Origin of the sequence: Tepidicaulis sp. (assembly GCF_965222285.1) — a bacterium.
In the GTDB taxonomy this organism is placed as follows: domain Bacteria; phylum Pseudomonadota; class Alphaproteobacteria; order Parvibaculales; family Parvibaculaceae; genus Tepidicaulis.
On the sequence record NZ_OZ244942.1, the window covers coordinates 57,672 to 115,342 of the forward strand.

Annotated in this window: 48 protein-coding genes (1 of these 48 only partly in view); 24 read left to right on the plus strand and 24 right to left on the minus strand. The window is 60.5% G+C overall.

Features of this window, described 5'->3' with window-relative positions:
- Window positions 1-11: 11 nt before the first annotated feature.
- The gene (locus tag ACOQOT_RS00260) at window positions 12-404 is read left to right on the plus strand and encodes a hypothetical protein (protein WP_420560422.1); all 393 of its coding nucleotides are present in this window, start codon (window positions 12-14) and stop codon (window positions 402-404) included.
- A gap of 10 nt (window positions 405-414) precedes the next feature.
- Here ACOQOT_RS00260 and ACOQOT_RS00265 read toward each other — a convergent pair whose 3' ends face one another.
- The 3 genes from ACOQOT_RS00265 to ACOQOT_RS00275 form a co-directional block, all read right to left on the minus strand.
- Window positions 415-891 (minus strand): MmcB family DNA repair protein, encoded by a 477-nt coding sequence (locus ACOQOT_RS00265; protein WP_420560423.1) that lies wholly within the window; start codon window positions 889-891, stop codon window positions 415-417.
- A complete protein-coding gene (locus ACOQOT_RS00270; protein WP_420560424.1) occupies window positions 888-1,796 on the minus strand; it encodes a phosphotransferase family protein in 909 nt (302 codons plus the stop codon). Before ACOQOT_RS00270 ends, ACOQOT_RS00265 begins: the two co-directional genes overlap by 4 nt.
- Window positions 1,797-1,912: 116 nt before the next feature.
- Window positions 1,913-3,040: a ferritin-like domain-containing protein gene (locus ACOQOT_RS00275; protein ID WP_420560425.1), complete on the minus strand. Its 1,128-nt coding sequence runs from the start codon at window positions 3,038-3,040 to the stop codon at window positions 1,913-1,915.
- A gap of 22 nt (window positions 3,041-3,062) precedes the next feature.
- Here ACOQOT_RS00275 and ACOQOT_RS00280 point away from each other — a divergent pair, with 22 nt between their 5' ends.
- The 4 genes from ACOQOT_RS00280 to ACOQOT_RS00295 all read left to right on the plus strand — a co-directional run bounded on the left by ACOQOT_RS00280 (window position 3,063) and on the right by ACOQOT_RS00295 (window position 8,437).
- The gene (locus ACOQOT_RS00280; RefSeq protein WP_420560426.1) at window positions 3,063-3,236 is read left to right on the plus strand and encodes a hypothetical protein; all 174 of its coding nucleotides are present in this window, start codon (window positions 3,063-3,065) and stop codon (window positions 3,234-3,236) included.
- A gap of 573 nt (window positions 3,237-3,809) precedes the next feature.
- Entirely contained in the window at window positions 3,810-6,170 is a 2,361-nt protein-coding gene (locus ACOQOT_RS00285; protein ID WP_420560427.1) for an efflux RND transporter permease subunit, read from the plus strand.
- Window positions 6,171-6,357: 187 nt separating this feature from the next.
- Window positions 6,358-6,813, plus strand: coding sequence for a TerB family tellurite resistance protein (locus ACOQOT_RS00290; protein WP_420560428.1), 456 nt, complete (start codon window positions 6,358-6,360; stop codon window positions 6,811-6,813).
- A gap of 166 nt (window positions 6,814-6,979) precedes the next feature.
- On the plus strand, window positions 6,980-8,437 hold the full coding sequence (locus ACOQOT_RS00295) for a catalase (protein WP_420560429.1): 1,458 nt from the start codon (window positions 6,980-6,982) through the stop codon (window positions 8,435-8,437).
- A 97-nt stretch (window positions 8,438-8,534) separates the two neighbouring features.
- Here the strand turns inward: ACOQOT_RS00295 and ACOQOT_RS00300 are convergent, their stop codons facing one another.
- The 6 genes from ACOQOT_RS00300 to bioB form a co-directional block, all read right to left on the minus strand.
- Entirely contained in the window at window positions 8,535-11,120 is a 2,586-nt protein-coding gene (locus ACOQOT_RS00300; RefSeq protein WP_420560430.1) for a S8 family peptidase, read from the minus strand.
- A gap of 127 nt (window positions 11,121-11,247) precedes the next feature.
- On the minus strand, window positions 11,248-11,889 hold the full coding sequence (locus ACOQOT_RS00305) for an HAD-IA family hydrolase (protein ID WP_420560431.1): 642 nt from the start codon (window positions 11,887-11,889) through the stop codon (window positions 11,248-11,250).
- Window positions 11,890-12,004: 115 nt separating this feature from the next.
- The gene (locus tag ACOQOT_RS00310; RefSeq protein ID WP_420560432.1) at window positions 12,005-13,015 is read right to left on the minus strand and encodes an SPOR domain-containing protein; all 1,011 of its coding nucleotides are present in this window, start codon (window positions 13,013-13,015) and stop codon (window positions 12,005-12,007) included.
- On the minus strand, window positions 13,015-13,683 hold the full coding sequence (locus ACOQOT_RS00315) for an AAA family ATPase (protein WP_420560433.1): 669 nt from the start codon (window positions 13,681-13,683) through the stop codon (window positions 13,015-13,017). Before ACOQOT_RS00315 ends, ACOQOT_RS00310 begins: the two co-directional genes overlap by 1 nt.
- Before the next feature lie 248 nt (window positions 13,684-13,931).
- Entirely contained in the window at window positions 13,932-15,242 is a 1,311-nt protein-coding gene (locus ACOQOT_RS00320; protein WP_420560434.1) for an adenosylmethionine--8-amino-7-oxononanoate transaminase, read from the minus strand.
- Between the two features lie 8 nt (window positions 15,243-15,250).
- Window positions 15,251-16,294, minus strand: coding sequence for a biotin synthase BioB (bioB, locus tag ACOQOT_RS00325; protein ID WP_420561970.1), 1,044 nt, complete (start codon window positions 16,292-16,294; stop codon window positions 15,251-15,253).
- A gap of 302 nt (window positions 16,295-16,596) precedes the next feature.
- Here bioB and bioF point away from each other — a divergent pair, with 302 nt between their 5' ends.
- Together bioF and bioD are read left to right on the plus strand one after the other, a co-directional pair.
- Window positions 16,597-17,781 (plus strand): 8-amino-7-oxononanoate synthase, encoded by a 1,185-nt coding sequence (gene bioF / locus ACOQOT_RS00330; protein WP_420560435.1) that lies wholly within the window; start codon window positions 16,597-16,599, stop codon window positions 17,779-17,781.
- Complete coding sequence (gene bioD / locus ACOQOT_RS00335; protein WP_420560436.1) at window positions 17,778-18,455, plus strand: dethiobiotin synthase; 678 nt, start codon at window positions 17,778-17,780, stop codon at window positions 18,453-18,455. Before bioF ends, bioD begins: the two co-directional genes overlap by 4 nt.
- Before the next feature lie 2 nt (window positions 18,456-18,457).
- Here bioD and ACOQOT_RS00340 read toward each other — a convergent pair whose 3' ends face one another.
- The 3 genes from ACOQOT_RS00340 to ACOQOT_RS00350 all read right to left on the minus strand — a co-directional run bounded on the left by ACOQOT_RS00340 (window position 18,458) and on the right by ACOQOT_RS00350 (window position 20,166).
- Window positions 18,458-18,634: a PLDc N-terminal domain-containing protein gene (locus ACOQOT_RS00340; protein WP_420560437.1), complete on the minus strand. Its 177-nt coding sequence runs from the start codon at window positions 18,632-18,634 to the stop codon at window positions 18,458-18,460.
- A 90-nt stretch (window positions 18,635-18,724) separates the two neighbouring features.
- Window positions 18,725-19,255, minus strand: coding sequence for a methylated-DNA--[protein]-cysteine S-methyltransferase (locus tag ACOQOT_RS00345; RefSeq protein ID WP_420560438.1), 531 nt, complete (start codon window positions 19,253-19,255; stop codon window positions 18,725-18,727).
- Window positions 19,252-20,166, minus strand: coding sequence for a DNA-3-methyladenine glycosylase family protein (locus tag ACOQOT_RS00350; protein WP_420560439.1), 915 nt, complete (start codon window positions 20,164-20,166; stop codon window positions 19,252-19,254). The genes ACOQOT_RS00345 and ACOQOT_RS00350 overlap by 4 nt, the downstream gene beginning before the upstream one ends.
- Before the next feature lie 185 nt (window positions 20,167-20,351).
- Here ACOQOT_RS00350 and ACOQOT_RS00355 point away from each other — a divergent pair, with 185 nt between their 5' ends.
- A complete protein-coding gene (locus tag ACOQOT_RS00355) occupies window positions 20,352-21,659 on the plus strand; it encodes a spinster family MFS transporter (RefSeq protein ID WP_420560440.1) in 1,308 nt (435 codons plus the stop codon).
- Between the two features lie 68 nt (window positions 21,660-21,727).
- Here the strand turns inward: ACOQOT_RS00355 and ACOQOT_RS00360 are convergent, their stop codons facing one another.
- Window positions 21,728-23,173 carry an MFS transporter gene (locus ACOQOT_RS00360; protein ID WP_420560441.1) on the minus strand — a complete coding sequence of 482 codons (1,446 nt, stop codon included), beginning with the start codon at window positions 23,171-23,173 and terminating at the stop codon, window positions 21,728-21,730.
- Window positions 23,174-23,263: 90 nt separating this feature from the next.
- A complete protein-coding gene (locus ACOQOT_RS00365) occupies window positions 23,264-23,971 on the minus strand; it encodes a hypothetical protein (protein WP_420560442.1) in 708 nt (235 codons plus the stop codon).
- Window positions 23,972-24,123: 152 nt separating this feature from the next.
- Here ACOQOT_RS00365 and ACOQOT_RS00370 point away from each other — a divergent pair, with 152 nt between their 5' ends.
- Window positions 24,124-25,845 carry an N-acyl-D-amino-acid deacylase family protein gene (locus tag ACOQOT_RS00370; protein ID WP_420560443.1) on the plus strand — a complete coding sequence of 574 codons (1,722 nt, stop codon included), beginning with the start codon at window positions 24,124-24,126 and terminating at the stop codon, window positions 25,843-25,845.
- A gap of 34 nt (window positions 25,846-25,879) precedes the next feature.
- Entirely contained in the window at window positions 25,880-26,926 is a 1,047-nt protein-coding gene (locus ACOQOT_RS00375; RefSeq protein WP_420560444.1) for a TauD/TfdA family dioxygenase, read from the plus strand.
- 20 nt (window positions 26,927-26,946) lie between these two features.
- On the opposite strand, the gene ACOQOT_RS00380 is transcribed toward ACOQOT_RS00375, so the two are convergent.
- The 9 genes from ACOQOT_RS00380 to ACOQOT_RS00420 form a co-directional block, all read right to left on the minus strand.
- Window positions 26,947-27,579, minus strand: a complete 633-nt coding sequence (locus tag ACOQOT_RS00380) for a PAS domain-containing protein (protein ID WP_420560445.1) — start codon at window positions 27,577-27,579, stop codon at window positions 26,947-26,949.
- 228 nt (window positions 27,580-27,807) lie between these two features.
- On the minus strand, window positions 27,808-29,289 hold the full coding sequence (locus ACOQOT_RS00385) for a glycosyltransferase family 2 protein (protein ID WP_420560446.1): 1,482 nt from the start codon (window positions 29,287-29,289) through the stop codon (window positions 27,808-27,810).
- On the minus strand, window positions 29,289-30,350 hold the full coding sequence (locus tag ACOQOT_RS00390) for a HEAT repeat domain-containing protein (protein ID WP_420560447.1): 1,062 nt from the start codon (window positions 30,348-30,350) through the stop codon (window positions 29,289-29,291). The genes ACOQOT_RS00385 and ACOQOT_RS00390 overlap by 1 nt, the downstream gene beginning before the upstream one ends.
- Window positions 30,340-31,437, minus strand: a complete 1,098-nt coding sequence (locus ACOQOT_RS00395) for a YaiO family outer membrane beta-barrel protein (RefSeq protein WP_420560448.1) — start codon at window positions 31,435-31,437, stop codon at window positions 30,340-30,342. The genes ACOQOT_RS00390 and ACOQOT_RS00395 overlap by 11 nt, the downstream gene beginning before the upstream one ends.
- A 74-nt stretch (window positions 31,438-31,511) precedes the next feature.
- Window positions 31,512-32,762 carry a response regulator gene (locus ACOQOT_RS00400; protein ID WP_420560449.1) on the minus strand — a complete coding sequence of 417 codons (1,251 nt, stop codon included), beginning with the start codon at window positions 32,760-32,762 and terminating at the stop codon, window positions 31,512-31,514.
- Complete coding sequence (locus ACOQOT_RS00405; protein ID WP_420560450.1) at window positions 32,749-33,144, minus strand: response regulator; 396 nt, start codon at window positions 33,142-33,144, stop codon at window positions 32,749-32,751. The genes ACOQOT_RS00400 and ACOQOT_RS00405 overlap by 14 nt, the downstream gene beginning before the upstream one ends.
- A 6-nt stretch (window positions 33,145-33,150) precedes the next feature.
- Complete coding sequence (locus tag ACOQOT_RS00410; RefSeq protein WP_420560451.1) at window positions 33,151-37,695, minus strand: PAS domain S-box protein; 4,545 nt, start codon at window positions 37,693-37,695, stop codon at window positions 33,151-33,153.
- A 77-nt stretch (window positions 37,696-37,772) separates the two neighbouring features.
- A complete protein-coding gene (locus tag ACOQOT_RS00415; protein ID WP_420560452.1) occupies window positions 37,773-40,112 on the minus strand; it encodes a PAS domain S-box protein in 2,340 nt (779 codons plus the stop codon).
- 46 nt (window positions 40,113-40,158) lie between these two features.
- Complete coding sequence (locus ACOQOT_RS00420) at window positions 40,159-41,511, minus strand: protoglobin domain-containing protein (RefSeq protein WP_420560453.1); 1,353 nt, start codon at window positions 41,509-41,511, stop codon at window positions 40,159-40,161.
- A 272-nt stretch (window positions 41,512-41,783) separates the two neighbouring features.
- Between ACOQOT_RS00420 and ACOQOT_RS00425 the strand changes: the two genes are divergently transcribed.
- On the plus strand, window positions 41,784-42,536 hold the full coding sequence (locus ACOQOT_RS00425) for a Crp/Fnr family transcriptional regulator (RefSeq protein ID WP_420560454.1): 753 nt from the start codon (window positions 41,784-41,786) through the stop codon (window positions 42,534-42,536).
- Between the two features lie 9 nt (window positions 42,537-42,545).
- Here the strand turns inward: ACOQOT_RS00425 and ACOQOT_RS00430 are convergent, their stop codons facing one another.
- Window positions 42,546-44,249, minus strand: a complete 1,704-nt coding sequence (locus ACOQOT_RS00430; RefSeq protein ID WP_420560455.1) for a ShlB/FhaC/HecB family hemolysin secretion/activation protein — start codon at window positions 44,247-44,249, stop codon at window positions 42,546-42,548.
- 184 nt (window positions 44,250-44,433) lie between these two features.
- Between ACOQOT_RS00430 and ACOQOT_RS00435 the strand changes: the two genes are divergently transcribed.
- The 13 genes from ACOQOT_RS00435 to ACOQOT_RS00495 all read left to right on the plus strand — a co-directional run.
- Window positions 44,434-45,684, plus strand: coding sequence for a FecR domain-containing protein (locus ACOQOT_RS00435; protein WP_420560456.1), 1,251 nt, complete (start codon window positions 44,434-44,436; stop codon window positions 45,682-45,684).
- An 87-nt stretch (window positions 45,685-45,771) separates the two neighbouring features.
- A complete protein-coding gene (locus ACOQOT_RS00440) occupies window positions 45,772-48,027 on the plus strand; it encodes a CHASE2 domain-containing protein (RefSeq protein ID WP_420560457.1) in 2,256 nt (751 codons plus the stop codon).
- A gap of 111 nt (window positions 48,028-48,138) precedes the next feature.
- Window positions 48,139-48,909, plus strand: a complete 771-nt coding sequence (locus tag ACOQOT_RS00445; RefSeq protein WP_420560458.1) for an O-methyltransferase — start codon at window positions 48,139-48,141, stop codon at window positions 48,907-48,909.
- Between the two features lie 272 nt (window positions 48,910-49,181).
- Entirely contained in the window at window positions 49,182-50,537 is a 1,356-nt protein-coding gene (locus ACOQOT_RS00450; protein WP_414902798.1) for a tyrosine-type recombinase/integrase, read from the plus strand.
- Window positions 50,538-50,723: 186 nt separating this feature from the next.
- Window positions 50,724-51,686, plus strand: a complete 963-nt coding sequence (locus ACOQOT_RS00455) for an ArdC family protein (RefSeq protein ID WP_414902796.1) — start codon at window positions 50,724-50,726, stop codon at window positions 51,684-51,686.
- Entirely contained in the window at window positions 51,683-52,078 is a 396-nt protein-coding gene (locus ACOQOT_RS00460) for a DUF2958 domain-containing protein (protein WP_414902793.1), read from the plus strand. The genes ACOQOT_RS00455 and ACOQOT_RS00460 overlap by 4 nt, the downstream gene beginning before the upstream one ends.
- A 124-nt stretch (window positions 52,079-52,202) precedes the next feature.
- Window positions 52,203-54,341, plus strand: coding sequence for a ParB/RepB/Spo0J family partition protein (locus ACOQOT_RS00465; protein WP_414902791.1), 2,139 nt, complete (start codon window positions 52,203-52,205; stop codon window positions 54,339-54,341).
- Between the two features lie 96 nt (window positions 54,342-54,437).
- Complete coding sequence (locus tag ACOQOT_RS00470; RefSeq protein WP_414902790.1) at window positions 54,438-54,743, plus strand: hypothetical protein; 306 nt, start codon at window positions 54,438-54,440, stop codon at window positions 54,741-54,743.
- A 422-nt stretch (window positions 54,744-55,165) separates the two neighbouring features.
- A complete protein-coding gene (locus ACOQOT_RS00475) occupies window positions 55,166-55,330 on the plus strand; it encodes a hypothetical protein (protein ID WP_015740132.1) in 165 nt (54 codons plus the stop codon).
- A 198-nt stretch (window positions 55,331-55,528) separates the two neighbouring features.
- Entirely contained in the window at window positions 55,529-56,077 is a 549-nt protein-coding gene (locus tag ACOQOT_RS00480) for a hypothetical protein (protein WP_414902789.1), read from the plus strand.
- A 65-nt stretch (window positions 56,078-56,142) separates the two neighbouring features.
- On the plus strand, window positions 56,143-56,559 hold the full coding sequence (locus ACOQOT_RS00485; RefSeq protein ID WP_414902787.1) for a hypothetical protein: 417 nt from the start codon (window positions 56,143-56,145) through the stop codon (window positions 56,557-56,559).
- The gene (locus ACOQOT_RS00490; RefSeq protein ID WP_414902786.1) at window positions 56,552-57,196 is read left to right on the plus strand and encodes an antitoxin of toxin-antitoxin stability system; all 645 of its coding nucleotides are present in this window, start codon (window positions 56,552-56,554) and stop codon (window positions 57,194-57,196) included. The genes ACOQOT_RS00485 and ACOQOT_RS00490 overlap by 8 nt, the downstream gene beginning before the upstream one ends.
- A gap of 159 nt (window positions 57,197-57,355) precedes the next feature.
- Window positions 57,356-57,671, plus strand: partial view of a strawberry notch-like NTP hydrolase domain-containing protein gene (locus ACOQOT_RS00495; RefSeq protein WP_420560459.1) — the start only. It continues 4,007 nt past the right edge of the window; the window shows 316 of its 4,323 coding nt (coding positions 1-316); its start codon is at window positions 57,356-57,358; its stop codon lies beyond the right edge, outside the window.

Here is a 57,671-nt window from a genome sequence, read left to right on the forward strand (position 1 = left end):
TAAAGGGAAAAATGTCGAATCATACTGATGAGAATGAAGTACAGAAGGCCGCCATACAAAAATTTCGAGAGGCATTGCCCATTTGTTTCGCCGCTGTTGGCGGTAGCGTAGTCGTTATGTCGGGGCTTTTGGTCGCGTCTGTGCCTTATCCAGAACTGGCCACGCATATGGTTCATAGTTTTGTTGGTTGTGTGGTGGCGTTTTTCATAGTGTTCGGTGTGGCCATGTCAACAATATTGAGTGGCGATCATGCTTTGGTCAAAATTCCATTTGTAAAAAAGCCGACCCATGTGTTCGTCTATGCAGTTGCCCTTGCCATGCTACTTTCTGTCAGTGCTGTTTCTTACGCATTGGTATTCATTGGAGAAGCGCAATTTCTAGAAGAAGCCCGCTTCGAGCCATGATGCTTCTCAGCTAAACGCCGCTGTCGATGGCGAGATGGGCGCGGCGGGCGGCGACGCGGGCGAAGAGCAGGGTGACGGCCTTGCGCCGCGCGGCGGGTAACCGGTCTTCCGGGCTTTCGCGTAAAACCTCCGCACCGAATTGATCGGCGACGATGAGGCCCGTTTCTTCCGGCAGCACCTCGCGGGGAAATTCCATCGGCACGGCGAAAAAGAAGCGGTCGCAGAAATCCAGATAATCTTCCCATTTCTGATCGGCGCGGAAATCGGCAAGGCTCGATTTGATTTCAACGGCGATGATCTCGCCTTTCGCGTTGATGCCCGCCACATCGATCCGCCGCCCGGTCTTGAGCGAAAATTCGGTCAGCGGGGCAAAGCCCATATGAATGAGAAGGCGGCAGACCCCGCGCTGCACGGCAGCAGCGGTGGGAGACTGGCGCCCATCCACAATGGCGAAGTCGAGATCTTCATGTGTGATCTTGCCGCTCATGCCGTCTCGATCCCGGCTTGATGAAGGCAGTGCTCGAGAAGCCCGCGCAGGCGCTGGGCGGTGCGGATATGGGTGGAGGCTTCGATGGCATAGGAGGTGAGCGCATCGAGGGCCGCGCCAAGATAATAGCGCCGCCGGTCAAGCGCGCCCCCGCCTGCCTTATAGCCGCGGAAAATCGCATCGCGCCAGTCGGGCCGGATTTCAAAATGCCGCCATTCCGCCTCACCCCAGCCAAGCCCGCATTCGGCCCAGTCGAGAAGGCCGAACCCGACCTCAGGATCATAGACCACGTTTTCAAGATGCAGATCGCCGTGCAGAAAAAGCGGCGCGGCGGTCTCCTCCTCAAGGCCTTTGCCGATCAGATCCGCCATGGCCAGAAGCTCGGGCGCGGAAAGGCGCGGGCGGGCAAGTTGCAAAAACCGCTGCAAGGGATCGCCGGGCGCAGGATCGGGGAGAGGTAAGGCGTGGAGCATGGCAAGGGCGGCGCCCAGTTCCTCGCCCATTTCATCGGCGCTGCGCCGGGCAAGGGCCTGCGGGTGAGAAAGCGGCAGGCCGGAGAGCCTGTCCATGCGCAGCCAGTGACCAAGCGGGCCATGCGGGCCGCTGACGCCGCCAAGGGCCCCGTGCGCATGAAGACGCGGCGCGCGGAGGGGCGCGGGCAGGGCGGCGTCTTGCAAGTGCGTGAGCGCCAGCACCTCGCGCCGGAAGGCGCCTTCGGCGGCGCCGAGTGCGCGGCCCTGGCCGACGGTTTTCAGCACGCTGCCATCGCCAAGATCGAAGACCGGCCCGCGCAGCCCCGCGCCGATCACCGGCCAGGGCGGGGCGGGCAGCGCATGGCCGTCTTCCGCCAGTCTTTCATGCAAAGAACGGCTGAGCGCTGCGGCTTGGTCGGGGCTGAGGATCATGGCTCATCTTAAGGAGCGGGCGGGCGCCAGAGCAAGCAGGCAAAAAAGAGCAAGCGCACAAAAAAAGAGCGGCCCGGGGGCCGCTCTTTCACACCGAGGGAGGTGAGGATCGCTGCTTACTCGGCAGCGGATACTTTCGAAAGCGCGTCGGTATTTGCGCTGAAGTTGATCGTCTTCAGGTACTTGATACCTTCTTCGGCGATGTCGTCGCCGACCATCCGGTCGCCTTCGTCGCGCAGCTCGTCCATGTCCACATAGGTGGCATAGAAAGCTTTCGTGCGATCGGTGATGATGCCGGCTTTCAGCAGCGTCTTGATCAGCACGCGGAAGATGTTCGTGCCTTCCTTCATCTGCTCGCGGCGGTCATCGTCGGTCACCGCTTCGATCATTTCAGCCTGCACGGTTTCCCAGTCGAGGCCGAACTGCGGATAAAGCACCTTTTTCTGCTCGGGGTTCACGAGGTTGAAGAGCAGCGTCTGGAAGCAATGGGCGGCCCAATCCTCGATGATCTCCTGTTCTTCCTTGGAGAGTTTCGGGATCGTGCGGTCGGCCCAGATCTTGCCGAACTTGTGGTGGAAGGCTTCGTCCGTCATGACGAGCTGCGTCAGCTTGACGAGCAGCGGGTCGTTGGAGCGGGTGTAGAGCGAGGCGAAGGCGCCCATGGCAAGGCCTTCGACCAGCATCTGCATGCCGACGATCTTTTTATAGACTTCCGGCGCATTCACGATGTCGGTGAGCAGATCGCCCAGCGTCTGGCCGACCGGGAGCGGCTTACCCCAGCGGGCCTGCACGTAGCGCGAGAAAGCCGTGACGTGACGGGCTTCTTCGCGCGTCTGGTTGGCGGCATATTCCTGTGCGCCCGGATCGCGCAGAATGTGGCAGAGGCTCGCGGAAAGGTTCAGCGCGCCTTGCTCGCCATGCAGAATGGCCGAAAGCATCCAGCGGGCGCTTTCGTTGGCGAAGCGGATTTTCTCTTTTTCGGAGAGCTTCTGGAAACAGGGCAGGCGGAGTTCGACGATGAACTCTTCCGGCATGATCATCTCGTTCTCCATGTCGAAGGACTCGGAGAAGTCGATATATTTTTCGTCCAGCGGATCCCAGAAATGGTCATGGGTCGCGGAAATGATCTTGTCGAACGCCGTCGAACGCGCACCGTAGCGCTCGACATCCATCATGGCCGGAAAATCATCCGGCGCGACGGCATCATAAGCTTCGTCTTTGGTGATCTGACGAATGTCGGTCATTTAGTCCTCCAGAAGCGGCACAATGGCAAAGCGTCCGGTTTATTCCGGCGTCTCCACCCGATTGAACGCAAAGGCGCGCCCGGCCCTTATTCAGGCCTTCAAAAGCTACGCCGTCGTTCCCTACCAGATTGTCAAGATAGGGGGCGGCACGGGGGCTTTCAAGATAAAAATGACGGGTGTGTCATCTTTCTATTAAGCATAGTTATCGTAAGCTTATCAAAGCTGGGTGAAGAGCTGTCCCGAGGCCTTTGGGGGGCCTTTGGCGGGGCCGGCCGGGGTAAATTGGTTAAAATTGGAGCAATCGGGGGCCGGGAGGGATGGCCCGGGCGCCGGCGGCGGCACGGGAGAAGGTAAACGGCCTGCGGCGCAGCGTCCCTTTTTGTGTGTGCGGCGTTACATTTCCCGAAAAACTGTGCTATCGAGCGTCAGGTTGGGCGAAAACTGCAAGCCAATTCAGGCGCCATAATGCTAGTCTGCCCAGCCGGGGACGTAAGAAAAAGAACCGGGGAACCGGCAGCGGGAACAAACATGGGAGGGGGTCCGACTGTTGCGTATGCGACTGGCGTAGCACCTAGAACGATCAGGAAAGAGCGCCTGCATAACAGGACAATCTGACCCGGTCACACCCCCCGACAGTTTGATGACCAACCCCCGCACTTGATGCGTGGACGGATGATCCGTCTCTGCATAAAGCCGTGGGGTCGCGGGAGCGTTTATAAGTAAATAAGGGGGCTGCGCAGGTGCGCGGCTTAGGAAACGGGATAGGTCCATGGTCAAGTTTTTGGAAGCCTTAGTCTTCAAGACACGCGCGCTTATTCTCGCGGGTCTTGCCGTATTCACGGTGATCTGCGGCTACTCAGCCGTGCAGCTGAGTTTGGATGCGGGCTTCGACAAGCAGCTGCCCAACGGGCACGAGTACATCCAGACGTTCCAGGAATATCGTGAGAAGCTTTTCGGCTCGAACCGCATCATCGTGGTTCTGGAAGCCAAGGAAGGCTCAATCTGGAACAAGGAATTTTTCCAGACATATAAGAATCTCACGGACGACATTTTCTTCCTGCCCGGCGTCGCCCGTCACACCGTGACGAGCCTTTGGACCCCGAACACCCGCTACCTTGAAATTACCGAAGAAGGGATCCGGGCCGACGACGTGATCGGCGGGACGGTGACCGCCGAGACGATGACCGAGGACGACCTCGGCAACATCGAAAACAACGTCATTCGCGGCGGCTTTGTCGGCCGCCTGGTCGCGGAAGATTTCACGGCGGCGATGATCACCGCCGAGCTTCTGGAATATAACCCGCAGACCCAGAAGAAACTCGACTATTTCGATCTGGCCGCGAAGCTGGAAAAGGAAATCCGCGCCAAATACGAAGTCGAAGGCGGGGACTACAATGTCCGCATCATCGGCTTTGCCAAACTGATCGGCGACATTGCCGACGGCGCGCAGACGGTGGTGATCTTCTTCATTGCCGCCTTCATTCTGACGGTGCTGTCGGTTTACCTCTATTCGCGTTCCGCGATCCTGACCTTCCTGCCGCTCTTCTGCTCGCTGACCTCGCTGGTCTGGCAGTTCGGCATTCTGCACTTCCTCGGCTACGGGCTCGACCCGCTGGCCATTCTCGTGCCCTTCCTCGTCTTTGCCATCGGGGTGAGCCACGGGGTGCAGCAGATCAACCTGATCACGGCTGAAATCAGCCGCGGGGCGAATGCCGAAGAAGCGGCCCGTTCCAGCTTCTCCGGTCTCCTGATCCCCGGCTCCATGGCACTGGTCACGGACCTTGTGGGCTTCGGCACGCTCTACATGATCGAAATCCAGATGATCCAGGAACTGGCCATCACCGCCTCTATCGGTGTGGCGCTGAAGATCATCACCAACCTTCTCATGCTGCCCATTCTGGCCAGCTACTTCACCTTCGATGAAGGCTTTGCCGACCGCGTGGCCCGTGCCCGCGAGTTCCGCATGAAGATCATGAACGTGCTGGGCAATATCGCGAACCCGAAAACGGCGGTCGTGACCTTCCTCATCTCTGTCACGCTCTTCGTGGTGGCGGTGATCGAAAGCCAGAACCGGCATGTGGGCGCGCTGCACCCCGGCTCGCCGGAGCTGAAGGACGACGCCCGCTATAACGTCGACTCCAACGTCATCGCCGGCAAGTTCGCGCTCGGCCTCAACCTCCTGACCGTGGTTGTGGAAACGCCGTCGGAAGCCTGTATCAAATATCCCTACATGGAATATTTGAACCGCTTCTCCTGGTACATGCAGAACGTGGACGGCGTATCGCTGGTTCTGTCGCTGCCTTATGCGGCCAAGAACTCGTCTTCGGGCTGGAACGAAGGGAACCTGAAATGGCGGGCGCTGCCGCGCAACCAGTTCGCGCTGGTGCAGGCCGTTGGTCCCGTGCCGCCCTCTTCCGGTCTTTTGAACCAGGACTGCTCGGTGCTCTCGCAGCTGATCTTCCTGGAAGACTCGAAAGCGACGACCATCGAAACGGCGGTCGAGGCGGTGGAGCAATACCGCGCCGATAACCCGCTTGAAGGCGTCACCATCCGTCTGGCCTCCGGTAATATGGGCGTGCAGGCGGCGGTGAACGATGCCATCGAGGAAGCCGAGCTTCCGATGATCCTCTGGGTCTATGTGGCGATCGTGGCGCTGGTGATCCTGACCTACCGCGACTGGCGCGCGACGGTGGCCTGTACGGTGCCGCTGACCTTCGCCACGTTCTTCGGCTACTGGTTCATGGAGATCCTGCAGATCGGTCTGACGGTGGCGACGCTGCCGGTGATCGTGCTGGCGGTTGGCCTCGGCGTGGACTACGCGTTCTATATCTACAACCGCGTGCAGTTCCACCTGGCCGAAGGGTTCAATGTGACGGATGCCTACAAGCAGACGCTGCATGAAACCGGCATGGCCGTGGTCTTCACCGCCATCACCATGGCGATCGGTGTGTCGACCTGGACCTTCTCGCCGCTGAAATTCCAGGCGGATATGGGCCTGCTGCTGACCTTCATGTTCATGACCAACATGATCATGGCGATCACCACGCTGCCTTCCATCGCGGTGATCCTGGATATGCTCTTCCCGCGTAAGAAGCCGGTGAAAGCGCCGTCGGGCGCGCTGGCCCACTAAGGGACGGGCCCATCGGGGTGTTTGATCCCGATCAAAACAAGTGTTGAGATGACGCCGCCGAGGGACATTTGCCTTCGGCGGCGTTATCATTTCCGGGCCGGGACAAGAACGCGGCCAGCACAGGTAAGCACAGACAGCGCTGCCGGCTGGGCTGGGCGGCAAGGGCCCCGCAAAAGGAGGAACGCATATGTTGGACCGTATCTTGAATTTCATTGCCCGGGGACCGGCCGCGCCCGCCCCCCAATTGGAAAGCGCCGCCACGCGGCGTGAGCTGGCGGCGGCGGCCTTGATGGTCGAGGCGGCGCGGCTCGATAAAAGCTTCGATGCCGCCGAGCGCGCGGCGATCATCCGTGTGGTGAAAGAGCGCTTCAGCCTCTCGCCGGAAGATGCGACCGAGCTTGTGGCAGTGGCCGAACAGGCCGAGCGGCGCAATTACGACCCTTGGGTCTTCGTCGAGACGGTGAAACGGTCTTTCTCCGAGGAAGAGAAAAAGGACCTCCTGAAGGCGCTCTGGGAAGTCGCCTATGCCGATGGAGGGCTGCATAAGTTCGAAAGCTATCTCGTCAATCACGTCTCCAAGCAATTGGAGCTGACCAAGGAAGATTGCGAGACCGCTCGTAAAGCGGCCGAACAAGCCGCCTGAACGGACGATGCCCGCAAGACCGGCGGAAATCCGCCAATCGGGACGAAAGAAGGAGAGGCAGTGCCTCTCCTTTTGTTTTTTAGAATTATTATAATAAACCTTGACGCGCAGCCATCTGCTCCTTACATTGGAATTGTTCTAAACAAAATTCCAAGGGGAATGAGCCATGTCCGAGAAACCGCGTTTGACGACCGCCGGCGGGGCGCCGGTTGCCGATAATCAGAACTCCATGACGGCCGGTCCGCGCGGCCCGCTTTTGATGCAGGACGTGCATCTCATCGAGAAGCTCGCCCATTTCAACCGCGAGCGTATCCCCGAGCGCGTCGTTCATGCCAAAGGCTCGGGCGCCTTCGGCACCTTCACGGTGACGAACGACATTTCCAAATACACCAAGGCGAAGATTTTCGGCGAAGTAGGCAAGAAAACGGAGATGCTGGCGCGCTTTTCAACCGTTGCCGGGGAAGCGGGCGCGGCGGATGCCGAGCGCGACGTGCGCGGCTTCGCGCTCAAATTCTATACCGAGGAAGGCAACTGGGATCTGGTCGGCAACAACACGCCGGTCTTCTTCATCCGCGATCCGCTGAAATTCCCCGACTTCATCCATTCGCAAAAGCGCGATCCGAAAAGCCATTTGCGCTCCGGCACGATGCAGTGGGATTTCTGGTCTCATTCGCCCGAAAGCCTGCACCAGGTGACGATCCTCTTTTCCGAGCGCGGCCAGCCGAAAACGCTGCGCCATATGAACGGCTATGGCAGCCACACCTATTCCTTCATCAATGAGGAAAATGAACGCTTCTGGGTGAAGTTCCACTTCAAGACCATGCAGGGCATCGAAACCAATAGCGGCGATGAAGTGGCAAAGCTCATCGGCGAGGACCGGGAGAGCCACCAGCGCGATCTCTTCACCTCGATCGAGAAGGGCGATTATCCCAAATGGCGGCTGATGGTGCAGATCATGCCCGAGGCCGAGGCGGAAAAGACCTGGTACAACCCCTTCGATCTCACCAAGGTCTGGCCGCATGGCGATTATCCGCTCATCGAAGTCGGCATCATGGAGCTCAACCGCAATCCGGAAAACTATTTCGCCGATATCGAGCAGGCCGCTTTCGAGCCCAACAACACGGTGCCCGGCATCGGTTTCTCGCCGGACAAGATGCTGCAGTCGCGTCTCTTTGCCTATCAGGATGCGCACCGCTACCGGCTCGGTGTGAACTATACGCAGATCCCGGCCAACAAGCCGCGCTGCCCGGTGCATTCCTATCAGCGCGACGGGGCGATGCGGGTGGACGGCAATGGCGGGGCGGCGCCGGTCTATGAGCCCAACAGTTTCGGCGGGCCGGTGGATGCTGCGCGCTTCAAAGAACCGCCGCTGAAAATTTCCGGCGATGCGGATCATTACGATCACCGCGAAGGCAATGACGACTACCGCCAGGCGGGCGATCTCTTCCGCCTGATGAACGAGGCGCAGAAGAAACATCTCCTCGACGCCATTGCCGGCGCCATGGACGGCGTGCCGGAAGAGATTCAGCGCCGCCAGATCGGCCATTTCCTGAAAGCCGACAAGGCTTACGGGGAAGGTGTCGCAAGCCGCCTCGGCATCCCGGTTGCAGACGCCGCCGAATAGGTTTGGCTAATCAAAGAGCAGGCGCCGGTTCCAAGCCATAAGGCGCCTCTTGAAGCCCGTGACCCTCCAGCTCCCTGGGTCACGGGCCTTTCTTTGCTCAGAACCGGTGCTGCAGGCGCAGGACCGCCGCCGTTTCCTGGCGTCCTGCAATGTGATCGGCTTCGCTCCGGTGGAACGTAAGCCCGGTCAGCCGCGTGCTCGGATCGATATCGAACCCGTAGGTTACCTCATACCGGGTCTCCTGGCCGGAAGGGCGTAGCGAGACGTCCTGATGGCGGGTGAGAATATCGCCGTTCCAGTCCCGCCAGACAGGCAGATTGAGCGATGTCTGCCCGCCCGTGATGCGCAAGGGCTGCGAGACGGCAAGGCCGAGCGCATCGCCCTTTGAGAAGAGATGCTCGCCGATAAGCCCGCCCGACATTTGCTGTGTCTTGACGTTGCCCACCGATGTGATGAGAGCGGCGGCCGCTCCGTCCACAACTGTCCAGCCATGATGGTAGCTGCCGAGGAGGGTCCAATGCTCATCGATTGCCGCTTCCGCGCGGATGCCGGCAAAGGCGGTACGGGAATCTTCACCAAGACCGAGCCCGCCGCGCGCGTCGGTGCCGAGCACCGTACCGTCCTCACTCATCGCCCCGCCATCGATCCCGATGGCGATGCTCCCGGTGGGGCGCAGGGAAAGCGTGGTGAAGGCACCGAACCCATCAAAAGCCCGGTCCTCATTGCCTTCCCCTTCAAAGGAAAGAACGCCGATGCTGGCCTTCTCGCCGAGCGGCATTTCAAAGCCCGCCGAATAACCGTCCTCGGCAAAGCCCGCATAAGGCACCGAGAACATTTCAGGCCTATAGGCGAAGGCCGTTTGCGCGGCTTCAGGCGCAAGGCGGTTTAGAAACTCGCCGCTGCTTTGATGAAACCCAGCACTGAACGTGCCGCCCCAGAGCGGGGTGTCGAGAAACGCCGCATCGATTTCGACGCCCGTGCCGAGCTGTGTGGAGCGGAAATCGAGATCGGCATCCCGCACCGAAATGGAAACGCCGCCGCCGCCTGGCAGCACCGTTTGCGTGAGATTCGTTCGTTTGCCAAGCGATTGCAGCGTATCGAGCGCAGTGATGACGGGCTCCTGGACGGCGACCCTGTCTCCCAGATTATAAAGAAAGGCCGCGCCGCCCTCATCGAAAGCGGCGATCCGCAGCCCGTCCAGTGCCTGTGTAAAAGCATCGCCGAAGGCGCGCGAGGCGCTGAGTACGGTCTGCATGATGCTGGGGCCTGTGCCGCCATCATGCACATTGCCGCTGGCAAGCACCTGGACGCGGCCGATGGGGCTCGTCGCCGCATCGAGATCGAGAATGCCTTGGCCGTGGGAATTCGTGCTATAGCCGGCAAAGGACCGGTCGGCAGTGGTAAGAAGGCGGCTCACCGCCTCTTCCGGGGAAAGGCCGAGCCCTTGCACCACGAGCACGACGGCGCCGCTGACAAGCGGCGTTGCCATGGATGTGCCGGAAAGATTGCCATAGGTGCTGGTGGGCACGGTGGAATAGATATTCGTGCCGGGCGCGGCAAGACAGAAAGCCTGCGCTTGCCCGCAGCCGACGCTGACGACCTGGTCGCTGCTGTTTACATTTGTCACAGCAAGCCAGCGGCCCATCAGGCGGCTGTCGACAAGCGGCATGCCGGAGGAAACATCGATGCCGCCTAATGCGGGGTTATTGGATGCGGCAAAAACGATGACGCTGCCTCTGTCTTGCGCGCCGTCCATGGAGTTCAGAAAATTCTGCCAGTCCGAGGCTGCGCCGCCGACAACGCTGGCAAGCGCGCTGGCCGTGCTTTTGCCGCCCGCGATTTCCGCCTGTACGTCGGAGATGCGTGCATTATAGCCCCAGCTATTGCTGATGACTGTGGCGCCCAGAATACCGGCGCGGGTGAACTGCGCGGCGGACTGATCGAGCGTGCCGAACTGATAAAGCGCAAGGTTGGCATCGAACGCCGCCCCGTGCATGCCGACATTGTCTTTCCGTGCTGCGGCGATGCCGGTCACGTGGGTGCCGTGCGTTTCGATCGGCATGGCGCCGGGCAGGGGATTGCCCGCGGCATTGAACTGCACCTGAATTTTGCCGGAAAATTCAGGATGATTGAGCTGATAGCCGTCATCGAGAATGGCGATGGTGTGGCCCGCGCCTGTGTACCCCCGCGCGTAAGCATGGGCGAGATTGACCCGGTCATAGCCGCCATGGGCAAGATATTCGGAGGTGCGGAAAGCATTGACGGCGGCCGGTGTCGCCGGGTCGGTGACGACAGTGCTGCCGCCGGCCCCGCCGCCATCATCGCCGCCGCCGCCCCCGCTCGCGCCGAGCGCCACAGCGCCGCCGACAACGGCCACCCCGCCGGCAATGGCTGCGACCGTGCCCGCGCCTATCCCGCCGGCGCTGGCGCTCGCCGCACCTGCCGCCCCTGTGCCGGGAGCGGCTTCTGCACGCTGCCGTCCCGCAGCGTTTTCAGGTTCTTCTCCGGCGCTGTCTCTTTCGATGCTGAAGGGGGCGGCAATGCGCCAATCGGGCGTGAATTGATTATCTGAGAACGGATCGCTTGCTTGCAGGTTCTGGACGGGCAATGCGCAAAGCGCGATTGCCGAGACGGTCAGGACGGCGCGCTGCGGGCCCCGCCTCCATAGATGCAGGTGCGGCATGTCATCTCCCTCACACATACTCCTCGATGCATAAGGAAAACGGTTGACATTATTGTTTGTTCACGGAGGAGTAGAGAGGTTTCGAAAATGCAAAACCTCGCGCACCCGCCTGCGCGCCAAGGTAGGCTTAGCGCAGCGGGAACCCGACGGCTGCCTCCAGCTCTTCTAGCGCCTGGGCGGCATTCAGTACCTTGATCGTGTGCATGCCGAGCGCCTTGGCCGGTTTCAGGTTGATGCCGAGATCGTCGAGATAGACCGCGTCGGCAGGGGCGACGCCAAGCTCCGAGCAGGCCATTTCATAGATGCGCGGATCGGGCTTGCGGATGCCGATTTTCGAGCTTTCGATGACGTGGTCGAAAAGGTCCATGACTTCCTGAACGGCAGCGGCCTTATCCGCCGAGCGGGCCATGCCGGCGCCTTCTCCGGCGGAAACATTGTTGGTGATGCAGCCGACTTTAAACTTCGCCTTGCAGCGTTTGAGCGCTTCGACCATTTCCGGGCGGATGTCGCCGGCAAGCAGCTCGATGATCTGGCGGCCCCGAATGTCCGCGCCGAGCCGCTTGGCTTCGGCGGCGAATTTTTCGTCGAACTCATCAAGGGAAATTTCGCTGCGCTCGAAAAGCGCCCAGGCATTGGTGTCGGGATCGGTCGCATTGATGCGGCGGATGAAATCTTTTTCAAGCCCGAGCTCCGCCTCGAACCGGTTGAAGGCTTCGAAAGGGCTGGAGGTCAAAACGCCGCCGAAATCCCAGATCACCGCTTGCACCATGTCGTCTATCCTATGTCTGAAGGTCAATATCTGTTGGCGCGGACCCTAGCCGAAGCGCGGCAAAAGAAAAAGGGCGCCGGAGGGCGCCCTTTCGCGATCCGTAATGCGGGGGGCCTTAAGGCTGGCGGCGCACGATACAGTCCTGCCCGGCGGCTTTCAGCTTGCCGCAAAGGGCGTTTGCCCCGGCTTTGCTGTCAAAAGCGCCGGTGCGCACGCGGTAATAGATGCCCCGCTCGCCAAGATCGGCCTGCTGCAGGTTCAGCGCTTCACCGCCGAGCAGCGCGGGATATTTGCCCTGCAGCTTCGCCCAGGCGCCCCGCGCTCCCGCCTCGTCTTTGACGGAGAGGAGCTGGATCAGATACTGGCCGGACTGCGCGATATTGCTCTGAGGAGCTGCCGGGGCCGTTTCCTCGGCCGCTGCGGTTTCGGGCTCTGCGGTCTCGGACGCGGCCGGTGCTTCTGCCTCGGCAACCGGTTCTTCCGGTGCGGCAGGCAGCTCCGGGCCCTGTTCGGCCAGGTCCAGCGCATCGGGCGTGATCGGGGTAATTTCGACCGGGGCCGGTTCGCCAGCAGTTTCGCCAGCCGGCTCCGTGCTCTCGGCGGTTTCTGCCGCCGTGCCCGTTTCTTCCTCGACGGGCGCGGTGCCGCGGCCTTCATCCATGACGACTTGATCCATACCGGCCTGGCCGCTTGTCTCCACACCGCTATCTTCTGCGGTAGCGGTTTCTTCCGCACCGCCTTCGGGAGACGCGGTTTCAGCGACCGTCTCGCCGCCGGAGGGTGCAAGGCTCTCGCGGTTGGCGAAAAGCGACATGGCGATCCCGGCAATGACCAGTACCGCGCCTGCGACCAGCGCGCCGAAGATGAAACGGCGGGTCACTTCGCGTTTGGCAGGCTCGTCATCCGGTTCCATCACGACATCCGGCTCGGGGCGCACGGGCGCTTCCTCGCCGCCTTCCGCCAGAAGGACGGAGGAGGGGGAAGCGTGAGCGGGCTCTTCGCTCGCTCCTGCGCCGCTCATTTCTTCCGGTGAACTGGCTCTGGCTTGCGGATCGATGGAGGAGGGCAGTGCCTCTCCCTTTTTGGCCAGGAGTTCACTGGTCAGCGACGCAGGCTTTTTCGTCATTAGGCCGCCCCCCTAAGCGACTGATTCTCCAACAAAGGAGAACTTGTATCACCGCGCAGCCGTTTTTCAAGGAAGTGCAGGAGTTCACCAATCTCGCCCGTCGATTTCGACTTTTCCGAAAGCTCCATCACTGTGCGCCCGTCGATCATACTGGAGGCAAAATCGACGCGCTGATGCACGACGGAAGGCGCGACGGCGCCGTGATGGGAAAGGGCGATGGCCGCTTCCGTGGTGATGCGGGCACGCGGCGAGGCGCCGTTGAGCACGAAGGCGAGCGGCTTGGCGAGCTGCTCGCACAATTGCACCGTCGCTCCGGCAGCGCGCAGATCATGCGGGCTCGGGCGCGTGGGGATGACCACGAGGTCGGAAAGAGAGATGACATGCTGAATGGTGGAGGTGATGGCGGGGGGCGTGTCGATAACGACGAGCTTCACGCCGCCTTCCTTCAGCCGGGCAAGATCCGCTTCCAGACCCGCCTCGCTTGCCCGCGCGAAAAACGGCTCTTCGGCCTGCCGCACGTTCCACCATTGAGAAAGAGAACCCTGAGGGTCGGTATCCATCAACGCAACGGGGCCAAGACCCTGCCGCTGCGCTTCGACCGCCACATGCCCGGCAAGTGTTGTCTTGCCCGAGCCGCCCTTCTGGGACGCGAACGCGATCACATGCATGACGCCATATCCTTGCATCGATAGGGGGAGGTCTCTGATTAGCCCCAAAGCGCCGGTCTGCAAAACGCCCCCTCCGTTTTGCACTCAAGCTTCAATGAGCTGAGAAAGGCGGCGAATCACCAGCCGCGGTCAGATTAACTTTTGGCCAGACCCTTCACAACATCTAGCTAACCATTTTCGTGATCACGCGAGATACCGTGTTTCGGACGCATCACTATCTTTGTATCTAGGCGCAAAAACTGCTGGCTTTATCGGCGCTGTGCCCATTCGCGCGTCACTTTGAGCATCGCCCCGGTGAGCCGGGAGAGGTCTTCCTTGCCGGTGACGAGCGGCGGGGTGATGTAGATGATGTTACGGAAGGGACGGATCCAGACACCTTCTTCCACGAAGCGCTGTTTGAACCAGTTCACATCGTCGAGCTTATCGACTTCGATGACGCCGAGGGCGCCGAGAACGCGTACATCCTTTACGCGGGAAATCTCGCGCGCCGGGGCAAGCTCTTCTTCCATCTGGGCGGCGATGGCGCGGGCCTGCTCAAGGCGCGGCTCTTCCTCGAAAAGTTCGAGCGAGGCGAGGGCGGCGGCGCAGGCCAGCGGATTGCCCGTATATGTCGGCCCATGCATCAGCGCCTTGTCGGGATCGTCCCCCAAAAACGCCTCGAAAACATGTTTGCGCGCGGTGGTGGAGGCAAGGGCGAGCGTGCCGCCCGTCAGCGCTTTGGAGAGCGTCATGATATCGGGCACGATGCCGGCCTGCTCGCAGGCGAAAAGCGTGCCCGTGCGCCCGAAGCCCGTGAAAATTTCATCGACGATGAGAAGAATGTCATGGGCATCGCAAAGCGCGCGCAGCTTGGCAAGGACGGCGGGCTCATGAAAAACCATGCCGCCTGCCCCCTGCACCAAGGGCTCGGTGACGATCGCCGCCGTTTCATGTGCGTGTTCGGCAATGAAAGCTTCAAGCGCGGCTTCCTTTTCCCTATCGACCGGCAGGTCGGCCAGCAATTGCTGCGGGATCGCGCCTTTGAAAAGCGTGTGCATGCCTTCTTCGGGATCGCAGACCGACATGGTGCCGATCGTGTCGCCGTGATAGCCGCCGCGGAAACTGATGAAGCGGGTTTTGCCGTGCTTGCCCTGGTTGAGCCAGTACTGCACGGCCATTTTCATGGCGATTTCGACGGAGACCGAGCCGGATTCGGAGAAGAACGTATGCGCGAGATCGCCCGGCGTGACATCCGCCAGGCGCTTGGCGAGGCGCATGGCCGGTTCATGGGCAAAGCCGCCCAGCATGATATGCGGCATGGCATCGAGCTGGCGGGAGACCGCCTCGCGGATGCGCGGATGGTTATAGCCATGCGCCGCCGTCCACCAGGAGGAAATGCCGTCGATGAGCTCGCGCCCGTCCGCCAGCGTAATACGCACGCCTTCGGTTTTGACCGCCGGCAGCGTCATTGGCGTCGTCTGCATCTGGCTATAGGGGAGCCAAAGGTGTTCCGCCCCTTCCAGAAGCCAATCGGGAGGGGACGGGAACAGCGGATTGAGAGGCGGTATGCGCGCAGCCATGAGCCCGCTTAGATTTCAGAGGGGCAGCGATGGGCGGGCATGGGCTTCAGGCCCAGCTTGCCGAACATCGCATCGTCTTTTTCCTTGGCCGGGTTCTTCGTCGTCAAAAGCTGCTCGCCGATGAAGATCGAATTCGCCCCGGCAAGGAAGCAAAGCGCCTGGGTTTCCTCGGACATGTTTTCACGGCCGGCGGAAAGGCGCACGACGGATTTCGGCATCATGATGCGGGCGGCGGCAATGGTGCGCACGAAATCGATGGGATCGATCTCTTTGCTCTCGCCGAGCGGCGTGCCCTTCACCTGCATCAGCATGTTGATCGGCACGCTTTGCGGATGCGGCGTCAGATTGGCAAGCGTCTGCAACATGCCGGCGTGATCGGACTGGCTTTCGCCCATGCCCAGAATGCCGCCGGAACACACATTCATGCCCGCTTCCTGCACGCGCTGAATGGTGTCGAGCCGGTCCTGATAGGTCCGTGTTGTGACGATCTCTTTATAATATTCTTCGGACGTGTCGATATTGTGGTTGTAATAATCGAGCCCGGCTTCTTTCAGGCGGATCGTCTGTTCGGGCGAGAGCATGCCGAGCGTCATGCAGGTTTCCATGCCCATTTCGCGCACGCCTTTGATCATGGCGACGATGGCTTCCATGTCGCGGTCTTTCGGGTTGCGCCAGGCAGCGCCCATGCAATAGCGCGAGGCGCCCGCTTCCTTGGCGCGGCGCGCACCTTCTAGCACTTTTTGCACTTCCATGAGTTTCGAAGCGCTGAGCCCCGTGTCGAACTTGGCGCTCTGATTGCAATAGCCGCAATCTTCCGGGCAGCCGCCCGTCTTGATGGAAAGCAGCGTGCTCTTTTGCACTTCGTTCGGATCGAACCATTTGCGGTGCACGGTTTGCGCCTGAAAGATCAGATCGTTGAAGGGCAGGGCGAGCAGCGCCTCGACCTCCTCGCGCGTCCAGTCATGACGCAGACCGTCATCCGCCTCTGCCGTTTTCCCGGCAAGATCGTTTGCGGGCTTGGCGGACTGCTCGGTCTGAGCGGGCATGGTCATGGTCATGAGCGGACTCCCTCAAGATCGCGGCCTTTTTTGACTTCTTGTCCGGCGGCCGCTTGGCGGGCTGAATTACGGGGCCGAGCATAGGCGGCTTGCCGGGGAATGCAAGGCGGATCAAGGGATTATGGGCAGGGCCGATGGGAAGGTTTACTGCCGGTTTTAAGCCTCAGGGTCCGCGCTTTGCGATTGACACCGGCCCCCCGCCCGGCCCAGTTTCCCGCATCCGGCCCGGCCCTTACGTTCACACCTGTGTTTAAGGGCGCCGGAGCGAATGTCCCCAGGAACAATGGGAGAATGAGATGGCTTCCCCGGCGACGTCCCGTTCCCTCGACAGCTTTGCGCAAGGGAAACTTGAGGATCTGGAAGCGCGCAGCCTGCGCCGCCGCCTGATCGAGACGGACCGTTACGGCCCGGCCCAGGCGCGCCGCGCCGGGCGTGAGCTCATCTCCTTTTGCTGCAACGACTATCTCAATCTCTCGCACCGAGAGGAAGTGAAGGAGGCGGCCCGCGCGGCGCTGGAGCGCTATGGGGCAGGCTCGGGGGCCTCCCGGCTTGTCACCGGCAATCATCCGCTTTTCCGTACGCTCGAAAAACGTCTCGCTCGGCTGAAAGAGACCGATGACTGCGTGATTTTCGGCTCGGGTTATCTTGCCAATCTCGGCATCGTGCCGGCCCTGGCGCGGGAGGGCGATCTTATCCTGGCGGATGAGCTGTCCCATGCCTGCCTTCTTTCCGGCACGAAGCTCTCCGGCGCTGAAACGCGCATCTTCCGTCACAATGATATGGGCCATTTGAAAGCGCTGCTGGAAGAAGAGCGGGCAAAGCACCGCCATTGCCTGATCCTGACCGACGGGGTGTTTTCCATGGACGGCGATCTTGCCCCGGTCGAAGAGATGGGGGAGCTGGCGCGCGCCCATGATGCCTGGCTGATGACGGATGATGCCCATGGCATCGGTGTGCTGGCGGGCGGCAAGGGTTCGAGCTTTGGCGGCGGCAAAAAGGCCGATGTGCCGCTGCAGATGGGCACGCTTTCCAAGGCCATCGGCTCTTATGGCGGCTATCTTTGCGCCAGCCAGCCGGTGGTGGATTTCATCCGCACCCGTGCGCGCACGCTGATTTATTCAACGGGCCTGCCGCCTGCCTCCGTTGCCGCCTCCATTGCCGCGCTCGATCTGATCGAGGCCGATCCGGAATTTGCGGCGCTGCCCGTGAAAAAAGCCAAAGCCTTTACCCGCGCGCTCAATTTGCCGGAAGCAGAAAGCCCCATCGTGCCGATCCTGATGGGCGATCCGGATAAAACGCTCGCCGCTTCCGCGCTTCTGGAAGAGGAAGGCTTTCTCGTCACCGCCATCCGCCCGCCCACCGTGCCGGAGGGAACCGCGCGGCTGCGCTTTACTTTCACGGCCGAGCATGACGATAAAGACATCGAGCGGCTGACCGCCATTATCCGCGATAAGATCCTCATCAACAGGGCAGCAGAATGAGTGTGTTTTTCGTTACGTCCTCGGGAACGGAAATCGGCAAGACCTTCGTTTCCTCTCACATCGTGCGCCAGCTCAAAGCGCGCGGCGACAAGGTGCTGGCGCTCAAGCCCGTTCTCAGCGGCATTACGCCGGAGACGGTTGCAGGTAGCGACACCGCCTTGCTGCTCGAGGCGATGGGGCGCGAGGTGACGGAAGAAAGTTTCGAGGCGATCACGCCCTGGCATTTCAAGGAAGCCATGTCGCCCGATATGGCGGCGGCGCGGGAAGGACGCACCGTTCCCTTCCGCTCCGTCGTTTCATTTTGTGCGGAAGCGGCGCGGGCAAACCACGATCATCTTTTGATCGAAGGGGTGGGCGGGCTTATGGTGCCGCTCGACGATAGCCATTTGGTGCTCGACTGGATGAAAGCGCTGACGCGCGAGACGGCGCTGACGCCCATTCTCGTCGTCGGCTCATATCTTGGAACGGTGAGCCATACGCTCACCGCGCTGAAAGTGATGAAGGATGAGGGGCTTGCGCCCGGCGCCATCATTGTCAGCCAGTCTGAAGAGGCGCCGGTGCCGCTGGAAGAAACCTGCGAAGTGATCGCCCGCTTTGCCGGGGGCGTGCCCATCGTACCGCTGCCGCGCCTTGCCGCCGGCCAAGAGGCGCCCGATCTTCTTTCCTGGTTTTAACTTTAGCCTCGAGGGCCGAACAGGAACCAGATAAGCACGCCGATCACCGGGAAGATGATGATGGCGACGATCCAAAGTACTTTCGCGCCCGTGTCGGCGCCGCTCTGGACGGTTTTCACGATCGCATAAATATCGGCAATCAACAGTAAAAGCCCGAAAAGGCCGCTGACTTCCATCATTACATTCTCCCTTGATGCGCGGAGCAGGGCGGCGCCTGATGAAAGGTGCCGTTTCCCATACCAACGCGGGAGGTGCGGATTTGTTCTGGCTCAAAGGAGCGAGGAGGTCAGCGCGCCTTCATGGATGAGCAGCCATTCCTTGGTCGGCAGCCCGCCGCCAAAGCCGGTCAGCGCTCCGTTCGAGCCGATGACGCGGTGGCAGGGAATGATGACGGGAATGGGGTTCTGCCCATTGGCAAGACCGACGGCGCGCACCGCCTTCGGATTGCCGATCTTCTCGGCAATGTCCTTGTAGCTCCATGTCACACCGTAGGGAATGGTCAGGAGCGCCCGCCAGACCGATTGCTGAAAAGGCGTGCCGCGCGGGGCAAGCGTGAGGCCGGAAAACTCTTTGCGTGTGCCCGCGAAAAATTCCTGTAAGGCTTTCTCCGCCGCCTCGATATGAGGGCGCGCGTTGAGCGCGGCGGGCGAGGCCGGGTCCGCCGCTTCCACTTTGACCGTGTCTTCATTCGGAAAGAAGACATGGGTGAGCCCGTCTTCCTCGGCGAGAAGGCGCAAGGTGCCGATCGGCGTTTCCATTGCGGAGGTGGCGCTTGCTTGCAGGGTCTTGTTCTTTCTCATCCGCCTTTGGCTCCTTGTGTTCCGGTTTGCAGGCTGGCCCAGAGATGAATGGCGGCATGGCCGCGGTAGGGGGACCAGGCGCGCGACATCTCTTCAAGTTCCCTGGCGCTTGGCACCGCGCCGGAAAAATCACCCGCCGCATAACGAAGGCCAAGATCGGACGAAGGAAAGGCATCGCGCAGATGCAAGGCCCGCAGCCCCACATAATGCGCCGTCCAGGGGCCGATACCGGGCAGCGCCTCCAATGTTTTGAGCGGTGCGATGTCGCTTTCAAGCGCGCTGAAGCCGCCGTCTGCGGCAAAGCCGGCAAGGCGGGTGAGCGTCGCCGCCCGCTTGCCCGGCATGCCGAGCCCTTCGATCACTTCACCCGCAAGACGCTCAGGAGCGGGAAACAGCGCGCGGGGCCAGAGCCCTTCTTCCGCCACCAGCGCGATGGGCTTGCCATACCGCTCCACCAGACGGGCCGTCAGCGTCGTTGCGCCTTTGACCGAGACTTGCTGGCCGAGAATGGCGCGCATCGCCAGAAGATAAGGATCGAAAGCGCCGGGTACGCGCAGGCCGGGCCGCGCTTTTACGAGGGCGCCAAGCGCGCGGTGACGCTTCAGCGCCTCGTTGACCTTGCGCATGGGCGCATCGAGATCGAATTGGCGCGTCAAACGCGCGGCGATGAAATCCCGATCCGTTTCCCTCGCGGAAAAAACGTGCACGCCGAGCGCTTTTCTTGCAGGCGTAAGCTTCACCTCGATCACGGCAAAAGAGCGGGGAAGGCGCACGGCCTGACGCAGCGCGTGTCCTTCAATCACCTCGACGCCGGGGATGAGACGGAAGAGAAAATAATCGAGCATGTCCCGCCAGGAAAAAAGCGGCGGCACGGGCATCTCGAAACGGTCTTGTAAGGTGAGCGCGGACATGGCCGGAGTTTACAGCCAATCGGGGGCCTGTCCCCTCCGTTTCCGGTCACGAATGCGGGACCGCTTTTTGAGGGCCGACTTCGTTGCGGTTGTCGTTTCGCCTTTCGCGGGCGCGGCCGCGCTGCTAGCGTGAGCGCATAGGAAATACGCACCCAACATAATCACTGGCATTCGGGGAGGGATGAATGAGTGAACGGGCCGACACGCCGCCGGGCGTTGCCGCCAATATTGCGCATCTGGGCAAGGGCTACCGGATCTACGCGCTGGTCATTCTGACAATCGTGTATGTACTCAATTATGTGGACCGGCAGATTCTCGCCATCCTGCTGCCGGGCATTAAAGCTGAACTGGATCTCAACGATACCCAGCTCGGCTTCTTGTTCATGACCTTCGGGATTTTCTACGCAACGCTCGGTATTCCGATTGCGATGCTGGCGGACCGGACGAACCGGCGCAATGTCGTCGCGGCCGCGCTGACGATCTTCTCGCTGATGACGGCGGCCTGCGCCTTCGTTGCCAATTACATTCAGCTCGTCATCCTGCGCGTGCTGGTGGGGGTGGGGGAAGCCGGTTCCAGCCCGCCTTCCCATTCCATGATCGCGGATATGTTTCCGCCCAAAGCCCGCGCGACGGCACTTGCCTTCTTCTCGCTCGGGGTGAATATCGGCCTTCTGATCGGCCTTTTCGCGGGCGGCTGGCTTGCGGAAAACTATGGCTGGCGCACGACCTTCATCATTGTCGGCCTGCCGGGCGTTTTGATGGCGCTTGTCGTGCTCTTCACCGTCAAGGAGCCGGAGCGCGGTGCCTCGGACGGCGTGGCGCCGGGCACGGAAGAAACCCCTGCTATCGGCGAAGTGGTGAGCTTTCTTTGGTCGCAAAAGGCCTTCCGGCATATTGCGCTCGGCTCGGCGCTCATCGCCTTTGTAGGCTATGCCGGTGTTGCCTGGGTGCCGACCTTCCTTGCCCGGTCTTTCGATATGAAACTCGGCGAGATCGGCATGATGCTAGGCCTCGTTATCGGCTTTGCGGGCGGCGCGGGCACATTCGGCGCGGGCTTCTTTGCCGACAAGCTCGGCCATAAAGATGTGCGCTGGAATATGTGGCTCGTGGCGCTTGCCGGGGTGGTCGCCTTTCCCTTCGGTGTGGCGCTTTATCTCACCGACAGCAAGACGGCGGCGATCCTGCTTTTCATCGCCCCGGCGGCGGCAGGCGCGATCTTCACCGGCCCTGCCATTGCCATGACGCAGGGCCTTGCGAAGCTGCGTATGCGGGCGACGGCCTCGGCCATCCTGTTTTTCATCCTCAACCTGATCGGGCTCGGCGCGGGCCCGCAGGTGGTGGGCATGCTTTCGGATTTCTTTGCCGCTTCGGCGGGCGAGGAATCCGTGCGCTATGCGCTGCTTGCGATCACGCCGCTCGGCCTTTGGGGCGCGCTGCATTTCTTCCTCGCAGCCAAAACCCTGGAAGAGGACCTTGCCCGCGCCAAGGCGTGAAGGTGAGCGAAAAACAAAAAAGGGGCGTCCTTGCGAGCGCCCCTTTTCATTCGCCTTACTAAATAAACTTAGTGTTCGGTATGGGCGGTGGACTGTTCCTCGCGCACGAAGATCATGAGCCCGAGCCCAACCACCATGAAGACAAGCACCGAGGCAAGGCCGATGCGCTGGCTGTTCATCGCGCTTGTCACGATGGCGACGGTGAGCGGCGCCATGAAGCTCGTCGCCTTGCCGCATAGCGCATAAAGGCCGAAAAATTCCGCCATCATGCTGGGCGGTGCGATGCGGGCAAGCATGGTGCGGCTCGAGGAAATGGATGGTCCGGCAAAAAGCCCGGTCAGCACGCCGAGAGCCAAGAAGGCGCGCTCGGCGCTTGTCTCAAAGCCCGCCGCATTCAGTGCGCTGCCGATGAAACTCAAAGGTTCCAGTGGTTCCATCGAGACGGGAATGAAGAAGGCGGCAGCGGTTTCCGTCGTGCCTACCAGCATGAGAAGGCCGAGCGCGAAAAGCGAGACGGCGCCGATGATCGTCGCCTTGGAGCCGAACTTGTCGTCGAGCCAGCCGCCAAGCAGCGAGGAAGGCACCTGCGCCATAATGATAAGAAGCCCGTAAATGCCGATCTGTGTTGTCGGCCAGTCGAAAATGCCCGCCGCATAAACGCCGGTGAAAATGAAGACTGCGGACTGGCCGTCATAATAGACCATGCGGGCGACAAGATAGGTCGCGATGTTCTTGTAGTAAGGCAGCTTGCCGAGCGTGCCGATCACCATGGCGATGCCTTTCTTTGCAGCATCCATGCGCGAAAGGCCGGTGCGCGGCTGATCGGGCGTGAAAAGAAAGAAGGGAAGCGCGAAGAGAACGAACCACAATGCAGCAAGCGGGCCGACCAGGCGGTTATGTTCCTGCACCGCCTTGTCGAGACCGAGGGCGGGCACTTCCGGCAGACCGAAGAGAAGCAGCCAGACAAGGAAAGCGAAGATCGCGCCGAGATATCCTGTGGCAATGCCAAGGCCGGAGACGAAACCCATGCGCTTCGGTGAGACGATCGCGGGCAGCATGGCATTGTGATAGACGATAGCGAATTCAAGACAGGTCGCGGCAATGACGACGCCGATCGCGGTTTGCAGGATCGGGTATTCCATGCCCGGCATCACATACCAAAGGCTCGCCATGCCGGTGCAGGCAAGAAGCGAGAAGACGAGAATGCCCGGCTTGCGCGGGCCTGCCGCATCGGCAAGCGAGCCGAAAAAGGGGCTGAGCAAGGCGATGGAGGCACCTGCAATCGCCTGGATATACCCCCAGCTTGCCTGGCCTTGCACCTTGTCGCCGATCACTTCGGTGGAGAAGTAAGGCGCGAAGACGAAGATATTGACGAGAATGAAATAAGGATTGAGCGCCCAATCGAAAATCGACCAGCCGAAAATGCCGAGCTTGCTGGCGGGAATGGCCGCATGTACGGCCATATGTCCGCCCGGCTGCTCATGGGTCAGTTCTTCCTCGTAAATATTCGTCACGTGAGGTTTCCCGTTTTAAAGGCCTGCGCCATTGTTCTTGTTATGAAGGTTTATCCCGGCGGCAAGAGCTGCGGAAGAAGGAAGGCCGGGTCAAACGCCAAGTTCCTCATTGCTTTTGCGGTTTAGCATCCGCGCGATGCGCAGGCGCACAAGAAGGGATTGGGCGAGAAAGAGCAAGAGCGCGCCGGTATAAAGTCCGGTCAGCGCGCGGAAGAAAACCAGAATGCTGGAAAAGAGCCAGTCGGACGTGTTGTTCGTGATCGGCCCCGTTTCCACGCGGAAGATTTCCGCGACATCGAGAAATGCGCCCCGGAAAAACTGCCCGAGCACGAAGACACCGCTGCTGGCAGGGTCCGCTTTTGCAAGGGCAAGGCCGCTCGCAATTTCCTCGAAAGGAAAACTGCCCGGGCGGAAGGCGCTGTAATTCAGCACCACGATGAAGAGCAGCGCGGAGGGAATGAGATGACCTGCTGTGAAGAGCAGCCAGAACCGTGCCCAGAGCGCGCGCCAGGCGGCCTGTTTCACGCGGCGGATTTTCCTTTTGCGTTTGGCGATGGTGCTGTCTTTCTTGGGCGGCGCGCCGAGATGAAGGCGCGCGCGTTTCAGTTCCTGCTCAATGAAGGCTTGCGGATTGCGCATCTGGGAAAAGAAACGGAACTGATGAAGCGCAACGATCATCGCCGAGGCAAAGGCAAAGCCGAGACCGATCAGCGCCGGCACGCGCCAATCCGCGGTCCAGGCAAGATCGAGCTCGAGCGCGCCAAAAGCGCTGGCGACCGTAAGTGCGAGACTATCCATCAACTCCCCCTCGGCCCTAAGTTTAGAAACTGAACGGGTGGGTGCAAGATGAATAAGCCGAAAACGCAGGGGAAATCGCCTTCCGGCGCCTGTGCTTGCTGGGGCGGCGGGGGAGGCGTAGGATTTTCAAAAAAGAAACGGGGAGGAGAGTTATGGGCACCCATGATCTGGTGATACGCGGCGGCACCGTGGCGGACGGCACGGGCGGGGATCTTTTCGAGGCCGATATTGCGGTGTCGGACGGCAAGATCGCCGAAATCGGCAAAGTCGCGGGCAAGGGCACCGAGGAAATCGATGCCAGGGGACTGCTGGTTACGCCGGGCTTTGTCGACATTCACACTCATTATGACGGCCAGGCAACCTGGAGCGCAGATCTTTCCCCCTCTTCCAATCACGGGGTGACGACTGCTGTGATGGGCAATTGCGGCGTCGGCTTTGCGCCCTGCCGGCGTGAGGACCATGACCGGCTCATCCGCCTTATGGAAGGGGTGGAAGATATTCCCGCCCCCGTTCTCGCCGAAGGGTTGAAATGGAACTGGGAAAGTTTCCCCGATTATCTCAATGCGCTGGAAGCGCTGCCTCATAATATCGACTTTGCCGCGCAGCTTCCCCATGGCGCGCTGCGTGTCTATGTGATGGGAGAGCGCGGCGCCAACCGGGAACCGGCAACGCCCGATGATATTGCCGCCATGGCCGCCATCGCAAAGGACGCGGTGAGCGCCGGGGCGATCGGCTTTTCCACCTCCCGCACGCTCAATCACCGAACCTCGGACGGCTCGCCGACGCCGACGCTCACCGCCGAAGAAGATGAGCTTATCGGCATCGCCATGGGGTTGAAGGCGGCAGGGCGCGGCGTTCTGCAGGTCGTCTCGGATTTTGCCGACCCGGCGCGCGAATTTTCCATGTTGCGCAAAATGGTCGAGCAATCGGGCCGGCCCCTGTCGCTCTCCCTCGCGCAGAACGAAAAGGCGCCGGAAGGCTGGCGCTTTCTTCTTTCGCAGATCGAGGCGGCGTCGAATGAAGGCCTGCCGATGAAGGCGCAGGTCTGCGGGCGGCCCGTCGGGGTTCTTTTGGGGCTGGAGCTGACGCTCAATCCTTTCTCCGCGCATCCGAGTTTCAAGGAAATCGCCTCGTTGCCGCTTGCGGCGAAAGTCGAAAAGATGCGCGATCCGGCTTTCAAGGAAAAGCTGCTGAAAGAAGAGCCTGCGACCGACAATCCCTTCATGCGCTCGGTGCTCGCCCATCTTCACAAAATGTATGCGCTGGACCGCGTGCCCGATTACGAGCCCGATCCTGAAACCAGCATCGGCGCGCGGGCGAAAGCGCGCGGGCTCGAGCCGCTGGCGCTGGCCTATGATCTCATGCTTGAGGATGACGGCACGGCGATGCTCTATTTTCCGTTTCTCAATTACGCGCAGAACTCGCTCGAGCCCTCCTATCAAATGATGCTGCATAAGGACACGGTGCTGGGGCTCGGCGATGGCGGCGCGCATGTGGGCATGATCTGCGATGGCAGTTTTTCCACCCATATGCTCACCCATTGGACGCGCGACCGGAAAAGAGGCGAGCGCCTGCCGCTCTCTTTCGTGGTCAAAGCCCATACTCAGGATACGGCGCGGGCCGTCGGCCTGCTCGACCGGGGCATTTTGAAGCCGGGATACAAGGCCGATCTGAATGTGATCGATTATCAGGGCCTTTCTCTTTTCCGCCCGGAAGTGGCGTTCGATCTGCCGGCGGGCGGACGCCGCCTCGTGCAGCGCGCCAAGGGCTATAAAGCGACGATCGTCTCGGGCGAGATCATTGCCCGCGATGATGAAGGGACGGGCGCCGTGCCCGGCAAATTGCTGCGCGGCGCGCAGCCTGCCCCGGCTTAAAGAGAGCGCGCGGGGCAAAAGAGGAGGAGACGGGATGGAGGAACCAGTCATGACGGCGGATGATGTGCGCCCGCTTGAGGTTCAGGCAAGCTGGCAGAGCGGCGATGTGGCCGATGCTTCCCGCTGGACGGAAGAGCTGAGCCGGGACGAGCTCGATGAGATCGATGCGGCGCTCGCCCATGCCAAAAGCGTTTCCTCCAATATGCTGGAAATCGGGCGGGAAGATTTTCCGCTCCCTCATCTTTCCGCCCGCCTCGCGCGCATCGAGAAAGAGCTGATCGACGGGCGCGGTTTCGTGCTCCTGCGCGGGCTGCCGCGGCTCGATTATTCGAACGATGAGATGTGCCTTGCCTATTGGGGCATCGGGCTTCATCTCGGCAATCCCTGGCCGCAGAACAAGCATGGCCACATGCTGGGCGATGTGACGGATCAGGGAAAAGCGCTGGATGACAATACCGCACGCGGCAATGAGCTCGGCGGCATCGCGCTGCCTTATCACTCCGACGGCTCGGACCTTGTGGGGCTCATGTGTCTGCAGCGCCCGGCCGAAGGCGGTCTATCGGCGGTCTGCAACATTCTGGCGATCCATAACGAGCTTGCCGAAACGCGGCCCGATCTTCTGGCCGAGCTTTATAAGCCGCAGCCTTATGATTACCGCGGCGAGGAAGCGGCAGGCGGCAAACCCTGGTACGAGGTGCCGGTTTTCACCCGCTGGGAGGAGCGGCTCTTTGCCCGTTACATCCGCCCTTACATTCTTGCCTCCCAGCGCCATGAAAGCGCGCCGCGCATCACCCCGCTTGCCGAAGAAGCGATGCAGCTTCTCGATGAGATGACCCAGGACCCGCGCTTTGCGGTGCTGATGGATTTCGAGCCGGGGGACATGCAGTTCGTGAACAATTATCACGTCCTTCATGCACGCACCGCTTACCGGGACGACCGGGAAAGCGGGCAGGTGCGGCACTTGAAACGGCTTTGGCTGGAAACACGGGCGCTCGCAAGCCGCCCGCCGCATTTCAAAAGCAATGTCGGCGGCCATTGGGGCAAGAAGAAAGTGATCAGCCGGCTCGATGCGGCGGAGTGAAGCGAAGCGGGCCGGAAAGATCAGCTGGAGCAGCTTTCGCCCATAAAGCCCCAAAGCGCATCATCCAGAGTGATGAGAACGGGTTCGCTTTGTCCAAGGTCGGGATCGGCTTCGGGCAAGTTATCGGGAATACCGTTGCCCAGATCGATCACGACGGGCCGGTGCCAGGAGCTAAGGCGCTTGCCGCGCGCTTCGCTTTTATGGCCGCCTGAATTGGTGAGCGCGTAGCCGACTGAGATCAGAAACGAGCGCTCGTCCGTGTCTCCCAGAAGCGGCAGGGTAATCACTTCCAGGGAAACTTTGCTCCCCGCCGAGGAGGTTTCCTCCACTTCCGCAAAGGTGCCGAACGGGTGGCGGCTCGCCAGCCAATGGGTAAGACCGACGGAGGGACGCAGTCTTTCCTCGAATCCCAGAAGCATATTCTTGCCCGTAACCTCTTTCCCCAGCCGGTTCACATGCGCGGTACCGACGACCCGCATGAGAATGTCGTCGGGCTCGCCAATATCGAGCAGGATGGCGTGCGATAGTGATCCGCGCAGCGCCATGGGATTGAAGTCGCGTTTCAGCGGCGCGTATCCGTGGCGCGGCAGGCTGCCCCAATAGTCAAGCAGCGCTTTGACGGCGGGCGATCTGTAGCTGAAGCGAGAGGTCACGGGTTTGCTCATGGGTTCGGCGGATATTTCGCCTGAAAAGATGAATTGTGCGGTGCACGGATTAAAGACTCGTAACAGTCCTCTGCGTCAATCGAAAAATTTAATTCAAGCTTTTGTGACGTGAACGGGTTTTCCCAAAAAGCGACGGAAAAGCCGTTCATCATCGCTAATGAAAAGTAAGGTTAAAGCAGGTCAACCAAAAAGGTGCGAGGGTTCCGGCGACAGCCGTCAGCCGAGATCTTTGGTGCTTGCATTTGCTTTCGTTGCAAACCCTTTGCGCGTCATTTCGCCCCAACCCTGCTTTTTGCGAAGGAATTCCCACCAGCCGGCCATGCGCCAGAAATTATTGAGTTGGCGGTAACCGAGATTCTCGATCACGGCGACGCCCATGAGTTTCAGAAGGCCGCCGGTTCCTTCCGTGCGCTGCAGTTCCATTTCTTCCAGGCAGAGCGAAGAGAGGCTGACAAAAATACCGCAAAGAATGACAAGTGCCATATAGGCCAGCAGAAAGGGAAGGTGGATGGCCCCGAGAAGAAAAAAGACCGGTAGAAGAAGGTAGCCGAGAACCTGAAAAATCGGCCCGGCAAAATCGACGATAAAGGCATAGGGCAGGCCGAGCATGCCAATGCGCCCATAAGCCGGGTTGAACAGCATATCGCGGTTTTTGAACAGAACCTCCAGCGCGCCGCGCTGCCATCTCTTGCGCTGAGCTTTGAGCACCTTGCGGGTTTCCGGCGCCTCCGTCCAGCAGACGGGCTCGGGCACGTATTTCATGTCATAGGTTTTGTTTTGACTGCGCATATGCCGGTGCAATTTGACGATGAGGTCGAAATCTTCGCCCACCGTATCATGAGAGAAGGCGCCGACTTCCACCACCACATCCCGCCGGAAAATACCGAAGGCACCGGATATGATGGTCAGGATACCCCAGCGGCTAAGCGCCAGGCGGGCAACGAGAAAAGCGCGGATATATTCCAGCGTCTGCACGAGCGGCAGAAACTTATCGGGAAGGCCTGCATGCATGACACGCCCGCCCACGACCTCGCAGCCATTGGCAATGCGGATCGTGCCGCCCACGGCAATGGTTCTTTCCGGCTCTTCCATGAAAGGGCGGACGCCGCGCAGAAGGGCCGCAGCTTCAAGCAGTGAATCTGCATCGACAACACAAAAAAGCGGGCAACGGGAAAGATCGACACCGGCATTCATGGCATCGGCCTTCCCGCCCCCATTTTCTTTATCGATGACGAGCAGGTTCGGATAGAGCGGCGAGCCGTAAAGGCAGCGGATCGGGGCATGGGGGACCGAAGGATTGTAGGCCCGCTCGATGGGCTCCAGATCGAAGGCTTCTTTTAGAACATCGAGTGTGCGGTCTTTCGAGCCGTCATTGACGACGATCACCTCGCTTTGCGGATATTCGAGCCCCAGCATCGAACGGGTGCTTTCGACGATAACCGCTTCCTCGTTATAGGCAGGTAGGATGAGAGTGATGGGCAAAACGGCATCGGAGACGAGTAACTGCCATTCCGATTCCGTGTCGCCGACCTGTGAGTAGCGGCGCAGCTCCGCCCATGCCGCTGGAAGCTGAATAATGTAGACGGCGATTTGGGCCGCGCTGGAAAACAGGATCGCCCAGGAAAGCGTGACCATCCAAGGAAAATAGGGGGTAAGCGTTGCCTGCAGGGTCTGCATCAAAGAGGCGAGCTCGGGCATCATCCCCTCCTTTCGCGCAGCACCTGCGCCGCGATATTTGAGTCTCCTTCTTTCGGCGGCTCGTAGGTCTCAAGCAGCACCCGGCCTCGCCGTCCAAAGGCAAGCAGCGCCTCGGCGGCGCGGTAGCGTACCCACCAGACGGGGTCTTCAAGCAGACGGGTAAGAAGGGGGAGCGCGCGGGCAAGTGTCAACCGGCCGGCCGCACGGGCCGCCTGTACACGGATCGGCGCCTCCGCCGCCTCAAGGCCGGCCAGCACGGCCTCCTCCGCCCGCTCGTCTCTGATCCGTCCCAATGCTTGCAGCGCGCGGGCCCGCAGCTCCGCGCCGGTTTCGTTTCTTGCCGCAATCTCAAGGAGGCAGGGCACGGCTTCCCGCGCCCCGATGGTGCCGAGCGCGGTGATGGCAGCAAGGCGCATGGGATCGGGCGCATCGGAGGCGGCAAGCGTGAAGAGCGTGGGGAGTGCGGGGGTGCCGAAGGAGGTGAGGATTTCGGTCAGGACGAGTGTGTTCCGCTGCCCCGCCTCTTTCATGTGATCCAACACGATGCCGAGATCTTCTGCATCGCCGCGCCGGGAAAGCGCGCGCAGGGCGGCAAGCTGCACGTAAGGGTCGGCGCTGCGGGAAGTGTCGATGATATGCCGAAGGCTTTCATCGTCGCGGCACTGCGCCAGATAGGTAAGAGCCCTGATCTTTTGTGGGCGGGTGCCTTTTTCAAGAAGCTTTGTGATATGCGCCCGCATACCCCAGCCATCCAGCAGGCTGACGAGGCGGGTAGCCTCGCTTCCCTTGATGGTACGGATCGTGGCGAGCGCGCTGTCAAAGGCGGCGGGCAGATCCTGCGGGGCAAAAGGTGTTTGCTCAAGAAGCGGCGCGGGTATTTTCGTGTTCAATAAGTGACGGATAAAGGCGGCAACCTCGCCGCGCCGCCGGGCGCTCAGCCGGGCTCTGCGGTCCCGCAAAAGGCGGTTCGCTACAAGTCCCGCCGACAGCCCGATGGAAAGAACGATAAGGCCGAACGAGCCCCAAAGCGCGGCAAGCAGCAGAAAAGTGTCAAAAGGCAACGGAGAAACTGGCACTGAGAGCATGGCGGATATAGGAGTTTTCGCGGTCATCACGCGCATAGCCGAGCCGGAGCGTGTGACGCGTGCTTAGGTCGAGGCGAATGCCACCGAAAAGCGTGGCGGTGTCCACAACGCGGGCGGCGACCGCTTCGGGCGCATTGGCATAGCCGCCGTAGAAGGCAAGGCTATCGGTGAGTTTCCCGTCGAGCCTGCCGCTCCAGCCATAAAGCGGGTCGAGCCCGGCTTCCTTCACCGTGACGAGCTTGGCGGCAAGCGCCCAGCCGGGCGCGGTATTGATGCGCAGCCCCGGATTGAAATTACTCACCTCCGTGTCTTTGTATTTATCGTGCTGCAGATCGAGTGTGAGCCAGACAGGCAGCGCGTGAGGCGTAACGGGCGTCAGCCGGTAGCCGCCGCCGAGAAGGAGCCGCCGCTGCGGACGGAAATCGGCACCGGCCGTGAAGCCCGCATGGACATATCCATAGAGACGTTCCGTGAAACGGTGGTCGATCCCGGCCTGGTAATATGTGTCGATCGTCTCGAACTGATCGAACCGCTCGACCCGTCCATGCAGTACCGTCTCCCCCGAGGACATCTGATGGGAAAGCTGGGTGAAGCTGTTGAACCAGTTCGCTCTGTCCTGCCGCTCGAAATGGCTCCACTCAAAGCCCGTGTCACTGCGCCATTCGGACTTGTCCTGCGCGGCAAGCGCGCGCTGGGCATTGGCAAGGCCGTTTTCCGCATCTTCATATCCAGGATAATTTTCAAGGATCGAGGCGAAGCGCTGCTGAGCCTGCGCATAATAGCCTTGGTAGTAAGCAAGATATCCGGCAACAAGCGACACATCGGGATTGCCCGGCGTTTGTCGCTCCAGTTCTGCGATAATGTTTTCCGCTTCCGCATATTTGCCCTGCCAGCCATAGACACGGGCAAGTTCCAGTTGCAGCCGGGCGCTTTCAGGGTATTCCGCAATGCCTTGGCGCAGAAGCGCGGCGGCGCTTTCATAGTCTTCTGAAGCCGCCAGCGCACGCGCCTCTTCGGTGATTTGCCCGGCGGAAGGCTCCGCCTTTGTGGGGGAAGTGAACAAGGCGATGAGAGCCCATGCCAGCGGCAGGGCGGTCTTCCATGCTGAAAAACTTTGTCTTTGTTTTGAGGTCTTTTTCAAGCGTGCCTCTCTTCCCGTTCCCGTTCGATGATGCGCAAGGCGCGGGCAACCACTTCATCCGGCACGAAGGGTTTGACCACATAATCAAGAGCGCCTTCACGCAGCCCTTCAATGACATCTTGTTCGTTCCGCCGCGCCGTCAAAAAAAGCACGGGCGGCGCATGATCGGCGGCGGTGCTTTTCAACTTCTTCAAGACCGCGAGCCCATCCATGCCCGGCATCATCCGGTCCAAAATGATGAGCGAGAAGGAACGCTGGGCGGTAAGCTCCAATACCTCCATGCCGTTACGCGCGGTTTCGGCGTCCATACCGGCGGCGCGGAATTTACCCGACAAAAGATCACGAATCAGCGGATCGTCATCGGCAATGAGAATGGAAAGGGAGGCGTTTTCCAGCATGGCGCCTACCCGTTCTTTCAGCGTTTCAGGTTCGAAGGGCTTGACGAGATAATCGACGGCCCCGGCTGCAATAGCGCGCATAACGGAAGAAGATTCATGATTGGCCGTCAGCATGACCACGGCGATATTGGCTAGCTCGGGCATGGTGCCCAGTTTTTCCAGAAGCTCGACGCCGCTCATGCCGGGGATCCGCTCGTCGAGCAGCACCACATCGGGGTGTTTTTCCTGAATAAGTTCCAGAGCGTGTTTGGCATCGGCAGCGCTGTAGACAAGCGCGATATCCTCGAAGAGCATCTCCACGGCCTCACGGATATCGAGATCATCATCCACCGTCAGCAGGACGGGTCTGTTCCGCTGGGAGGGCGGCGATGCCGGCGCAGAAGCTGGGGCAGGGGCCGGCTCCTGCACAGGCGCAGTCAGAGTGCCTGCTTCCGCGAGGTCTTCTTCGGCCCAAGCAAGATCGTCCGGCGATGCGTGGGCGCTGGTCATTGCCGGAGCAGTTTCATGCTCCTCTGCAGGCGGCGCATGTTCGGTAAGCACATTGTCGCAGGCTTCCACCAGCCGCCAGATCAGATCGGCTTTGGTTTCCCGGTTGGCGCCGGTCTCGGGCACTGCAAGAAGGTCTTCTAGATCTCCCGCCAGCGCCGAAACTTCTGGAAAACCATAGGTCGCTCCGGAGCCTGCCAGATTATGCACAAGATAGCGCAGCTCCTCGTCGTCGATGTCCCTCCCTGCAGTAAAGGCGGCGGCAAATGCATGCAGCTCGCCGCGCCGCGCGGCAAGGCGCTGCACGTAACGCGCACGCAGCGCTTCCATCGTGCCGGGAGCGGATGGTTTAGCCTGCCCCATGATACGCACTCCAAATCTTCTCCAGCTGGTCCGGCAAGGTCATGGGGTCGAACGGTTTGGCGATGACGGAGGCCGCACCAAGCTCTCGCAGGTGCGCCACCTCGCTTGGTTGAACCTTCGCCGTCATGAAGACCACAGGCACATCTGAAAATCGCTCACTGGTTTGCAGTTTCCGGAGCGTCTCCGGCCCGTTCATGCCGGGCATCATGACATCGAGAAGAATAAGATCTGGCGTCTCGCGCTCGCCAAGTCCGGCACAGGCTTTCTGGCCGCCGATGCAGGTGCTCACCCGGTATCCGCCGACCGTCTCCAGTGCAAATTGCGCGATCTCAAGGATATCTTCTTCATCATCGATACACAGGATGTGAGAAAGCTGTTTCATGGAACCTCACGCGGAATGAACCGAAACGGCGCGTAGATGAGAAAGAATGGTTTCGATAATCGTCTCCTCCGACGCCCGGGACTTGACCAAAACGGCGCTGACCTTGCGGCGGATATCTTGACCAATGTCGCTGGCGGACAGGATGATGATGGGGCGCGCGTTGCCGTTTTCGTCATGGAATATTTGAAGCAACTCGAGCCCCGACCCGTCGGGCAGTTCCAGGTCCAGCACCATTAGATCAAACGTTTCATGGGCAAGTTTGGTCTTTGCATCCTGCAAAGAGGCAGCCTGGATCAGGTCTATTTCAGTACCAAGCGACTCTTTGATCACACCGGCCAGATCGCTGTCGTCTTCCACATGCAGAACCCGCGGCCGGATGCCAGAGGGAAGAGCGGGTTTGTGTGAGAGGGTGCCGCGTTCATGATCTGTAGAGGTGGCATTTTGTACTTGCGCGCCGGTTTCATGGGCCTGCGCGAGAGGAAGCTCGAAGAAGAAGGTCGTGCCCTCGCCGGGGCGGGACGTGAAGGAAATGGACCCGCCCATCAGTTCGATCAGGCGTTTGGTGATGCTGAGGCCGAGCCCCGTTCCTTCGTGCTGGCGTGTGTCGGAATGGTCCGCCTGCGCGAATTTCTGAAAGATTTTGGATTGAAACTCGAGCGGAATGCCGGCGCCCCGGTCGTGCACGGAAAAGCGCACCATTGCGTCCCGCCGCTCGGCCTTCACCGTCACCTGTGCGCCTTTGGGAGAAAACTTCGCGGCGTTGGAGAGAAGGTTGGCCATGACCTGCATGAGCCTGTCGGGGTCGGCAGTGACATAAAGCCCGCGCGCTATACCCTCGGCTTTGAAACTCACATCGTACTTGTCGCCATAGGCCGCATTTGTCTCAAGCGCCTGCTCGATGAAGGAGGCCGCATCGACCGTTGAGAGGTGGATCTCCAGACGCCCCGATTCGATCTTTTCGATATCCAGAATGTCGTTGATGATGAGGATAAGCCGTTCGCTGTTCTTGTGAGCGATATCGATCAGCCGGGCCGATTTTTCCGGCAGCTGTCCCGTTGCTCCGCTTGCAATCAGGGACAAGGCGCCGCGGATGGAGGTGAGCGGCGTGCGCAATTCATGGCTGACGGTCGAAACGAACTCGTTTTTCATCGTCTCGATCATCTTACGCTCGGTAATGTCCTGCACCTGGGCCACGAAATAATTCGGCCGGCCGGAAGAATCGCGCACAAGTGAAATGCTTAAAAGCGCCCAGACGGAGCTGCCGTCTTTACGCACGTGCCGCCGCTCCATGCTGTAGGCCTGGATCTGCCCTTTCAGCATCCGGCGGACGTAATCGATGTGAATTTGCAGATCTTCCGGATGCACGACGGATTGAAAATCCAGTTCCATCAATTCATCGCGCTCGTAGCCCAGAAGCTGGCAGAGGGCCGGGTTGACCTTGAGCCATTTGCCGTTGGGGCGCACCAGCGCAATGCCGACGGAGGAATGCTCCATGGCAAGGCGGAAAGTCTGCTCGCTTTCCACCAATGCCGCTTCCTGTGCCTTCTGCTGAGTCAGGTCCCTAATCACGCAAAGAAAGCCGGTGATATGGTTGAAGCCGTCGCGCAGCGGCACGATGGTTTGATAGACGGGAAAACGCAGACCGTCTTTGCTCACAAGCGTCCATTCCGCGCTATCTCCGCCCGAGATCAGTGCCTTGGCTGTGAAAGAATAGAAGTTCGGCGGCACAGCCCAGCCCAGTTCCCTGGAAAGCTGCGCCGCGCGCCGGCTCACTTCTTCCTTGTCGTGCCAGGCAAGCAGCGTTTTTTTGCCGATCACCTCTGCGGCTGTATAGCCGAGCGCTTCCTCGGAGGCCTTGTTGAAGAGGATAATTTCGCCCTCCATATCCGTCGCGATGATCATGTAGGGCGCATGTGTGACGATGGCCTCGTTCAGGCGATAAGATTCTTCCAGCGCGCGGCGGAACCTGTTGCGCTCCAGAATCCGGCCAAGCTGCAGGCTGACCATTTCGAACAGGCCGCGTATGTCCGCCGAGGTACCGATTTTTCGGGAGGAGTGAAGTTCGATCACAGCTTCCACTTCTCCGGCAATGAAGACGGGAAAAGCCACACCCCAATTCATTCCCATATGGCGCAGCATGGCGCTGCGCAGGAACGAGGGATTGTCCAGCGTTCTGTCTACATAGACGGGTTCTTTGCGTGCAAGAACGAGACCGGGAAGCCCCGTGCCTGGAGAGAAATCCATCGTCTCCGTTACACGCTTGAATTCCTGATGCTCGACATCAGCCGCGTCCAGATGCCAGACATTCGCTGAGAAAAGCGTGCCGGTCTGTTGGTGCAGCGTATATGCGTGACCGATCTCACAGTCGAGCAGCTCGCAAAGCGCATCCACGGTGACGGCAAGTCCTGTTTCGATCGTATCGGCGCTTGCCGCTTCAAGCGCCAGGCGGTGCATGAGATCGGAGCGGAACTGCTGGCGTTTGCGCGCCGTAATGACTTCCGTGAACATGACGATGCCGCCGATTTGCCCGCTCGCATCCCACCAGGGATGGATTTCCCAGCGCAGCCATTCGCGTCCGGAACCGGGCCGGTCGAAAGAATCTTCCTGGCGGGAGAATTCCTCGCCTTTAAGCGCACGCCGGTGAATATCAAGCCACTTGGACATGTCCCGTATTTCTGGAAAAACGTCGTAATGGGATGCACCGATAATATTGCGATCCTGCAATCCGTAGTCTTCGATCCAGCGATCGCTTGTCATGATGTAACGCATATCAAGATCGAACATCGCGACGGCGGCCGGAGTATGCCGGATCAACATGCGGAGCTTTTCCTCGTCCGCGCCGAGTTGACGTGTCTTGGCGGCTACCAGCTCTTCCACGGCATCGTTGCGGCCTGTAATGACGAGCAGGAGAACCCCCATCAATCCGCACAAGACCAGGCCGCCGGTCAAAACCATCCAGGACTGCCATTGATTGATGTCGGAAAGCACGTCGTATTCCTGCCGCCGGACCGTAAGTTGCCATGTCCGTCCGCCAATCTGCAGCAGGTGCCGCTGTTCCAGCTCCCGGCCGCCGGCCTGGGTCTGGCCGGTTTGTCTATTGTCATAAAGATGTGCTGGGCCAGTGCTGTTGCTGACATCTTGCAGCGTCACATGCGGAGTATTCCCGATGGCTTTGTTGGGGGTCTGTGCGAGAAGGGCGCCCGGGTTGAGAACGGCAACAATGAAGCCGCGCAACCTGGTATTGTCCGCTGTGTTTTCCTCCGCAAAAACCGGGTGTATGGCCAGCACCGCGGTATGGTGCGCCGCGGGTCCTTGTTCCGGCTGAAAGAGTTCGACGGGGGGGCTGAGCGTGATTTCGCCGGTTTCTGCAGCTTCTTCCAGCGCGCGCCGGCGGGCGGGTTCGGAGGCCAGGTCAAGACCGATAGCTGTTCGGTCACCGTTTTCCGATTCTAGAAAGTAGATCGGATAGTAAACCGGTTTCCGTGCGCGCTCTTGCTTGCCGTTCGATCTGGAGAAAGCGAAAATATCAAAGGAGAGGCCGTCATCCGCAGCTTTGGCTTGATAGGCGGCAATCTCGTCCAACCGCACCTGCGGGGCCCAGGCAAGATAGGTAAAGCCGGGAAAGCGGCTGAAGGATTTTTGCACGAAGCGGGAAAATTCTTGCCGGTCAACCGTAACGGAGCTTGCATAAAGCCGTTCGATGGCATGCAGTTTCTCGAAATGACCGTCGAGCGTTTCTGAAAATCTCTGTTCGAAAAGCTCCGTCTGCCGTTCAAAAGCAAGCCAGCGGCGTTCTTCTTCCCATTGTGCGACAAGAGAAAAGGCGAGCAGGGTAATGCTCAAAATGGCGACAAGTGCCGAAACGGCGGAAACCTTGCGGCGGGAACTGACGGCTTTGGAGGGTGAAAAAATAAGGACAATCATCGGGGTGAGCGTGATGACACCTACGCCGTTCCCGACGGTCCATATTCCCCATAATTGTAAGGCCGAAGCGGCGTCGAGATCTTTGGCACGGGCGAGAATGAGTGCGACAAGGCCCCCGCCGAGGGCCGCGCAGGCAAGACCGCCCAGGAAAAACAGAATGAGAATGTCGCGCTGCTTGCTCAGCGTTGTGGAGATACCGAGAAAGCGCGCCATCAAGGCGCGGCCGAGCAAGGTCTGAAATGTGGAAACCAGACCGATCGACGCGGCGATAAGCAGGGCCCTGCTGGTGACGGGGGCGGCTTGGTTCAGCACGACAAGGAAGTAGGTGAGCGCGGGGGCGATGCAGATGGCGCCGATGGCGCGCGGGCCCCAAATGATCAAGGCACCCAACGCGATGCCTGCGGGCATCCAGAGCGGGGCGATGTAGTCTGCGTAAGTTGCAAGCGACAGACAAAAGAACCCCGTCCCGATGATCGCAAGCGTGATCAGGACATTCATAATCAGGTTCTGGTCGAGGCGGTAACGCCTCATGCAGCTCACCACTCGTCCGCCTAATAGGCGGAAACGTGTTGCGTCTGCCCCCGATGCCCAGCGCCAGCGTACCGTGAGGCGCGCCAGCCTTCTCAAACTATCACAGATTTACCGGTGTGTCGGACCCGCAAGACTCACGTTCGAGAAGTGAAATCAACCTGCCGGGAAAACCGTTAAGCATTCGTTAAGGATAAAAGAGGTGCGGCCTCTGAAGCCCCAATCGTTGCCTGGGCTCGTGTGAGTGCGCTGCTGCGTTCCGGCGGAAAGGTTACGAAAACGCGTGTGCCTTGATTAGGCGCGCTTTCGATGCGGAACGCGGCGCCGTGCAGTTCGGCGAAGCTTTTACAAAGCGACAGGCCGAGACCCACCCCTTCATTCTGCCGGCACAGCGAGGTTTCCGCCTGTTCGAAGGGCTGGAGGATGCGCGCCATATCCCGCGCATCGATGCCGATCCCCTGATCCCAAACCGTAAGGCTGAGCCTTCCGCAGGCAAGCGGAACGATGTCGAGGCCGATCTCTTTTTGCTCCGGTGTGAACTTGATGGCGTTCATAAGGAGATTGAGAAGGATCTGGCGGCAAAGCCTGTGATCGGCATAAAGCGCAGGCAGGTCCGTTTCCGTCTTCAGCCTAATGGTGAGGCCTTTTTGATCGGCGCGCTCACGCACCATGCGCACCGATTCTTCGGCAAGCGCGCGCAGATCGATCGGTTCTTCTTTCAGTTTGATCTGCCCGACTTCCACACGGCTTGAATCGAGCACGTCATTGACGAGGTCGAGAAGGTGATGGCCGCTTTGCAGAATGTCGTTTGCATATTCACGGTACTTGGTCATGTCACCGTGAAAAAGATCGTGGGCAATGACTTCCGAAAAGCCGATAATGGCATTGAGCGGCGTGCGCAGCTCATGGCTCATATTGGCAAGGAAACGCGTCTTCGTGCGGCTCGCCGCCAGTGCCTTGTTGCGCGCTTCGATAAGCTCTTGGTTGATCTCGGCTTCCTCGGTCACGTCCTGCACGGTACCCACCCATTTAACGGGAAGGCCGTGGCCATCCTTTTCAAGCCGCCCTTCGAGGCGGATATGGCGGGTGCTTGCCGTGCCTGTCTTAAGAGGCGGGGCGGCCTCATCCGGCGGCGCCAGACGGCATTGAACCGAAAGAGGCGCCAGATTTTGGCGGGCATCGGTAAAGGCGCTTTGCACATGCGGCCGGTCCTCCGGATGCACACACCGGATGAAATCTTCCGGCTGCAACTGCTCGGCTCCCGGGCGCCGGTTCAGAATACGGTAGGCTTCGTCCGACCAGCTTACCTTGCCGCTGCCCAGGCTCCATTCCCAGTCGCCGATGCGGGCGATGAATTGCGCCCTTTTCAGTTTTGCCTGGCTTTCGCGCAGTTTCGCGAGCGTCTCCAATTGCGCGGTGAGATCGTTGCAGCCGAAAAGCACCGCTTTCTTGCCCTGATAGGTGAGCCGCACGGTCGAGACGAGCGCCTTGGCGGGTTTGCCGGCGCGGCGGTTCACTTCCACTTCCATGCCCTGAAAAGTCGATTGGCTCCAGAGCGGATCGAAGGCAAGGGAGTGCGCCGCAAGGCCGGTAAAGAAGGCCGAGGCCCGCGCGCCGATCATGGCCTCCACCGGTTCGCCCGTAATCTGTGCGAAGGCGCCATTGGCAAGCAGGATCCGCCCTGTCTCTTCCTCGCCGATCACGATGCCGAAAGGCATGCGCTCGATAATCTCTTCAAGTTCGCGTTCGCGGGCAAGAAGAGCAAGCTCGGTTTGGCGCAGCTGGGAGAGATCGCGCACGATGGCGGTTAAAAGAAGGCCGGTTTCGCCTTCTGTTTTAGCAATGGAGATGTCGGCCGGGAAAAGCGTGCCGTCCCGCCTTTGGCCGAAAACTTCCGGGCGCCGCCCCATGGTTTTTGCCTGCGCGGCGCCGGTGGAAAAATCGATCACGCGCTGGCGGTGCGCGCCGCGCATCTGCCGGGGTAGCAGCGTTTCCAATGGCTCGCTCAGAATATCTTCTGCCGCATAGCCGAAAATTCGTTCTGCCTGGGCATTGAAAAGAACGATCCGGCCTTCCTCGTTCACGCAAAGGATCGCATCGCCCGCCGCTTGCACGATGTCGGAAAAGAGCCGGCCTGCCGCTGCCGCCCCATCCGCCTTCGCGCGGCAAAGAAGAACGGGCAGAAGCGGCGCCAGAAGCGCTGAGGCGCGCGCTTCCGGCACCAGCTGCGGCGCGCCGGTAAGGGCAAGATGTAAGAGCCCTCCAGCGTGCTGCAACGTAAACTGCTGCCCGTTCTCTTCCGCCCCCGCGTTTGCGGCGACCTGCCGCTTTGCCCGATAGGCGGCGTGAAGGCTTTGTTCTCCGGCCCGCTCCAGACGGCCTTCGGCATGGCGCGCGCCGGAGAAAAGAACAAGGCTGCGCAGGCAAAGCGTCAGGGCGTCTTTGCTGGAAGGTGCGGCCAGGATAGCCGCGGTGAGCCGCTGCGCCAGCCGGGGAAGGGTCGCATCCTGTGCCATGAACTGCCTTGTCCGTTTCGCTTAACTACTCTGGTGCAGACACGGCTCAGGCCGCATCGCTGCGTACTTTGGAGAGGAAAGTTTGAATATGTGTTTGCAAACTTTCCCCGCAGGACGAAAGGCGCGCGGACATGTTCTCGATGACGCTCGCGGTCGCCTGGGTTTCACCGGCGGAGCTTGCCACCTTCCCGATATTCTCCGAGACGTTCTGCGAACCGCTGGCCGTTTGCTGCACATTCGAGGCGATCTCGTTGGAGGCCTGATTTTGCTCATGCACGGCCTTGTCGATTTCGCTCGCCACTTCATCGACCCGCATGATCGTCTCGCGGATCTGCGCGATGGAGGCGATCGAACTTGTCATCGCCCCTTGAATGCCGCCGACCTGCGCCTCGATTTCCTGTGTGGCGCGGGCCGTCTGACCGGCCAGTTTTTTCACTTCGCTGGCGACCACGGCAAACCCTTTGCCCGCATCCCCGGCGCGGGCCGCTTCGATCGTTGCATTGAGCGCCAGAAGATTGGTCTGCTCGGCAATGTCGTTGATCATGGCGACCACTTCGTCGATCCGGTTGGCGGCGGCCGAAAGGGCTTGAATATCCGTATCGGTTTGCGAGATTTCGCGCGCCGCTTTGCCGGACACTTCTTTCGCGAGCGCTGCCTGACGGCCAACCTCGGCGATGCTTTCATGGGCTTCCTCGCTGGCGGCGGCAATGGCCTGCACATTCATCGAGGATTGCTCGGCGGCGCTCGCAACGGTCGCTGCCGCATCGCGGGTGACATGCGCTTGGCTGGTCAGCGCGGTGCTGTGCTCGGTCATTTCGCGCGTACCGGCATGCATTTGTTCCAGAGCCGCGCCGATATCGGATTGGAAATCGGCAATGGCTTTTTCCAGCGCATGCTGGCGCTCCATGCGGTCATGCACCATGGCGTCCTGATAGGTTGAGATCGCCAGCTCCATGTCCAGCATGACGGCGGTCATGACGGCGCCGATATCGCCCGCTGCGCCGGAAGGCGAATACCAGCGCCGCGCCGCCAGCTTGCCGATCAGCTTTGAAAGAATGTAGCGGTAGCCGCCGATATACCAGCGCGGCTCCAGTCCGATGCGGTTATGGGTCAGGCCGATTGTCCGCACGCTGTCCATATAGGATTTGGTGAAGCGCCCGGTAAAAAGCCGCTCCCAGTGGCTGCCTTGCGCGCCTTTAAGCCGTTCGGCCTGAGCGCCGATCAGCTCTTTCAACTCATCCTGCTGCATCAGATGCGCATAGAAGCCGTCGAGAATTTCCGGCAGCTCCTTTTCGATATGCGGCCACAATCCCTCCAGACGTGTGCACATCGCTTCGTCGATCTGCATGAAACTGAGACGTTCGTTTTGTTGGAACTCGTTTTCTACTGTGGCTGTCATGGCTCATCCCCCGCGATAAATGTGGCGGCGCGATTGTCCGCCTTGAGGTCTAGAGGATTTCCTCTATATCTCTGCCCTGCCATCTAATCGGGTGAGTTTAAATAAAATCGTAAAGAAAAAGCGATCTTACAAAGTATTCCGAAACATAAGGATAGTATCTGTTTTTATAACTTATGTATAAACCAGATAGAGTGTTTGTGGCGGAAGGTTTTGGAAGTAGGTTCTTGTAGGTCAGGGCGGAATAAAATTGTAACCGCGTATCGGGGGTAAACGTGGAAGGGGACGGCAGTAACGATCAGCAGGATGACAAGGCGGCGGACATTTCTTGCGAGACATGTCATTTAAGCCGCTTGGGGTTTTGCCGGTTTTTTAAATCCATCATTCCGGATGCGCCCGCGCCGTTTTTTCGTGGCCGTGAGCGACTGCCCCGGCGGCGCACGATCTACCGGGAATCGGAACCGATAAAAAACATCTATGTCATCCGCGATGGCTGGGCCTTCCGCTATATGCTCTCGCAGGATGGGCGCAGACAGATACTTTCATTCCTTATGCCGGGCGACCTTGTCTCCCCATCTTCGATTTTCGCAAAGAAGCATCAGTTCTCCGTTCAGTCGCTGACTGCCATGGATGTCTGCGTATTCGATGCGCAGGTGATGCGCGATCTCTGCCGCAGCGACGAAACATTTTTCCGGCGCGTTATTGCAACCTGTTTGGAGGAGAAGGAATATATGGAGCGCAAGCTCTTCGAGCTTGGCCGCTGCCGGGCGGAAGAGCGCGTGGCGCAAATGCTCCTTTATCTGGAGACGAAGCAGACGGCGCTTTCTTTGAAAAAGGACGATGCGATCCAGTTTCCACTACGCCAGCAGGATGTGGCCGATGCGCTTGGGCTGACACAAGTGCATGTCAGCCGGATTCTCAATACACTCCGGCAGAAGAACATTATCGAGAATTTCAAGGATATGCTTGCGATCCGCGATGTCTCCGCCTTGAAGGAGCTCGCATCGGGCGGCGTTAATACGTTCTAGAGTGGCGCTTTAAAAGGAAGCGGATACCGTAAAGAAGTAGCGCATGCCATCGTCACCGTCATAGGCGGTGGCGCGGGTGAGTGGTTTTGCCGCTTCGAGGCCGATATCGATCCCGCCGTCGAGCTGGAAGCGGAGGCCGCCGCCGGCCGAGGCAAGGGACTCGCGCCCGTCCCCGAGCGCGTTGCGGTTCCATACCGCCCCGACATCGTAAAAGCCGTAAAGCGTAGCGCTGTTCAGGTAATCAAGGCCAAGCTCCGGCGTGTATCCGAGCTCCAAGGACCCGGCGAGCCCGTCATCCCCCGTCAGCTCGCCATATTGATAGGCCCGCCCGAAGCGCGCGCCGCCAAGGCTGAACTCTTCGGCCGACAAAAGCGGGTCCGCCGATTTTTGTGCAGAGGCTTGCAGCACCAGCGCAAGCCCGGTGCCGAAAAGATCCTGATGCCGGTACGCCTCGAGCTTCGCCTTGGTGAAGGCGCCGCCCGCATCCGGTCTTGAAAGTGCGCTGTCGCCGCGCCGGGAGCCGCCGACCAGCGTCAGGCCCTGAGAGACCTCGAAGGAAACGTAATTCTGTCCGCCGAACTCGTCGGAGAGCGTGTAATCGACGCTGCCGCGCAGAACGCGCAGGCTATCCTCGAAAACGGTGCCGAAGTCGTTTTTCTCATGCGCTTCGCGTGCGCTCACCTTACCGCCGATCCAGAGCGATGTACCGCGTGTGCGGATCAGCGGATAGCGCAAGCCGATATCGCCGCTTGTCGAACCGCTGCGCGTGTTGGCAAGCGATAGCCTGTCGCCCGCATCGACATCGCTGTAAGAGAACGTACCTGATAGAAGAAGGCCGGAATGTCCGAGCGGCAAATCATAGCCGCCCTGCACATAGTGCAGTTCTTGCGGCGTTTCAGGCGTGGTGAAATAGGTGATGGACAGTCTGTCGCCAAGGCTCATGAGACCATTATAGGCCGCGCTGAGACCCGCCTGAATAGGGCCGACAGCGCGGGTGCCCCGGCTATCCGCATAAAAAGAAGCGTCGATATTTTTTTCGGCAAGCTGCAGTTTCAGGTCGTAAAGGCCCCGTTCGTTGCTCTCTTCAACGGCAATGTCGCTGACCTCAAGGCCGGAAAGATCATGAACCAGAAGAACGGCCCGCTCCAGCTCCGCCTGGGTTACGGCTTCCGAGGAAAGAAGCGGGCCGAAATAAGGGCGCAGCCGCTCTGTGTTCTCCACACCGTTCAGACTCACGCCGCCGATACGTCCGGCAATGATGTCGATGGTCAAAACCCCGGCGCTCACATCCTGTGCCGGGACATACGCGTAAGAAAGGGAATAGCCGGCTGCCTTCAGCCGCTGTGTCAGGCGCTGCGTGATCACCATAAGATCGGCGCCGGTGACGTCCTGCGCCATGAACTCTTCATAAGAAGAAATGAAATCTTCCGGCGCAATCAGCTCGGCGCCGGTGAGCCGGATGCCGGTCAGAAGAAAAGGTTCGATCTCACCCGCCGCACCGCTGCCCGGTGTGCTGAGAACGGGTGCGTCTTCACCGCGCGCGGCGGGGCTGCGCAGCTCCTTGCGCTGTTCGAGATTCTGCTCGATCTGGCTCGGGTCCGCATCGGCTGCGCGCGCGCCATGGTGCGAAAAACAAACGGAAGCGAGCGCGAGACCGAGGGTCAGTCCCAGCCGCTTAACACTTCCTTTACCATGACAGGCGCTGAGGCGCATTCTTTCATCGCTCCGTAAACAGAGGGATAGACTGCCTTCATGAGGTAAAGAAAACCCGAACCGGTTTTGCTAAAATGCAACATAATTGGCGTGTTAACGAAGTTTTAACCAGCCGCCGCGAAAAGCCGCAAATTTTTGTGAATTTTTCCTAAGCTTGCACTGCAACTTATGGAAGAGGTTCGTCATGGCCCGCCTGCATTCTATCAGCCGTTTAATTGCGCTCGCCTTTTTCGCTGCGCTGTTGCCGTTTTCTGCTCAGGCGGATGGCGCCAGCTGGCAGATCGAAAAAATGAGCGGCGATGTGCGCGTACTCTCTGAGGACGCGCAGCCTATCTCTCTTGGCGCAGGGCGCGCATTGTCCGAAGGTTCCGTCATCAAGACGGGAACCGACGGCCGCGTCATTCTTTCGCGCGGTGACGAGTCCATCGTCGTTTCGCCGAACACGTCTCTCTCGCTCGCGCCGGAGAGCAACCGAGGCATGATGACAACCATTCTTCAGCGCATGGGTACGATCCTTTTGAGCGTGGACAAGAAGGACCGCCAGCATTTCGAGGTGGAAACGCCTTACCTTGCCGCCGTCGTGAAGGGTACGAAATTCACTGTCACGGTGGATGGTAAGGGCTCGGCAGTACATGTCGTCGAAGGCGCGGTCGAGGTAATCGATCTGGGCACCGGCGATGTGGGCCTTATCCGCCCGGGCCAGACGGCACAATCCTTTGCAAGCGCTGCGGGCGGTCTTTCGGTGTCGGGTCCCGGCGTGGCGCCGGTCGAGCGCGGCGCGGATAAGTCGCGCGCTGAAAAAGGCACGAATGTGAAGCCGGTTCCGGCCACCGAAACGCCGAAATCGGCTGCCGCTCCCGTGCGTATCGAAAACGGCATGAGCGCCGCCCTTGATATCGGCAAGGCAACGAACGGTCTTGCCCGCGGTATCGGCCAGAGCGTGGCCGCCGCCGCCCGTCAGTCCGCGGGCGAGGGGCTCGATGACGAGGCCTCCTCCGCTACCGCTACCGGCCTTGCGCTCGGTGCTTCCGGCAATGCGCCGGGCCTCGCCGTTGCGGGCCTATCGGACAGCGCGCCCGGTCTTTCCGGCGCCGCACCGGGTCTTTCAGGTGCCGCCCCTGGTCTCTCAGGCGCCGCCCCTGGTCTCTCAGGCGCAGCCCCCGGCCTTTCGGGCTCTGCGCCTGGCCTCTCCGGTTCCGCGCCCGGTCTTTCGGGCGCTGCACCGGGCCTTGCCAATGCGGCCGCAGGCGCTGCCAATGGCGCGGCCGGTGCTGCTTCCTCCGTAGCCGGAGCGGTTTCGGGTGTAGGTAATCCGCTGCCTCCCGGCCTCGGCGGGAATTTGCCTCCGGGTCTTGGCGGTTCCAATCCCGGCAATGGCGGCGGTAACGGCAATGGCCAGGGAAATGGCAATGGTAACGGCCGGGGAAATAGCTGAGCCGACAGCAAAAATTAACGCCTGATGGGCCATTCTTACCGAGCGCCTCTGCGGTAAGAATGGCCCGGCGTGTTTTTGGGGAGTGATGTGAGGCAAGCGCTAATATCCTTTGGCATTTTTCTGCTCGTTGCCGCTATTGATTTTGGCGGCGGCTGGGAGGAGTTCGAGCTGTGGCTGCTCGATCAGAGGATGAGCAAGGTCGAGCATCCGGCAAGCGGTGATGTCGCCGTCGTGCAGATCGACGCGAAGACGCTCAAAGCGATCGAAAAGTGGCCGCTCCCCCGCAACCTCCATGCCCGGCTTGTCGAAAACTTGCGCGGCGCGGGCGCCGACCAGATTGCCTTCGATATTGATTTGAGCGGGATGAGCGAGGCGCCTGAAAATCAGGTGCTTGCAGAGGCCTTTGCCCGCGCGCCGGGCGCGATCGTGCTGCCGCTTTTCTTCCAGAAAGAAAGCGCGGGCGATGCGGCGAGCGAGATCGTCGTCACGCGGCCCTTGCCAATGTTTGCCGAACATGCCTGGCTTGCCAATGTCAATGTGAAGCCGGAGGTAGACGGACGCATCCGCCGCGCGTCTTACGGTGTCTGGCTGGATGAGAAATTCTACATGTCCTTGCCCGCGCTCCTGGCCGGACAGGCCAACCGCAAGGATCTCTTCTTCTACGTCAATTACAGCATCCGCGCCGGAGACATTCCGCGTCTTTCTTACATAGACGTGTTGGAGGGGAAATTCGATCCGGCCGCACTGTCCGGCAAGAAAGCCATTATCGGGGCAACCGCCATCGAACTTGGCGATCAGCTCACCGTTCCCAATTACGGCGTCATGCCGGGCCCGGTCATTCAGGCCATGGCCTATGAAACGATTGCCCAGGACCTCGTCATCCGGCGCACGGGCATGGCCGTCACATTAGCTGGTCTGGCGCTGATCTGCCTGCTCGGCTGTTTCCTGACGAAACGGGCAGGCTGGGCCGTCGTGCTGGGCGGCGGGTTGGTCTTGATCATCGGATTGCAAGCCGGCGCTTTTGTTCTGTTCGAAAACGCGGCGATTGGTCTCGACAGCGTTGCCTGGTCTTTTGCCGTGGTGCTTCTGGCAGGCAATGCCGTTCTGGCGGAACTGCGCAAGCAGCGCCGGCTTATTCAGCGCCAGAAACAGGAAAACGAATACCGCCGCCTGCTCATGACCAGCGTGGTCGAGGACAGTTCGGACGCCATCATCATTGCGGGCGCGGACGGGATGGTGGAAGAAGCCAACCCGCTGGCCGCGCGTATCTTCGGTTTCAATCGGCACGAAGCGGCGGGCGCCCGTCTTGGCGATCTTCTGCCGCCCTGCCTGATGGCTTCGATGGATCATTCCGGCGCCTTCCCCCGCGAATTCGTACTGGAGTGCCCGGAACAGCGGGGCGGGCAGGAAGGTGACCCGATCTGCCTTGAATATTCGATCACCCATTCCTTCGTGCCGGGCGATCCGCGCGACCGGCATATTCTCAACCGCAAAATTGCGACCTATACGTTCCATGATGTGACCGCGCGGCACCGCGCCGCCAAGGCGGTCGAAACCGCACACCGCCAGGAACGGGAGGCAAGCCGCGCAAAAAGCGAGTTCATCGCCAATATGAGCCATGAGCTCAGAACGCCGCTTAATGCCATTATCGGTTTCTCCGAGCTCATCGCGCGCGAAACCTTCGGACCGCTGGGTGATGATCGCTACAAGCAATATGCGCTCGATGTGGTGGCGAGCGGCGGCCATTTGCTGGCCGTCGTGAACGACATTCTCGATATTTCCCGTATCGATTCCGGCGATGTGCGCCTCTCCGAAGATGAGATGAATGTGGCGGCCACGGTCGATGCGTGTGTGCGTATCGCCCGCTCCTGGCCGCAAGCGCAGGATACCGAAATTACGGTGGCGCTTGCCGGTCCGCAGGTCATCTATGCGGACCCGCGCCTTTTCAAGCAGATGCTGACGAACCTGCTCTCCAACGCCGTCAAGTTCGGCGGCCGGGAGGGGGAGGCGCCGATGGTCGTGCTGCGCAGCGCCGTGACTGCCGCAGGCGAGGTGGAAATCTCCGTTGCCGACAATGGCATGGGCGTGCCCGAGGAGATTGTCGGGCGCCTCTGCGAGCCGTTCTTCCAGGCCAATGCGTCTCTCGCCCGCACCCATGAAGGAACGGGCCTCGGCCTCACCCTTGTGCGCGCCTTTATTGAGCTGCATGGCGGCAGGGTGCGCATCGACAGCAGCCAGGAAAGCGGCACCTGCGTCACCCTGACCTTCCCGGCAGCGCGGGCGCTGGGGGAAGGGCCGGAAGAAAGCGCCGGACGGCGCGGCACGATCCGCCGCCTCGGCTAGCTCAGATTTCCTGCCATGTGCGCCGAACCTTCTGGCGGCGCGCTTTTCCTCCTTGCTATACTTCATCCGGATTTCAGGGCCGGCCGGGGATATGGGCCGATAGGGGGATGAATGCTGTATTTTCTGGGCGCGCTGTCACTGGCGCTGGCCGCAGCTGCTATATTCGCGCTGCGTTACGGGCTGCGGGAGCGGCGGCGGCGGAAGGGGCGGCCCTTCTTCGACTCCCATCCCGTCAAACCCCTCGCTCTGGAAAAGCTCGATCCCATTTTCACCGTCACCGAGCACGGTCCCTCACTGGAATCAGAAGTGCTGCTGGTCGGCGATGTCGGCTCTTATGCCTCCACCTCAACGACGGAGGCGTGGATACTGGGCGCGCTCGCCAAAAGGGCTTCCTGCATTTTCGAATTCGGCACCTGCACCGGGCGCACCACGTACATTTTCGCGCGCAACGCGCCGGAAGACGCGCGCATCGGCACGATCACGCTCGGCCCCAATGATGTAGAAACCTACAAGGCCGGTGCCGAGGACCCGGAAGGTTGGACGAAGGAAGCCATCGCGGAATCCCAATATACCGACTTCCTTTATACCGGCACGCCCGTTGCCTCGAAGGTCACGCAGATTTTCGGCGACAGCAAAGCTTTCGACGAAACGCCGTGGCTTGGTGCGTGCGATCTCATCTTCGTCGACGGCGCCCATGCCTATAGCTATGTAAAAAGCGATACGGAAAAAGCGCTGCGCATGATCCGCCCGGGCGGCATCATCGTCTGGCACGATTTCTCGCCCGCCTGTCCCGGCGTCTGGAAATATCTGGGAGAACTCGCCGCAACCCATCCCGTCGGCCATATCGCCGGCACCCGCCTCGCGGTCATGCGGGCGGTCTGACGTAGGCGTTTAATACGGCTGTCGTCGATGGTTATTTGGGAAATGGCGCACCCGATAGGATTCGAACCTATGACCTCTGCCTTCGGAGCAATTTGGGCTGACTATCCGAATTGCACGCTAGGACACGCCATGGCACGATACACCACTGAAACTAATAGACAATTCAGTTTCTCACGCCGAAATTCATATCCGAAGCTTCGCTCTGACTTTCCTCCTGCTGCTTCCGTGGTGCTTCCGCGGAAACAGCAGGTTCACGAAGGAGGCATCGCATAATGGCCAAGCTGACGAAGCGCGTCGTGGACGCGGCAGCAGTCCGTGAGAAGGACTATTTCATCTGGGACGACGAACTGCCAGGTTTCGGCCTACGCGTGTTCGCATCCGGCAAGCGCAGCTACCTGATCCAGTATCGGGCTGCGGGTCGAACCCGTCGCTACACCATCGGGCTTCACGGAATCTGGACCGCAGAAACCGCGCGCCAAGAAGCCAAGGTGCAACTCGGTCGCGTAGCACAGGGTGACAACCCTTCAGAAGAACGCCTGCTCGACCATCAGGCGCTCACCGTGAAGGAGCTGTGCGCCATGTATCTGAAGGATCTCGACGCTGGTCTTATCCTTGGGAAAGGCGGTCGGCCGAAAAAGACGACCACCATCATCACCGACACTGGTCGAATTCACCGACACATCACGCCCCTCATCGGCAACAGGCGCGTCAAAGATCTCACGAAAACCGACATCACCAAGGTCATGAAGGACATTATGGCGGGCAAGACCGCTGTGTCTGTCAAAACCAAAAAACTGCGTGGCAAGGCCGTCGTCACGGGCGGCGCCGGCACCGCCACACGAACGATCGGGCTTTTGGGCGGAATCTTCACCTATGCAATGGAAGCCGGGATCATAACGACCAATCCGGCACATGGCATCCGCAAGCCAAAGGACAATGTTCGTGACCGACGGTTGACGGAAGCCGAGTACAGGATTCTGGGGGAGATACTTCGCGCAGCAGCCGAGAACCCAAAATTCACAATGACGGTCGATGTAATTCGTCAGATTGCGCTTACCGGATGTCGGCGAAGTGAAATTATCGGGCTCATGTGGCGCGAGGCCGACACCGACGCGAGCTGCCTGCGCCTGACAGACAGCAAGGAAGGTGCGTCCGTTCGCCCGGTCGGGCTTGCCGTCGTCGAATATCTGGAGGAGCGTCGAAAGACGGCGACGGGATCGTACGTCTTTCCCGGCCAGGACGAGGACAATGCATTTGGCAGCTTCCCCAACCATTGGAAACAGATTTTCAGAACCTCTCAGCTCGCCGATGTAACCCCGCACGTCCTCCGTCACAGCTTCGCGAGTATCGCCAATGACCTTGGGTTTACCGAGGTCACAATTGCCGCATTGGTTGGCCACTCCAAAGGAACCGTTACGAGCAAATATATCCATACTCTCGATACAGCCCTGATCATGGCTGCCGACACAATTTCTGGCTACATTCAGGGACTACTTGATGGGATTGAATTCAAGCAAACCGCCTATGCGCTTGATCGGGATTCCAGAAAAACTGCTCTCGCACTCTTCCTCCGCAATGCCGCGGGAGACGATGCGCTGAAGCCTGAAGGCCATCAACTCGCCGCTTGAAGGCATAGAATACGAGAGGACATCACGGGGAAAGCCTTCCCCTGAGGCCGAGCCTTGGTCTCGGCCTACCCCTTCTGCGGGGAAACCCCGCAACGCCCCCTTCAGAGTGAGAGTGCGGACGGATTTTCCGTGACGGGTTGAGGGCTGGAGGAGAGGCTTCCGGCACCCGTCGCGGAGATCATCCCGATGGCCAGACAGGGTCGTAACCTCGCGGAAGGTGGCGCGCGCAGCAACCTTTACGACGACATCACCAACAAGATCATCGCCGAGCTGGAGCAAGGGCGGTTGCCATGGGTCCAGCCTTGGGGTGCGTCGCCTGATACCGCCCCGCTGGGCCTGCCGAGAAATGCTTCAACCGGCCGGTCCTATTCCGGCATCAATATTCTCATCCTCTGGGGGGCTGTCATCCAGCATGGTTTCCCCGCTCAGGCGTGGCTGACGTTCCGCCAGGCGCTTTCGCTTGGCGGCAATGTCAGGAAGGGCGAGCGTGGCACGACTGTCGTTTATGCCGACCGTTTCACCCCCGAGGACGAGAAGCGCCGTGCCCGCGAAACGGGTGAGGATGCGCATGCCATTCCGTTCCTGAAGCGGTTCACGGTCTTTAACGCCGCGCAATGCGATGGCCTACCCGATGAGATCACGGCAGTCGCGCCGCCACCGCCGCCGGGCCTTATCGAACCTCAGGTCGAGGCGCTGATCCGGGCCACCGGCATTGACTTCCGTATTGGCGGCAATCGCGCCTTCTATATGCCGTCGCTCGACTATGTGCAGGTGCCGCCTCCGCAAGCCTATTTCGAGCCGATCAACTGGCACAGGACGGCCCTGCATGAGCTGGGGCACGCCAGCGGCCATCACAGCCGCCTCAACCGCGATCTGACCGGCTCGTTTGGCTCGAAAAAATACGCCTTCGAGGAAATGATTGCCGAACAGACCGCGGCCTTCAGTTGCGCCGCGCTCGGGATCATGCCGACCGTCCGCCATGCCGATTACATCGGGTCGTGGCTGGAGGTCATGCGCGAGGATTCCCGCGCGATTGTCCGCGCGGCCTCGCAGGCCAGCAAGGCGGCGGACTGGCTGCTGTCGCATCAGCTTGCCGAAGACACCGGGGAGTCGGATGCGAGCGAAACCGACCGGAGGGCGGCGGCATGATCCTCCTGACAGGCGCACAGCACGACCGCCTGCTGGCCAATGGTCACCAGCGCGATCAAGATCACATCCCGGTCGTGAAGTTCTTCAATCCCCTCGGTGAAGGCGTCTGGCTCGCTACCGAGCTGGATGAGGATGGCGACATCATGTTCGGCCTGGCGGATCTCGGCCATCCCGAACTGGGTTCGTGGAGCCTTGGCGAGATGCAGTCAGTCCGGCTGCCCTTCGGCATGGTCATCGAGCGCGATCTGCTGTTCACCGGCGATTTCCCGATCTCGGTCTGGGCCGAGGCCGCCCGTGAGACCGGCAGCATCCGCGCCGCCGAGCGTCTGCTCTACCGCGTCGGCGCGAGCTTTTCCTGTACATCCGCCGATACAGAAAACCGGAGTGCCTGATTTCCGGGTTTCAGGTTCTGCGGCTGGCGTCGCTCTCTTCAGAGGAAGAGGGCGGCGCTTCGCTTCGTGACGGGCTGATAGCCGGAGAGAGAGGCTCACCGGCGTCCGTCATGGAGTAACTGACATGGCCACTGCCGTTCAGAAGATCACCCTGTCGTCCTCGCGCGACATTCCTTTCAACAAGCTGGTCCTCAGCCAGTTCAACGTCCGGCGCGTCAAGGCTGGCATCTCGGTCGAGGAACTGGCCGAGTCTATCGCCCGTCGCGGCCTGATCCAGTCCCTGCATGTCCGCCCGGTCGTGGATGCCGAGGGCAAGGAAACCGGCATGTTCGAGGTGCCCGCCGGCGGTCGCCGTTTCCGGGCGCTGGAACTGCTGGTCAAGCAAAAGCGCCTCGCCAAAACCGCGCCGATCCCCTGCGTCGTGTCGGAAGCCAGCGCCGATGTGCTGATCGACGAGGTATCGCTCGCCGAGAACATCGAGCGCGCACCGCTGCATCCGCTCGACCAGTTCCGCGCCTTCCGGGCCATGCGCGAAAAGGGCATGACCGAGGAAGCCATCGCCGCCGCCTTCTTCGTCGATGCCAAGGTGGTGAAACAGCGCCTGCGTCTGGTTTCCGTCTCACCGGCCTTGCTCGACGTCTATGCCGAGGATGGCATGACGCTGGAACAGCTCATGGCCTTCAGCGTCAGTTCTGACCATGCCCGGCAGGAGCAGGTCTGGGAAGCGATCAAGGATGGCTGGCAGAAAGAACCCTACCACATCCGCCGCCTGCTGACAGAAACCACGGTCCGCGCCGCCGACAAGCGGGCGGTTTTTGTCGGTATTGCCGCCTATGAGGAGGCTGGCGGTTGCGTGCTGCGCGATCTCTTCCAGCAGGACGATGGCGGCTGGCTGCAAGATCCGGTGCTGCTCGACCGGCTGGTGGGCGAAAAGCTGAGGGCCGAGGCCGAGGCCATCGCCGCCGAGGGCTGGAAATGGATCGAAGTCGCCATCACCTTTCCCTATGGTCACGACCATGGCCTTCGCCAGATTGTCGGCACGACGGTCGATCTGACCGAAGATGAACGCGCCACCCGCGAGGCATTGCGCGACGAATATGAGCGGCTTGAAGCGGAATATGGCGAGGCCGACGAACTGCCGGACGAGATCGACGCCCGCCTCGGTGAGATCGAACAGGCGCTGGAAACCTTCGAGCGCCGTCCGATGACCTTCGAGCCGGACCAGATCAGCATGGCGGGTGTCTTCATCAGCATCGACGCCGATGGCGCATTGCTGATCGAGCGCGGCTATGTTCGCGCCGAAGATGAAACGCCTGCGGAACCGGAAGCTGAAATCGTTGACCCGGAAACCGGCGAGGTGATCCAGCGGGCAGAACCGGAGGTAAGCCGCATGGGTGCAGTTATCACGCTGGGCGGCCAGACGGTCGAAACTGAGGAGGAAGACGAGGCCGACACCATCAAGCCGCTGCCCGATCGCCTGGTCAGCGAGCTGACCGCGCATCGGACGCTGGCGCTGCGGGATGCGGTGGCAGTAAACCCGCATGTCGCTATGACGGCACTGCTGCACAGGCTGGTCATGGATTGCTTCATGCCGCATTCCAGCAAGGGATGCCTCGAAGCCCAGGTCCGGGAGGTTCATCTGCCCGCTCAGGCCGAGGATCTGCGCGATAGCGCTTCGGCCAAGGCCATCGCTGACCGCCACGAACGCTGGGGCGATCATGTCCCGGCAGACGATGCCGCCCTCTGGGATTGGCTGACCGATCTGGACGACGGTTCGCGCATGGATCTGCTCGCCCATTGCGTCAGCTTCGGTGTCAACGCGCTCTATGAAAAGCCCAACCCTTACAGCGGCGCGGGCGTTAGTCAGCACGGGCTGGACATCCGCCTGTCGCAGGCTGACCGGCTCGCCCGTTCGACCGACCTTGACATGGTAGCCGTGGGCTGGCGGCCGACGGTTGGCAATTATCTCGGTCGCGTGACCAAGCCCCGTATCCTTGAAGCCGTGCGCGAAGGGGCCGGTGATCGGGCCGCCGATCTGATCGGGCACCTGAAGAAGGGAGACATGGCCAAGGAAGCCGAACGCCTCCTGGCGGAATCCGGCTGGCTGCCCGAGCCGCTGCGCATGGTGGATGACGGAATCGGGACCGATCCGGCAGCGGGCACTGACGTAGAAGCCGACGATCTGCCCGATTTCCTCTCCGGCGATAGCGAGGACGACCCGGCTGACGACGAGGAAGAACAGCACATGGTCGCTGCTGAATAGTTCTCAGGCGGGGTGGCTTCGGCTGCCCCGTTTGCACCCTCCGTTTCCGCAACGCGCCCGGTCCTTGTGATCGGGCTTTTTCATTGGAGCGCTTCCATGCCCGCCATCATCGACGTCGATCAAATCTTTCTTGAGGATCGCGAACATTCCCCATCGGAGCGCACCCTGCCCTGGGAGGAAAGCCGCGACGGCATGACCGTTGTTGTGGAGCCAAAGCCCCATTGGGCCGAAGACATGCGCGTCTTCCGGCTCGATTCCCGTGAATATTGCCGCTACGCCGACTGGACGGCTCATGGCGCTCGTGCCCGTTTCTTCGGTCATGTCGACACATCAGGCGACGATCTGATGATGAAGGCCCGCGTTATGATCGCGCGTGAGATCGCCGATGGGCTTTGGACCTGAAGACTCGATCGCGGGGTGTCGGGCCGTGAGGATGATAGCTGTTCACCCCACAGGTCCACCTCCAGCTTCACCACAAAACCCGGCCATCCCTGCACATGGGCAAGCGACGGCCATTTCCAGCCTGATGGGAACACGATCCTGATGCCCGCATGGCGGCAAGGCTGGCGCGGCAGAGCATCTGCGGGCGGGTATCCGGCATCCTGTCAGATGCAAAGCACCACCCCCGCTTCCATTCGCAAACCTTGGTCCGATCCGTCTCTTTGACAATCAACCCGTAAAGGGTCGGCTTACGCGAGCGTGCCGCCCTCGGGGATTCGGAAAAAGTCCGAACGCCCGAGGGTGATTGCAGATCCGGTCAGACACTTCGGGCGCCTGTCGCGCGGGGGATGGTCCCCCGCCTCCAAAGACAGGAGCCGGAACCCATGTCCTATGCAGATGCCACCGCCTTCGCCGCCAGCCTCGCCGCCACGCTGATGGTCGAGATCGTCGTGTTCCAGGCCGGGGACGGCACCCACGCCGCTTGTCCCGCCGCCGAGTTCGACGGCGACGACGACATGGTGAAGCTGGAGCTGGATCCTTGGGGGTAAGGCGCGACCGCGCCTCATCCCCGACGGCCTGGCCGCGACAAGCCCGCGACCGGGCCTTCAGCGCGTCGCGATGGTTGCCCATCGCCGACGGCGGAACCGGGCTGCCCCGGTCAGAGAGGAAGAGTGCGGGCCGTTCGGCCGTGACGGGTTGAGGGTCGGAGAGAGAGGCTCACCGGCGCCCGTCATGGAGTGATCCCGATGACCTTTGTCCGTTCCGTAACCTTCCGTTCCATCGGTCAGATTTTGGCTGCCGATGTTCTGCCCGCGCTTTATCGGTCGCAAAAGCTGCCGTTGCGCATCTCATGCCTCGGCGCGGCCAGCTATGACGCCAGTGACGCGGCGAACAGCTTTGACCGCGTGATCCCGCTTGGGGAATGCCCATCACTGGAAGAGGCCATACAGACCGCAGCCTTGCGCGTGGCGCGCGGTAATATTTGCACGGGGCCGGACAGCTTCCCGTATTTTCAACCGCGCATCATGCTCATTCAGGACCGAGATCAGCGCCTGGTCCTCGCCGGCGAAATCCGCGCCGGCATTATCCTCTGGCAACAGCCAGTCGCGTCCGATGCCGAGGCACGCAGGATCGTGACCGAGGCCAGCCGCCTGCGCGGTATGGCGTTCCGGGCTTCGGACCCCGGCGATGCGAGACGGCTGCGTTACCGCGCCGCTGCGCTGGAGGCCCGATTGGTCGATCCCTTCTGGCGCGAAACCTCGGCCGATCTGCTCCGCCTGCCGCAGGCCGCCTGAGCTTCACCCATTCCATCCCATTCGGCTCGGCCATACGCCGGGCCATGTCATGTCCGGAGACCGTCATGGCCGATTATTACACGCACTTTTCCTGCCTGCTTGACGTGGGCACCCCCGAAAACGCCGCCCGCGCGCTTGATCTCTACAACGCTCTGGCGGATGACAATGCCGTTGAGGATCCGCCTTCAGATGGCTTCCTGCTCTCCATCCAGCCAGAACATGGCAGCACGCAACTCTGGATGCGCGATGATGTCACCGGCGATCCCGAGCATGTCGTTCAGTTTGTCAAACGCTGCGCTGCCGAATTTGGCCTCAGCGGATTATGGGGTTTCCAGTACGCAAACAGCTGCTCGAAACCGCGCATCGACGGATTTGGTGGTGGGGCGCATGTCCTTGATCTCGCCACCGGCGAGACAGTGGACTGGATCTATACCGATGGCTGGCTTTCCTCGGTTCTGGAAGGGAGAGACCCCTATGCCTGAGGTCATCGAAACCACCGTCTATCGCCTCAACGAATTGTCTGATGTGGCAAAGGACAAGGCCCGTGCCTGGTATCGTGAGGGCGGCTTCGACTATGACTGGTACGATGCCGTCTATGAGGATTTCCAGCGCATCGCCGAAATCCTCGGGCTCAACCTCAAGACCCGCACCGTCCGGTTGATGGACGGCGGCACACGGCAGGAACCGTGCATCTGGTTCCGGGGCTTCTGGTCACAAGGGGACGGTGCCTGCTTCGAATCTCTCTATTCCTACCGCAAACATGCTCCGCGCCTTATCCGGGAGCACGCACCGCAGGACACCGAATTGCATCGTATCGCCGATGCCCTTCAGGCGGTCCAGCGCCGCAACTTCTATCAGCTTCGCGCCGATGCCAGCCATCGCGGCCATTATTATCACGAATACTGCATGTCGATCACGGTCGAGCGCGACAGCCCGACCTGGCAGGACATGACCGCTGATGCCGAGGAGGCGGTCATCGAGGCGCTGCGCGATCTGGCCCGCTGGCTCTACCGCCAGCTTGAGCGCGAGTATGATTATCTGTCCTCGGACGAGGCTGTCGATGAAACCATTGCCGCCAATGAATACACCTTCACCGCAGCTGGTCACCGCTTCGGATGATCCCGAGAAGACACTGACAAGCGCCCCACCGTCCGGTCGGGGCGCTTTTTTTATGCTGCGCTTTGAGAGTCAGAGGCGGGCCGGAAGGGGTTAAGTCCGGGCGGTCGAGAGAGAGCGCTGTTCGGACTCTTCCATTTCTGCTCTCCTGAGGTTTCCGACATGAACATGGTGTTTCCCGTGGCCGATCCGGTCACGCCACTGGCGGCTGCGCCCGCGATTCTGGCTGCGGCTAATCTTTTGCTTCCGTCTCTCGAACGCGGTGAACGCATCGATGCCGCCACCTTGCGCCGTGCTATGGAAACGGCCTTCGGCGCGTCCGACGCTACTGGCGTCTGGGACTGGAAGCTGGCCTATGAGGCGTGCGAAGTCGCTACCGTCCTTTTCTTACGCAAATACGGAAAGGCGCTTTTCCGTAAAGCCGCGTCTCCGGCTACACGCATTTCCGTGCTGGCAAAGATCGCGGCGCTGTTGCCCA

Bases quoted from the DNA above. Each gene is read 5' to 3' on its own strand.
- ACOQOT_RS00260 (WP_420560422.1), top strand. From the start codon at position 12: ATGTCGAATCATACTGATGAGAATGAAGTACAGAAGGCCGCCATACAA.
- ACOQOT_RS00265 (WP_420560423.1), bottom strand. From the start codon at position 891: ATGAGCGGCAAGATCACACATGAAGATCTCGACTTCGCCATTGTGGAT.
- ACOQOT_RS00270 (WP_420560424.1), bottom strand. From the start codon at position 1,796: ATGATCCTCAGCCCCGACCAAGCCGCAGCGCTCAGCCGTTCTTTGCAT.
- ACOQOT_RS00275 (WP_420560425.1), bottom strand. From the start codon at position 3,040: ATGACCGACATTCGTCAGATCACCAAAGACGAAGCTTATGATGCCGTC.
- ACOQOT_RS00280 (WP_420560426.1), top strand. From the start codon at position 3,063: ATGGCAAAGCGTCCGGTTTATTCCGGCGTCTCCACCCGATTGAACGCA.
- ACOQOT_RS00285 (WP_420560427.1), top strand. From the start codon at position 3,810: ATGGTCAAGTTTTTGGAAGCCTTAGTCTTCAAGACACGCGCGCTTATT.
- ACOQOT_RS00290 (WP_420560428.1), top strand. From the start codon at position 6,358: ATGTTGGACCGTATCTTGAATTTCATTGCCCGGGGACCGGCCGCGCCC.
- ACOQOT_RS00295 (WP_420560429.1), top strand. From the start codon at position 6,980: ATGTCCGAGAAACCGCGTTTGACGACCGCCGGCGGGGCGCCGGTTGCC.
- ACOQOT_RS00300 (WP_420560430.1), bottom strand. From the start codon at position 11,120: ATGCCGCACCTGCATCTATGGAGGCGGGGCCCGCAGCGCGCCGTCCTG.
- ACOQOT_RS00305 (WP_420560431.1), bottom strand. From the start codon at position 11,889: ATGGTGCAAGCGGTGATCTGGGATTTCGGCGGCGTTTTGACCTCCAGC.
- ACOQOT_RS00310 (WP_420560432.1), bottom strand. From the start codon at position 13,015: ATGACGAAAAAGCCTGCGTCGCTGACCAGTGAACTCCTGGCCAAAAAG.
- ACOQOT_RS00315 (WP_420560433.1), bottom strand. From the start codon at position 13,683: ATGCATGTGATCGCGTTCGCGTCCCAGAAGGGCGGCTCGGGCAAGACA.
- ACOQOT_RS00320 (WP_420560434.1), bottom strand. From the start codon at position 15,242: ATGGCTGCGCGCATACCGCCTCTCAATCCGCTGTTCCCGTCCCCTCCC.
- bioB (WP_420561970.1), bottom strand. From the start codon at position 16,294: ATGACCATGCCCGCTCAGACCGAGCAGTCCGCCAAGCCCGCAAACGAT.
- bioF (WP_420560435.1), top strand. From the start codon at position 16,597: ATGGCTTCCCCGGCGACGTCCCGTTCCCTCGACAGCTTTGCGCAAGGG.
- bioD (WP_420560436.1), top strand. From the start codon at position 17,778: ATGAGTGTGTTTTTCGTTACGTCCTCGGGAACGGAAATCGGCAAGACC.
- ACOQOT_RS00340 (WP_420560437.1), bottom strand. From the start codon at position 18,634: ATGATGGAAGTCAGCGGCCTTTTCGGGCTTTTACTGTTGATTGCCGAT.
- ACOQOT_RS00345 (WP_420560438.1), bottom strand. From the start codon at position 19,255: ATGAGAAAGAACAAGACCCTGCAAGCAAGCGCCACCTCCGCAATGGAA.
- ACOQOT_RS00350 (WP_420560439.1), bottom strand. From the start codon at position 20,166: ATGTCCGCGCTCACCTTACAAGACCGTTTCGAGATGCCCGTGCCGCCG.
- ACOQOT_RS00355 (WP_420560440.1), top strand. From the start codon at position 20,352: ATGAGTGAACGGGCCGACACGCCGCCGGGCGTTGCCGCCAATATTGCG.
- ACOQOT_RS00365 (WP_420560442.1), bottom strand. From the start codon at position 23,971: ATGGATAGTCTCGCACTTACGGTCGCCAGCGCTTTTGGCGCGCTCGAG.
- ACOQOT_RS00370 (WP_420560443.1), top strand. From the start codon at position 24,124: ATGGGCACCCATGATCTGGTGATACGCGGCGGCACCGTGGCGGACGGC.
- ACOQOT_RS00375 (WP_420560444.1), top strand. From the start codon at position 25,880: ATGGAGGAACCAGTCATGACGGCGGATGATGTGCGCCCGCTTGAGGTT.
- ACOQOT_RS00385 (WP_420560446.1), bottom strand. From the start codon at position 29,289: ATGCCCGAGCTCGCCTCTTTGATGCAGACCCTGCAGGCAACGCTTACC.
- ACOQOT_RS00400 (WP_420560449.1), bottom strand. From the start codon at position 32,762: ATGGGGCAGGCTAAACCATCCGCTCCCGGCACGATGGAAGCGCTGCGT.
- ACOQOT_RS00405 (WP_420560450.1), bottom strand. From the start codon at position 33,144: ATGAAACAGCTTTCTCACATCCTGTGTATCGATGATGAAGAAGATATC.
- ACOQOT_RS00415 (WP_420560452.1), bottom strand. From the start codon at position 40,112: ATGGCACAGGATGCGACCCTTCCCCGGCTGGCGCAGCGGCTCACCGCG.
- ACOQOT_RS00420 (WP_420560453.1), bottom strand. From the start codon at position 41,511: ATGACAGCCACAGTAGAAAACGAGTTCCAACAAAACGAACGTCTCAGT.
- ACOQOT_RS00430 (WP_420560455.1), bottom strand. From the start codon at position 44,249: ATGCGCCTCAGCGCCTGTCATGGTAAAGGAAGTGTTAAGCGGCTGGGA.
- ACOQOT_RS00435 (WP_420560456.1), top strand. From the start codon at position 44,434: ATGGCCCGCCTGCATTCTATCAGCCGTTTAATTGCGCTCGCCTTTTTC.
- ACOQOT_RS00445 (WP_420560458.1), top strand. From the start codon at position 48,139: ATGCTGTATTTTCTGGGCGCGCTGTCACTGGCGCTGGCCGCAGCTGCT.
- ACOQOT_RS00450 (WP_414902798.1), top strand. From the start codon at position 49,182: ATGGCCAAGCTGACGAAGCGCGTCGTGGACGCGGCAGCAGTCCGTGAG.
- ACOQOT_RS00455 (WP_414902796.1), top strand. From the start codon at position 50,724: ATGGCCAGACAGGGTCGTAACCTCGCGGAAGGTGGCGCGCGCAGCAAC.
- ACOQOT_RS00460 (WP_414902793.1), top strand. From the start codon at position 51,683: ATGATCCTCCTGACAGGCGCACAGCACGACCGCCTGCTGGCCAATGGT.
- ACOQOT_RS00465 (WP_414902791.1), top strand. From the start codon at position 52,203: ATGGCCACTGCCGTTCAGAAGATCACCCTGTCGTCCTCGCGCGACATT.
- ACOQOT_RS00470 (WP_414902790.1), top strand. From the start codon at position 54,438: ATGCCCGCCATCATCGACGTCGATCAAATCTTTCTTGAGGATCGCGAA.
- ACOQOT_RS00475 (WP_015740132.1), top strand. From the start codon at position 55,166: ATGTCCTATGCAGATGCCACCGCCTTCGCCGCCAGCCTCGCCGCCACG.
- ACOQOT_RS00480 (WP_414902789.1), top strand. From the start codon at position 55,529: ATGACCTTTGTCCGTTCCGTAACCTTCCGTTCCATCGGTCAGATTTTG.
- ACOQOT_RS00485 (WP_414902787.1), top strand. From the start codon at position 56,143: ATGGCCGATTATTACACGCACTTTTCCTGCCTGCTTGACGTGGGCACC.
- ACOQOT_RS00490 (WP_414902786.1), top strand. From the start codon at position 56,552: ATGCCTGAGGTCATCGAAACCACCGTCTATCGCCTCAACGAATTGTCT.